This is a genomic window from Mediterraneibacter sp. NSJ-151, from assembly GCF_022487435.1.
GTDB classification, from domain to species: domain Bacteria; phylum Bacillota; class Clostridia; order Lachnospirales; family Lachnospiraceae; genus Schaedlerella; species Schaedlerella hominis.
Genome location: NZ_JAKVPP010000011.1, coordinates 1 through 51,482 on the forward strand (window position 1 = coordinate 1; position 51,482 = coordinate 51,482).

Below are 51,482 nucleotides of genomic sequence, written 5' to 3' on the forward strand. Positions count from 1 at the left end.
ACGGGGATAACTGGCTCTTTTGCTCGCAAAAGAGCCAGTTATCCCCGTCCCTGTGGTTCCATTCATCCCCGTCCCTGTGGTTCTCTCCCTGTGGTTCCCTAGTTGACAAATATGATACACTATTTTCAGACTATAAAAGGAGATTTTCAAATTACATGAACCGCACAATCACTTACCATATATCTAAATCCGATTCCGGGCTTCGCATCGAACAGTTTTTACGCCGCCAAGGTTACTCTCGCCAGAATCTTACAGAGTTAAAAAAGATGCACGAAAGCATTCTTGTAAACGGAGTCTGGCTTCATCTAAATGAACACCTTCATACCGATGACACGCTTACTATCCGCATTCAGGAAAACGAATGTTCCGAGAAGATTCCACCTACAGAACTTCCGCTAAATATCATTTACGAAGATGAAGATATTCTTGTCATCAACAAACCTGCCGGCATGCCAATCCATCCATCACAAAATAATTATTACAACTCTCTTGCAAATGCATTGGCCTGGTATTACGAACAGCAAGGAAAACCATTTATCTTCCGTTGTACCAACCGCCTGGACCGTGACACTTCCGGTCTGACGATTATCGCAAAACATATGGTCAGTTCCAGCATCCTCTCTCATATGGTAAGAGAACATACGATTTCGAGAGAATATCGTGCCATCGTCCGTGGTTCTGTAACACCACCTTGTGGTACGATTGATGCTCCGCTTTCCCGAAAGCCAGGCTCAATCATTGAACGTACCGTCGATTTTGAACAGGGTGAACGGGCCGTGACACATTATCAGGTATTAGAAGAGAAAAACGGGCACAGCCTTGTCTCCCTTCATCTGGAAACGGGCCGTACCCATCAGATTCGTATTCATATGAAATATCTCGGTTTTCCGCTGATTGGAGATTATCTCTACAATCCGGACATGGAATTTATGAGTCGACAGGCACTGCATTCCTATCGTATGCAGTTTACTCATCCGATTACTGGGGAGCATATGGACTTTATTGCGCCACTGCCTGAGGATATGCAGGTATTGGGGTTTGAGCACTAGTGACCAGTTAGGTGACCAGTTAGGGACGGGGATGAATGGCTCTTTTTGCGAGCAAAAGAGCCATTCATCCCCGTCCCCAAGTGGTTCATTCATCCCCGTCTCTAGTGGTTCTGTCACTGTTTGGCACTCCCTCTTTCATTTGTCTTATATTTATGATAATGTTGTTTATAAACGTTATGCAAAGAATATCAAAATTTATCAAAAAAGAATCGAAATAACGAAATTTAAACGAAAAGAGAAATACGAAAATGTCACAAAAACAAAACAAATTGACTCAAACTGGTATTGTAGCACTTCTTGCTTGTGTATGCTGTATCCTGTGGGGAAGTGCAATCCCCGTGATTAAAACAGGGTATCACATCTTGCAAGTCGATTCTTCAGACACTGCAAGCCAGATTGTCTTTGCCGGAATCCGCTTTACACTAGCTGGTATTCTGGTATTAATTTTTGCATCAATCAAGGAAAAGAAAGTGATGCTTCCTGATAGGAAACTTCTCAAATATGCCATTCCCGTGTGTCTTGCTCAAACAGTCGGACAATACTTCTTTTTCTATATTGGTGTCGCACACACATCCGGAGTAAAGGGTGGAATCATCACCGGTCTTGGAAATTTTATCGCAATTTTGTTGTCTTGTCTGATATTTCGAAATGAACGGATGACAGGCAGAAAACTTGTAGGATGTGTTCTCGGATTTGCCGGAGTAGTAATAATTAATCTGATGGGAAATTCCCTGGATATGGGATTTAAACTAATTGGAGAAGGATTTATCCTGATTGCACAATTATCTTATGGAATGTCTACTGTGTTGATCAATCTTTTTTCAAAAAAAGTATCACCTGTAGTATTAAGCGGAACCCAATTCACAATGGGCGGAATTGTTCTTGCTTTAATCGGAATTGGAATGAGCGGACACCTGGGAAATATGACTGCCGCAGGTCTGACAATAATATTTTATCTTGCAATGGTTTCAGCTGTAGCATACACACTCTGGTCAATACTTCTTGCATGGAATGATGTTTCTAAAGTTGCGATTTTTGGATTTGTAAATCCTCTTTGCAGTGTAATTTTATCAGCGCTGATACTCGGAGAGGTAAAACAGGCATTCAATATTGGAAGTCTGATGGCATTAATTTTAGTATGCGCCGGAATTTATATCGTAAATGCCAATAGGCCAAACAGGGATAGGTAGTGCCACTTGGGGACGGGGATGAATGGCTCTTTTGCGAGCAAAAGAGCCATTCATCCCCGTCCCTAGTGGTTCTAGAATTTTTCAATTATATAAACATTTAAAGTCTGTTTATCCGTTGGTTCATCAGGAAAATAGGAAAATCTTATTTTATCCCCTACTTTTAACGAATCAATTGTTTGAGCATTGGCTGCTCCTGTGTAAATTAAAGTAATCTCATTATAAGCAAAACTGCTGTCTGAACTGTCTACTTGTATAAGAACTTCTCTTTTGTCGTTTGGATTTTCCAAAACAGTTCCTTCTTCTGATAAAAGATGCGCATTTTGCTTTTTGGATACTTCCCCATTCTTTGGCTTATTATTTTCTTTATTCAATATCGAAGCTCCTATTATAATTGACAAAATACCTAAAATTATCAATAATACAATTTTTTTCACACATAACCTCTATCTACTAAAAGTATTGCCTGAATGAAACACCTCTTCTTGCACAGAATGTTACAAATCATATATCTTCTTTAATTTCTCCACCGCATTTTCCAGTGAAGCTTCATGTAGTGGATTATACTTATGATACAAATCTTTCGCTTTTATCTTTTCTCCAATCTTAGCAGATGGGATTGCATATTTCCACTGCATATAAGTATAGATATCTGCCATCCAAGCTAAAATGAACTCATCATATACCTCGCTGATATCCGATACAAGACCGACCTCTATTCCCATTTCTCCAAGAATCTGTTTTGGTGTCTTGTTAAGATATAATGGGTTTCCCTCATCCATTCGCTTTCTGTATTCACAGCATAAATACCGGTCAATTATATCGAATGCATTGCCCTCACAATAGCGCCCGATCAGCTTAAAAAGATATCGGTGCTTCTTTATCATACTGTCCAGATAACATTCATCATATGCTGGTGTGGTCATAGGTTCCATCTCCTTGATATCTTAACTTATTCTGTATTGCATATCGTGCTGTAATTCCAGGCACTTGAAATCCATCCAGTAAAATTGCTTTCATTCGTTCTCCCAGAAATTTACTCACTTCTCTTCTTGCATACATATCATTCTCTTTATCTTCTTTTGTCAGCGTTGCCGTATAGGATTCTATCCATCGAATCTCTTCAAACGCTTTTTCTGATTTTAAGAAAATTTGATTTCCAAGAGAACCTTTGTAAAATAATCGTTCTACTTCATATAAATTAATTTGATTTAGCAGAAATGCTTCTATTACCTGAGTATAGCTATCATCTGCACGATATCCTTTAATAATATCAGCTTGTGTTGTATCTGGTTTGTACAATTCCACCAGACGTTCTCCCACAATCGCTGCATTTTCCTCACTGATTCCCCGATTTGATACAACTTCCGCAATCCATGCAAGTACACCTTGTTCGTTCAAATCTACTATATTCAACTTATCAATCTGTAAGTCATAGACATTTACAATCGCCTTCTCCGGAGTACCATTCAATCCCGCCCAGCTTCTTGCTCTGTCCTCATATTCAGTTGTATAAAACCCATTGCCATAATCATTATCTTTTTTTCCACCTAAATATTGTGGATATTGAATGATATGGTCAGAACCATGATATACTCTTGTCATATTTTTCAACCTGCTTTTTAATCCGCTTATATATTTTTTTCAGTTGTATCTATATACTATCTCATTTATGGATTCTTCGCAATCGAAATACTTTACTTTTTTGGAATGAACCACAGGGACGGGGATGAATGGCTCTTTTGCAAGCAAAAGAGCCATTCATCCCCGTCCCTAACTGGTTCCCTATTTCAACGCTCTCATTGAATTTAAAATTGCAATGACTGATACTCCAACATCCGCAAATACAGCTTCCCACATATTTGCCATACCAAGTGCACCCAAGATTAATACCAATGCCTTGACTGCAAGCGCAAATACAATGTTTTGTTTTACAATGCGAAGTGTTTTTCTTGCAATTTTTACAACTGATGCGATCTTTCTCACATCATCATCCATCAATACAACATCTGCCGCTTCGATTGCTGCATCCGAGCCCATGCTTCCCATGGCAATACCGATGTCTGCTCTGGAAAGTACCGGCGCATCATTGATTCCATCTCCGACAAATGCTAATTTTTCTTTGTTTTCCTGACTTGCTAACAAAGTTTCGACTTGTGATACTTTGTCTCCTGGAAGTAGCTCTGCGTGAACTTCATCCAAAGCCAATTCGTCTGCAACTGCCTGTGCTGCTGCCTGACGGTCACCTGTCAACATAACGCATTTCTTTACGCCGACCTGTTTCATATCATGAATTGCCTCTTTGGCACCTTCTTTAATCGTGTCAGAAATTACAATCGCACCTGCAAATGTTCCTGCTTTTGCAACATATACGATTGTTCCTGCACTCTCACATGGCACATATTCAATCTGATGTGTTTTCATCAGTTTCTCGTTACCAATGAGCACTTCCTGACCGTCAATCTTAACATTTACACCGTGTCCGGCTTCTTCTTCCGCATCTGACACACGATTCATATCAATATTTTGTGCATATGCTTCTTTGATAGAATTTGCAATCGGATGTGTAGAATACCCTTCTCCCAATGCCGCAAGCTCCAACAATTCCGCTTCTGTACAATTGGCTGGTTTCAACTCGGATACTTTGAATTCGCCTTTTGTCAATGTACCTGTTTTGTCAAATACAATCGTTGTCATCTCCGCAACGGCTTCTAAGTAGTTACTTCCTTTTACAAGTACACCAATCTTAGATGCTGCTCCGATTCCACCGAAAAATCCAAGCGGTACGGAAATAACAAGTGCACATGGGCATGAGATAACAAGGAAAATGCATGCCCTCTGAATCCAGTCTCCCCAACCTCCGCCGAGAATTAATGGTGGCAGAACCGCCAGAATAACTGCACCGATCGTTACAACCGGTGTATAATATTTTGCGAATCTCGTAATAAAATTTTCTGTTTTCGATTTCTTACTGCTTGCATTTTCAACAAGCTCTAAAATTTTTGCAACTGTAGAATCATCAAATTCTTTTGTCGTGCGAACTTTCAACGTACCGCTTCCATTGACACAACCACTGATAATCTCATCCCCGGCAACTGCCCTTCTAGGAACAGACTCTCCTGTCAATGCCGCAGTATCAATCATGGATTCACCTTCTACAACAATACCATCCAGTGGAATACGTTCACCCGGCTTTATCACGATCACGGTTCCGATTTCCACATCATCCGGGTCAACCTGAACAAGATTTCCATCTTCTTCCACATTTGCATATTCCGGGCAAATGTCCATCATGGCTGAAATAGACTGGCGCGATTTGCCAACCGCATATCCCTGAAATAATTCGCCTACCTGATAGAACAGCATAACTGCTACTGCTTCTGAATATTCCTGCACTCCGAAAGCACCGAAAGTTGCAATCATCATTAAAAAGTTCTCATCAAATATCTGTCCATTTTTGATATTTCTGGCTGCCTTCCATACAATATCATATCCAATAACCAGATAAGGAATTAAATAAATGATAAATAATACAATCGTATTAAATTTTTCCAACATTCCTAAATGCTCTGTGACCATCAATATTGAAAATAAAATAAATGTTATGATGATTCGGTATAACATCTTTTTTTGTTTCTTTGTCATAATTCCTCCTGAAATCTGATTTTTCTTTTATCAATTCACAACTATGCTGGATTTTATAACATAGAATCTGAATAATTACAGCAACACTTTACAATCCGGCTCAACTTTTGCACAGATAGCAACTGCTTCTTTTACAATCTCATCAAATCTTGCATCATCTGCATCGATTGTCATCTTTTGCATCATAAAGCTTACACTTGCATCATTCACACCATCGATTTTTTTGATAGCTTCCTCCATTTTAGCTGCACAATTTGCACAATCCAGATCCTGTAATTTGAATTTTTTCTTCATAATAATTGACTTCCTTTCTTTTATTCTTCTATATGTTCTCTCCCCTGTGCAATGATCGTTCTTACATGACCATCTGCCAGTGAGTAAAACACTTGCTTACCATCTCTTCTGCTCGTTACCAATTTTGACTGTTTCAAAATTCGAAGCTGATGTGAAATTGCTGACTGCGTCATATTCAATGCTTCTGCCAGGTCACACACACACACTTCAGCTTCAAATAGCACAAATAAAATTCTGATTCTTGTTGAATCTCCAAATACCTTAAACAACTCTGCCAGATCATATAGCTCATCTTCATCCGGCATCTGCTCATGAACAAGCTTTAATAATTCTTCATGAGTCTGGTATTCTTCACAACATTCTACATCGTGTATCGCCATTTGTGTGTCCTCCTTCTTTTTAACATATGAGCATCTGTTCATATGTTCATAATAATGCTATGTTTTGCAAATGTCAAGTGGAAGTTGCTATTTAGTTCACGACAATTCCAAGCAAGAAAAAGACTATGCAATCCCGCTCAGCTTCGTCGGGCAAGCCCGACTCCAATTCGCTGGATTGCATAGTCTTTTCTTTCTTGGAGGTGTACCGTGATTAAAATAGATGGAGGGATGAGTAGATTCAATTTTCTGGTATCTGATGTATCTATATTCTCGGTTTATTCGCTGTTGCAGATGCTCCCTATCAAAATTCTGCATCCTACTCAACTTGCTCTTTCTATAACTTGCAGATACATCCTGCAGAAATTACGCATCTTCAATTCCATCAAATCCATTATCGCAGATACCCCCCATCAAAATGATATATCCGCAACGCTCGTCCAGTAAAGTTCTACTATTTAATTCATCAAGCATTCGATAACGTACTTTAAGAAAACATTGGATATGAATTTCTGCGAATACAAAGGAAGCGATTGGAAATACTAAAAGGCCAGAATTTTACGTTAAAGCTTAGAAACTTGCTGTTTGAGGGCGTAGCCCGAGTTGCTGGTTTCTAAGCTCTGTTTTTAGTAATAATTCTGACCTTTATGTATTTCCCGCTGACGGAGTCTGAACAGAAATTCATATCCAATGTTTCTTATAGGAACGTATCGCCACCCAGTGAACTAAATAGCCCCTACGCCGAAATCGCATTTCCCGTATACAACTGGTAATACTTCCCTTTCTCTTCAATCAACTGATCATGTGTACCTCTTTCAATAATTCTACCTTGTTCGAGAACCATGATACAATCAGAGTTACGGACTGTTGACAGACGATGTGCAATAACAAATGTTGTACGTCCATGCATCAATCTGTCCATACTTTCCTGAATGATACGCTCTGTACGTGTATCAATTGAACTTGTCGCCTCATCCAAAATCAATACCGGCGGATCTGCCACAGCTGCTCTGGCGATTGCTAACAGCTGTCTTTGTCCCTGACTTAAGTTTGCTCCATCGCCGGTGATCATTGTATCGTATCCGTCCGGAAGTCTGCGGATGAATCCATCTGCATTTGCAAGTTTTGCTGCTGCAATGATTTCTTCATCTGTAGCATCCAATTTTCCAAAACGAATATTTTCTTTTACTGTTCCTGTAAATAAATGTGTATCCTGCAATACAATTCCAAGCGAATGACGCAGGTCTGCTTTTTTTATCTTGTTGATGTTGATTCCATCGTATCGGATTTTGCCATCCTGAATATCATAGAAACGGTTAATCAGGTTTGTAATGGTTGTTTTTCCTGCCCCTGTAGAACCAACGAACGCAATCTTCTGCCCCGGCTCTGCATATAATTTCACATCGTGAAGCACAATCTTATCATCATTGTATCCGAAATCTACTCCGTCAAAGACAACATTTCCCTGAAGTTCAACATAATCTACGAGGCCATCTGCCTGATGAATATGCTTCCAAGCCCAGCGTCCTGTACGTTTTTCACTCTCTACAAGCTTTCCATTTTCCTCTTTTGCATTTACTAATGTAACGTAACCATCATCTACTTCCACTTTCTCATCCAGCAATGTAAAGATACGTTCCGCGCCGGCAAGTGCCATTACAATCGCATTCATCTGCTGGCTGACCTGGTTTATCGGCATACTAAAGCTCTTATTAAATGTCAGGAAACTTGCAAGTCCTCCCAACGTAAATCCGCCGACACTATTTAATGCAAGTGCTCCTCCGACGATTGCACAGATTACATAACTGATGTTTCCGATTTGTGCATTCATAGGTCCAAGGAAGTTGGCAAATGTATTTGCACGGTCTGCACTTACAAACAAAGCTTCATTTAATTCTTTAAACTCTTTTTTACTTTCTTCTTCGTGGCAGAATACTTTTACAACCTTCTGACCATTCATCATCTCTTCGATATATCCATTTACTTTACCAAGATTTCTCTGCTGTTCCAAGAAATATTTTCCACTCTGTCCGGCAGATTTCTTTGTTCCCCAAATCATGATTGCAACCATGATAAGTGTCACGATAGTCAATGGAATATTTAAAATCAACATACTGATAAATACACTGATGATTGTAAATCCACTATTGATAATCTGCGGGATACTCTGACTGACCATCTGGCGCAATGTATCAATATCATTTGTATAGATTGACATAATATCGCCATGTGCATGCGTGTCAAAATATTTGATAGGAAGCTTTTCCATATGCTCAAACATTTCATTTCGCATATTCATCATCATACCCTGAGTAACATTTATCATAATACGATTGTATGCATATGTTGCTACAATTCCAATACCATAAAATACTGCAACTCTTGAAATTGCATGTGCGAGTGGCGAAAAATTCGGTGTATCGCTGGACAAAAGAAATGGTGTTATATATTTATCGATTAAATCTCTTATAAACATCGTTCCTTGTACATTTGCAATAACACCTACAAAAATGAGAATGAATACTGCAATACAATGAAATTTATAATCTCGAAAAATGTAATTCATCAATCGCATGAGTAATTTCCCCGGATTTTTAACTCTATTCTGTGGTTTTCCCATTGGTCTTGGCATTATGCTTCACCTCCATTTTCGTCAAAATCTCCGCCGCCTTGTGTCTGTGATTCATATACCTCGCGATAAATCTCATTTGTCTTGAGTAGTTCTTCATGCGTACCAAATCCATTGATCTGGCCTTCATCCATAACAATGATACGATCTGCATCCTGTACACTGGAGATACGCTGTGCAATGATAAGCTTTGTTGTATCCGGAATTTCCTCTCTAAATGCACGACGTATCTTTGCATCTGTCGCTGTATCGACAGCACTCGTACTGTCATCCAAAATTAATATCTTCGGTTTTTTCAGCAATGCTCTTGCAATACAAAGTCTCTGTTTCTGACCACCGGATACGTTATTTCCACCTTGCTCAATATGTGTATTGTATTTCTGTGGGAAACGCTCGATAAATTCATCGGCACATGCCAATTTACATGCCTGAATACATTCCTCATCCGAAGCCTCTTTATTTCCCCAACGAAGGTTATCTAAAATACTTCCGGTAAATAATACATTATTCTGAAGCACAACCGAAACCTGATTTCTCAGTACTTCCAAATCGTATTCTTTTACATTTTTTCCGCCAACCAGAATCTCTCCGTCCGACACGTCGTACAGACGACTGATCAAATTAACAAGGCTCGTTTTTGCACTGCCGGTTCCTCCGATGATTCCGATTGTTTCACCTGAATGAATATCCAGATTAATATTTTTCAAAACTTTTTCTGCACTGTCTTTTTTGTAAGAAAAATCTACATTTTTAAATTCAATGCTTCCATCCGAAACTTCGTAAATCGGATTTTCCGGATTGTGAATATCTGTTGTTTCATTTAACACTTCTGCGATACGGCGCATGCTGGCCATACTCATGGAAATCATGACAAACACCATAGACAGCATCATTAAACTCATCAAAATATTCATACAATATGCAAGAAGACTCATCAACTCTCCTGTCGTCAGAGAATCAACTACTATCATTTTTGCTCCAAACCAACTAATCAGAATGATACAGGTATATACCGTAAACATCATGATTGGAGCATTCCACACAACGTTCTTTTCTGCCTTTACAAAAATGTCATAAATATTTTTGCTCGCACGCTGAAATTTGCTTGTCTCCTGCTCTTCTCTTACATATGCTTTTACAACACGAATCGCAGATACATTTTCCTGAACAGATTCATTCAATGCATCGTATTTCGGAAATGCCTGCTGGAAATAAGCTGTTGCATGGCGAATAATGAAAAATAAAATGATTCCCAGAATTATAACAGCAACAAGATAAATACTTGCCAGTCTTACATTGATTGCAAATGCCATGACCATGGCGCAGATCATACTCGCCGGTGCCCTCATCATCATACGCAGAACCATCTGATATGCATTTTGTACGTTTGTCACATCTGTTGTCAGACGCGTAACCAATCCCGCTGTGCTGAAATGATCGATATTTGCAAATGAAAATGTCTGAATATGATCAAACATCGTATTTCTCAGATTCTTTGCAAATCCGGTAGAAGCTTTCGCGCCATAACGTCCTCCTGCCATTCCCGCAACCAGACCTAATGCTGCCGCAACGATCATAATTCCGCCAACTTTATAAATATGGTTGATGTCTCCGGTATTAACACCTTTATCAATGATCGACGCCATTAAAAATGGAATCAATGTTTCAAACAATACTTCCAGAATCATAAAAATTGGTGTCGCGATCGATGCTGCCTTATACTCTTTTACTTCTTTTAATAAAGTACGAATCATAGATTCTCTCCTTTCATTTTTTCAATATTACAATAAACCTTATTGATTACATTCATAAATGCCTGGATTTCTTCTTCTGAAATTCCTTCTTCAAGATCTGCATCCATCTTTTGGAAAATCTCTCCAAGTTTTTCATGACTTAACTTTCCCTTTTCTGTCAACATAACTTTCTTTAATCTGGCATCAGTTTCTACCGAAGCACGGTACACCTGCCCTTTCTTTTCCAAAGCCTGAATGATATTTGTCACTCCCGAACGACATATTCCAAAATACTTCTCTATATCTTTCTGATAAATATCCTGCTCCTGATGCTCGTACAGATAACGCAATATCCATCCATGCATCAGTGTAGCCTCATCCAGCCCTTCGTCCTTTACACGCGTCTCTAACAATTTTGATATTGTCCTGTCCATTTTGTGTATTTGATGATTAACATGGATTTGTTCTTCACACAAATGTCTCTCCACCTTTCGTTCATGTTTAATCAATTTATTTGTTCAAAAAAGAACTGTTTATTTTTAAATTGTTCATTGTTGAACTGTTTATCTATAAACAAGTTTATCACAATTATTTTTGTATTGTCAAGAGAAAGCCAAGTTACTTTGGTTCATTAGATTGCTATTTAGTTCAGAACAGCCCACAAGCCAGAAAAGACTATGCACTCCTGCTCAGCTTCGTCGGACAAACCCGACTCCAATTCGCTGGATTGCATAGTCTTTTTCTTGCTTTGTAGTGTATCGTGATTGAAATAGGTGGAGCGATGAAGGATTTACTTTTCTGGTGCCTGATGTATCTATATCATGAGGTTATTTGCTTGTACAGATGTCTTTGTGGCAACTGATGTATCTGCAAGACCTTGATATTCGTTATTGCAGATGCTCTTTTTTAGACCGTTGTATCTGCAAGACCTTAATATTTTCTGTTACAGATGCTCTTTTCTTGACCAATGTATCTGCAACTTGCTTTTCTTCGAACTTGCAGATACTTTTAAGCCTGCCTGTCATGTAAAATTACATCTGCATCTTGCCTTTTCTTGGATTTAAAGATACTCCCTTTACAAATTTTGCATCTACATCCCACATTTTCGATAACGTGAAGATGCTCCCCAGTAAAATTACGCATCCTTAACTTGCTCTTTCAATGCTTTGCAGATACTCCCTATCAAAATTTTGCATCTTCAATTCCCCCAAATCCATTATCTCAGATACCTTCCCCAAATACCCTTTGCGTTCTATTTACTTCACAAGTTGAGCCGATACATTACTTACAAAAAAATTGATATAAGAAATTCGAGCGAATATGGAGTGAGCGTTGGAGACACTTAGAGCGTAAATTTTTGCGTTAATGAATTTGAACGAACGTGTTTGAAGCTGCGTAGCAGCAAGTTTGAGTTCAAATTCATTTGCTTTTAGCAAAAATTTACGCTCTTATGTGTCTCCCGCTCATGGAATCTGAGCAAGAATTCTTATATCAATTTTTTGTAAGGAACGTATTGCCACCTAATGAACTAAATAGCAAGCAAATTCTTAATTGCCTCCATATAAATCAGCACAGTTTCCTCCATCTCAGAAACAAGAATAAATTCATCCGCACCATGAATACGATAATCCATACCAACCTTCTCCGGTCCAAATGCAATTATATTTTTTAATGATTTTGCATAAGTTCCACCGCCGATTACCATTGGTTCATTCTCTGTATCTCCAGTCACATCTACATATGCTTTATATAAAGCATTTACAAGTGGTGATTCTCTTGGATAAAATAATGGATCTCCGATTTCTAATATCTCAATACGTCCATTTTCGTCTTCTAATTTGTCTTCGCACATTTTACGGACATCTTCTGCCTTCAATGTCACCGGTACTCGGATATCAATTGTGCATGAAATAACACCATCTTCTGTCTTAACTATTCCATTACAAAATGTCAAATCACCATACTGATCTGCTATTTTCAGTCCTACACCTGCGCCATCACACGCAGTACCGATATGCGTATTATAGAACTTCACAAAATCATCTTCAAAACCTGCTTTTTCAAGACACTCACATGTCACACCTGCTGCATTTACTCCAAGAGTTGGGGTACTTGCATGTGCCGGTACTCCTTTTGCATAAATGCTGATTTCTCCGTTTTCTTCTGTCAATTTATATTCCTGAAGTTTTGTTTCAGCAAATGTTTTCTCAAGTTTATCTTTCAGACCGGCTTCACTTGGAATCACTGTTGTGCATGTATCACATACAGCATTTGAAACAAATCCACCATTCATGGAAATGATTTTTGTGTTTTTAGAATACGCCATCATAGCCATGTGTCCTTTTTCACCATGGATACATGGATAGCTTGCATCCGGAGTAAATCCACAGGATAATTCTTCTGCGACCTCATTATAGTGCTCCATACATTTTGATCCATTTTCTTCATTACATCCCATAATGAGACGGACACGTTTATTCATTTTAATTCCAGAATCACGCAACAATTTCATTGCATAAAGTGCCTCTATAACCGGACCTTTGTCATCTGTTGTTCCACGTCCATATACATAATCTCCATCTCTTGTAAGCTTAAATGGATCATAATTCCAGTCTCCACCTACCGGAACAATATCAAGATGTCCTGCGATTCCGATGATTTCTTCGCCCTCTCCCATCTCTGCATATCCACAATAATTGTCCAGATTTACTGTTTTAAATCCAAGCTCTTCCGCAATCTTAAGTCCTTCCTCCAGAGCTTTTGCAGGTCCCTCGCCAAATGGTTTTCCTTCCTCTGGTGTCCCCAGCTGAGAATCAATTTCTACCAATCTCCCCATATTTTCCAACATTTCTTCTGTCAATGCATGAATTTTTTCTTTCATTTCTCTATTCCTTTCTACTTGTATTTTCCCCTTTGAATTGCAAATATTTTTTATTATAACAAATATCCACATGCTTTACAATTTTCGGCAACATTTTCAACACAAATCCATTATTTTTCTACTCATTTCCTATCTCGAAAATCATAATTCGTTCACGTTTATTGTTTCCTTCAAACAAATCCATACACTCGATCTCGTCAACAAATGTCAATTCATCTACCGTCATCAGATACGCAATATACTCATCTGACGGATAGTAGAAAAACAACAACATTTGTCTTGGTTCTGCATAATATGATTGAACAATTCGAGCTATTACATTTCTCAATATTTCTATTGAAAATGGATTGAAGAAAAACATCCTGTCTTCTTGTTTTTCTAATGAATATGTTTCTGCTTTTTGAAGTAAAAATTCGGTTCTTGAACCGGAAACTGCAGTGTCTTGATTATTACAGACATCTTTGTAAATCCGTTCATCATATTCTATTCCGACACTTTTACATCTTGTCTGATAAGATAAGAAAAAATCAACCCTGCCCTTTCCACAACCATAATCGATCACGCAATTATTTTTCTTGATATACCCGCTGTTTGCCAGTCTCTCAAGTACACAATATGGCGTAGGTTCATACGGATAGCAATATTGGTCTGCTTTTGTATCATCTCTGCCACTTGTTTTTATTTTTAACAACTTATCCCAATTATACTCATTTACATTCGACATTTTTATTTATTTCCTTTGTGTAAAATGGAAAGGCTTTTGTATAAAGTAAAAAAAGACCTTACACTCTGCCTTTATCGTAAATATTATAGCATAGTGTAAAGTCTCTTTCTATTATCCGCGTGTACTATTTTTTATCACGCACACGCTCTCTGATATTCTTTTAATTTTTCTTTTGCTTCTTGATTCAAATATTTCGGCACTTGAATTTCCACTGTGACATACTGATCTCCATGCACGGATGCATTTTTCATGGAAACAATTCCTTTTCCTCTTAATCGAATCTTGCTTCCTGACTGTGTTCCTTCTTTAATCTTGCACATCACATCGCCATACAACGTGTGTACTCTTGCTTCGCCTCCGAATACTGCTGTTGTATATGGAATTTGTATCGTTGTATAAACATCCAAACCTTTTCGTTCATATCCCGGTTTATTGGCAACTGTCACTTTCAAGAACAAATCTCCGGCTTCGCCGCCCTGAAATCCCGGCTGGCCTTTTCCTCGAAGCCGTACACTTTTTCCGGTATCAATACCGGCCGGAATGTGTACTTTTAACGACTGACTGCTTCCATCTGATGGATTTTGTAATGTAATTATCTTATCACAGCCAAATGCTGCCTCATCAAATCCTACTGTTACATCTGCGTGGATATCGGAACCTTTTTGTGGTGCATTTTGATAATATTGCCCGCCAAAGCCTTTGCTTCCGCCACTTCCAAAGCCTTTGAAACCACCGGTACTTCCGCTTCTAAAACTGCCAAAACCTTTGCCGCTTTCATCACCATGGAAGATATTTCCAAACATATCATCAAAAATGTCTCCCCTGTCACTGCTGTTGAAATGATATTCGTGATAAGCGCCATTCGCATCTTGATATGCTCCGCTGTAAGAGCCGCCAAAACCAGAACCATAATTTCCTGCATTACCTTGATATGCTCCATTTGGTGCACTTCCGTCAAATGCTGCATGACCAAACTGATCATACATTTTTTTCTTTTCTTCGTCACTTAATACATTGTACGCTTCTGTAACTTCTTTGAATTTCTGTTCTGCTTCTTTATTTCCCGCATTCGTATCAGGATGATATTTTTTTGCAAGCTTCCTATAAGCTTTCTTGATCTCTGAGGCACTTGCACTTCTACTAACCCCTAATACATCATAATAATCCCTCTTTGCCATTCATATCACCTCCTGATATTTTTTCAAAGCATTGCCTTAACAGCATCTATCAACTTATTTCAAATCAACAACACGTAAAATTTTTCTCTTATTTAGAAAAAGCTCCCCAGGACTTCCCAGGGAGCTCTTTTTATCCTATCCCTCAATGGTTACAAAGTGGTTCGCTTCCACTTCTTTCTTCTCCTCTTTCTTCGGGATATCGAGTGTCAAAATACCATTCTCAAATTTTCCATGAATGTCCTTCTCTGTAACGCCTTCGCCTACATAGAATGTACGGCTTGTGCTTCCTGAATAACGTTCCTGTCTGAGATATTTTCCTTTCTTCTCGTTATCGTCTTTTTCAAGACCTTTCTCTGCACTGATAGTCAAATAACCATCTTTCAATTCTACCTGAACCTGATCTTTCTTGAATCCTGGTAAATCTACTACCAATTCATATCCATCATCATGTTCCTTAATATCTGTTCTCATTACATGTGCTGCATGTTTTCCATACAACTTTTTCTCTACATCCGGGAATGAAAAATTCATCCAGTTATCCCAATCGTTCCAATCATTTAAAAAGCTTTCTCCAAAAATACTAGGTCTTAACATAAGTCATCTCTCCTTTTTTTGAATCCATATATGTTAGCACTTTTGATTATCAAAAATGTTGTGTTCTTGAACTTTCAGATCTGAGGCTTTCTCTTTTATTTCCCTCTTCCTTTGTTCTAGTTGTACTATAGCACCTATTATTAGCACTGTCAATGGGTGAGTGCTAATTTTTTGTGAAGATTTTGTGAACGCTACAAGTCATGCAAAATGCCATCGACAGTTATGGCTTCCGCTACTGCGGAATTATCCATGTTGCCGACGGCACACCAAGAAATGCTTATGATTTAGTTTGATTTTCATCGTGACGTATTCGCATGTAAAATTGCTGCGCAGTGCCCTATCCGGCAATCAGCATACACAGTGGCATTGTCAGGATTGAAAGCAGCGTTGTCACTGTAAAAAGCTCTGTCGCATAATGATCATCATGCTCATACATAATCGCCATCGTAATCGTCATGGCACCGGCCGGACACGCTGCAGTCACTGCGGCTACTGTCCGCATCTGATCATCAATCGGCAGAAATCTCAGTAACAAACAGAACAGACCTGCCGAAACGATCAGGCGCAGTAACGCCACGAAAAAGAGTCTTCTTTTTGTCAAAACCTCCTTAAAATTCAGCTGTGTCATAATCGCGCCGGACAAAAGCATCGCCAGCGGCGTATTCATATCGCCAATGGCACCCATTGCAAAATCAATACTTTCCGGCAGACGAATCTGAAAAATAAAGAATACCATACCTGCGATGACCGCAATGAGGCACGGATTAATCAGCTTCTTCAGCTGAAAACCACCTTTATCCAACAGCATGATGCCATGTGTCCAGCAGAAAATATGAAAAACGGCGACAAACACGGTTGCATAGATAACACCGATATTTCCAAAAAGCGCATAACCAAGCGGAACCCCTATAAATCCACAGTTATCATAGGTCACTGCAAACTTCTCAATTGACAGATCATACCCTTCTCTCTCATGCAAAAGGAAATGACCAATCATAATGGAAATCAGATAACTGATGACGGCCAACACAAAAAGAAGGCCCATTTTTTTCAGCAACTCACTGTCATACTCCATCTGAAAGGAAGTAAAAATCAAAATAGGATTCACAACCAGTGTACTCAGTCTAGACAAACGCTGTTTTGTATAATCATCAATGATTCCCATCTTATAACAGATCACGCCTACAATCATAATAATAAAAATAGAAATAATCTTTCCAAATACCGTTGCAACTATCATTCGCTATGCTTCGCCTTTCTCTTTAACTGTCCATTTTTTCAACTCATATAATACTACATACCGATATTACCGGTCAACAAGCCGATCAGCACCTTCATGTCGATGACGTGAATGAAACCTTGCAGATCTGCTCCGCATTACACTTCAGAACAACCGTCGGCGCATATTCCAATCTGTTTTTCAACGTCACGCCGCGAATCGTCAGCGGCTGAAAAAGATGCGGATATAAATTCTGATTCATACTCATCCCCCATTATTTACTGTCAAATATATCACTATGATTCTTATCTTTACTATGAGTATAGCAACAGAAAATGGTGTTGTAAAATGCCCGTTTTGATATTGAGATATAACCGCGGCGACATAACTTATTACATTTTTGCATCCGATTTATTTAAAACCCTAAAAGCAGCGAAAGGCCACAACCCAAATGGGCTGCGGCCTTTTTGATTCAGGACTTGCTTAGAATTCCTGCGCTTCATATACATTTATTTTTTACTGGATAGAAATATATTTCTTCTCTTCTACAGCAGGTTTTGCTTCTTTCTTAGGTACGAACAGTGTCAGAATACCATGTTCAAAGGATGCCTTGATATCCTCTTCTGTGATATCTTCGCCAACATAATAGCTTCTCTGACATGCGCCTGCATAACGCTCACGTCTGATGTACTTGCCTGTCTTCTTGTCTTCCTTATCTTCATCAAGACCCTTTGCTGCACTGACGGTCAGGTAACCATTATTCAATTCAGCCTTAATCTCGTCTTTCTTGAAGCCCGGAAGATCAATCTCAAGTTCATAGCCATTGTCCAGTTCCTTGATATCTGTCTTCATCAGATTGCCTGCATGGTGACCATACAGTTTCTTCTCTGCCTTATCTTCTGCTCTGTTGTCATAATAAAATGGAAAATCAAAGAAATCATCAAATAAATTATTGTTAAAAATGCTAGGTAACATAAGTCATATCTCCTTTTCAATCAAATATCTATATTCCAATCTGTTAACTGTTATTGTCTAAAAACATCTGAGCCGATGAATCATTATCCCTCAATGGATATATATTTCTTCTGCTCTACTGCAGGCTTTGCTTCCTCTTTCGGAATTTCAAGCTTCAAGGTGCCATCCTCGAACTTAGCCTTGATGTCTTCCTGTTTAACACCTTCACCAACATAGAAGCTTCTGCTGCATGAACCGCTGTAACGTTCACGTCTGAGATACTTGCCCTCCGAGTTCTTCTCATCTGTCTGCTTATTCGATACAGCACTGACGGTCAAGTAGCCATCCTTCAGTTCAGCTTTCACATCTTCCTTCTTTACTCCCGGCATGTTCATCGTTACTTCATAACCATGATCTGTGTCTTTCACATCTGTGGTCATCAAACCTGCTGCATTATAATTATAATTTCCATCAAATGGGAATCCAAAAAAGTCATCTAACAAATTCTCTCCAAAAATACTAGGCATTAACATAAGTCATATCTCCTTTCAAAAGATATCTTAAAATCTAATCATGCACTTTCGGATTGCTCCTGAGTGTTATCAACATTTTCAACTCCGGATTCGGAACTCTTCTTTTTGTTCCTCTTCCTTTGTTCTAGTTGTACTATAGCACCTATTATTAGCACTGTCAAGAGGCGAGTGCTAATTTTTTTGTGAAGATTTTGTGAACGCCTTGAACCATGCAAAATGGTGAAAAAAACGCCCTGCAAGTTTCTTCTACAGTAAAGCAACTTTCACATATTACCTATGAACCAGTATCCCTCTACCTCTGCACTCTTCCACTTCCATCACTGTTCATAAGTGCCAGTACTTCTTTTTCCGTCGTATAATTGATGTCCCCAGGCATCGTATGTTTAATCGCAGATGCTGCAATGGCAAATTCCAGTGCATCCGAAATACTCATTTTAGAAAGATATCCATGTAGAAATCCTGCTGCGAAGGAATCACCTCCACCTACGCGGTCAACAATATGAAGTGGATACGAACTTCCTGTATAGAGTCCTTCTTCGCTGCATACTGCTGCTGATAATGTATTATCAGAAGCACTGATACTTTTTCTCAATGTCGTGATCAGGCACTTCAACTGATATTTTTCCAACACTTTTTTCATATTTTCTTCATTTACACAGATACTATAATCTCCGTCAATCAGATCCACTCCCAGAACTGAATATCCGAGACATTTTGCTGCATCTCTTGCATTTCCAAAACAGATGTCTACATACTTCATCATTTCTGCAAGAGATTTCTGCTTTCCTTCAATATCTTCTGTCCAAAGTCTCGCTCTGTAATTCAAATCAAAAGATGTCGTAACTCCATACTTTTTTGCTTTTTTCAAAGCTTCTAGTGTAAGTAACGATGTATCCTTACTAAGGACCGGGGTGATTCCTGATACATGAAATAAATCTGCATTTTTAAATACGCTTTCAAAATTAAATTCTTCTGCCTTTGCCTCTGTAATCGCAGAATCCTGTCTGTCATATATGACGCTTGACGGACGGACAGATGCTCCGTTTTCAAGGAAATAAATTCCCAGACGCTTTCCTCCTCGAGCAATCTGTGAGCAATCTACGCCGACTTTCTGCAGCTGTCCAATTGCAGCATCACCAAGCGGATGATCTGGAAGTTTGGAAAGAAATACAGCCTGATGGCCAAATTGCGCAAGTGATGCTGCGACATTTGCCTCTGCACCTCCATAACAGACATCAAATAACTGTGCCTGTCCAAATCTCTGATTTCCGGGAGGAGAAAGTCTCAACATGATTTCTCCAAGTGTAACAACCTTTGCCATGATTTCTCCTCCTATTTTAATTTCTTCCTTGCCTCTGAAACGAGTTCTACCGCTTCACGGACCAGTTTTTCAATTTCATCATATTTTCCTTCACATATCAGATCCTTTTTCACCATCCAGCTTCCGCCGCATGCAAGAATTGCCGGACACTCTAAATAACTACTTACATTCTTTGGATTGATCCCTCCTGTCGGCATGAATCTTATATTAGAATACGGAGCTGAAATTGCTTTAATATAATTCAGTCCACCTGCCGGTTCTGCCGGGAAAAATTTCACAACACTAAGCCCAAACTCCATAGCCACTTCTACATCACTTGGTGTAGAACATCCGGGAATGATTGGAATTCCTCGTTTCACACAATAATCTACGACTGTAGGATTTAATCCCGGGCTGACAATGAATTTTGCTCCCGCTTCAACTGCTCTGTTTACCTGATCTGTTGTAAGTACAGTTCCGGCACCAACAAGCATCTGAGGATATTTTTCTGACATCACACGGATAGCCTCTTCTGCTGCTTGTGTTCTGAATGTAACTTCAGCACATGGAATTCCACCATCACACAAAGCTTTCGCAAGCGGAGCAGCATCTTCGGCCTGGTCCAGAACAACAACCGGTATAATTCCTGTTTCTTTAATTTTTGAATAAATATTCTCCATCTTCTATAATCTCCTCTATCTATATACAACAGCCGGCAGAATTACTTATCCTGCCGGCTTCATTTATAAGTTAAAATCGGAAATACATTTCTGCATTATCATGGCAGACTCTCTTAATCATCTGTTTCAGATATTCCATATCTTTTGGATATTCACCATTTTCTACCCATGAACCGATCTTGTTGCATAGAATTCTCCGAAAGTATTCATGTCTTGGAAATGACAGAAAGCTTCTGGAATCGGTAAGCATTCCTATAAAGTTTGCAATCATTCCGGTATCTGCCAGTGCATCCATCTGATCTTCCATACCACGCTTATGATCGCAGAACCACCAGGCTGTTCCTAGCTGTACTTTTCCGCGGATTCCATCAGAATTGCTTTGATAATTTCCTGCCATAGCGGCAAGCATCGGACCATCTTTCGGATTCAGATAATACAGGATTGTTCTCGGAAGACTATCTGTAACATCCATAGAATCCAGCAGCCCTGCAAGTTGCGGTGCATAGTTGAAATCATTCAGGCTGTCACACCCGATATCTGCACCCAGTTTTTCATATAATCTTGTAGAAGTATTCCGCAGCGCACCAATATGAAGCTGCATTGCAAGAGATCGCTCTGCATACATCTGACCAAGATTCTTTAAAACAAAACCTCGAAATGCAGCTGCTTCATTATTTGTGATTGGAGTATTGCCTAATGCCTTCGTATAAATGTATGCTACTCCCTCAAGTGTCGTATCCGGACGATAGAAATCCTTTTCCAGACTATGATCCGTTACATGACATCCTTTTTCCACGAAATAATCCAGTCTTTTCTCAAGGGCCTCAAACAGTCCGTGCAATGTTGTAATATCAGTTTTTGCAACTTCCCCAAGATGTGTAATATAGTTTGAAAATCCTGGATTTTCAATATCCAGTACAGAGCCCGGGCGAAATGTCGGGAGCACTTTAAATCCAAGTGTCTCGTCCTGTGCCAAAAGCTTATGATATTTCAGATCATCCGCCGGATCATCTGTTGTGCAAAGCACTTCTACATTCTGCATCCGAAGAAGATTTCTAACGGAATGATCCGGTCTTTGCAACTGTTCTTTTCCAATCTGCCAGATTTTCTCTGCTGTAGCCGGTGAAAGTGTTTCATCAATATTAAAATATCTTTTCATTTCCAAATGTGTCCAGTGATATAGTGGATTTCCTATACTGTTCTGCACAGTCTCTGCCCATGAAAGAAACTTTTCATAAGGATCTCCATCTCCCGTAACTAATTTTTCTGGTACACCATTGGCACGCATCCCTCGCCATTTATAATGATCTCCACCGAGCCATACCTGTGTCAGATTCTCGTAACACTGGTCTTCATAGATTTCTTTTGGACTCAGATGGTTATGAAAATCAATGATTGGCATAGTCTCTGCTGCATTGTGATAAAGCTCCTTTGCTGTCTCATTCGTCAGTAAGAAGTCGTCATGAATAAATGATTTCATTAAAGAGCCTCCATTTATTTTTCCCATACATATTTTTTCAAAGTTTCTCTGACTGCACCAGTTCCCTGTAGCATCTCTTCAAAATAACCACATACCTTTTCTGCAAGCCCTACTTCGTAAAGGTCCACACCAAAGATCTTCTTGTCCTTCAAAATCGGACGGATTATTTCTTCTATCTCAGCAGTTTCACCAAGCTGTATCTTAGAAAATACCGGGCTCAGGCTCTGCAACATCGGATCCGGACTAAGTTCGAATGCATTTCCATTATCATCCACAGCAAGCAGATAGCGAAGCCATCCCGCAAACACAAGTGGAATCAGCTTCAAGTCTGAAGTTTTCAACTCTTCTGATTTTTCATATGCTTTGATTGTCTCACCAAAACGGATGGAAAGTTTTTGTGAAGTATCTGTCGCAATTCGCTGTGGTGTATCCGGCATAAATGGATTTGGAATTCGAATTTTTAAAACTGTATCAATAAAATCCTTTGGGTTAATAATCTTAGGATCTGTCACAACCGGAAGCCCTTCTTTGTATCCGATTACTTCAACCAGTTGTCTAAGATCTTCATCTTTCATCTCATCGGCAATAAGCTGGAAATCCAGCAGACATCCAAATACTGCAAGAGCAGTGTGAAGTGGATTTAAGCAGGTACATACTTTCATACGCTCAACTTTATCTACTGTCTCACGATCTGTAAAAATCAGTCCGCCCTTTTCAAGTGCAGGTCTTCCATTCGGAAATGCATCTTCAATTACGAGATACTCACATTCTTCTGCATTCACGAACGGTGCAACATAAGTGTTTTTTGAAGTGATAATCGGAGCCACTTCTTCCACACCATCGTTCTGAAGTACTTCTTCCACAGAGGCATTTGGACGTGGTGTGATCTTATCAATCATAGACCATGGAAAAGATACTTCCTTTGGATTGGAAACATATTCCACAAATTCCTGTGAAACAGACTTGTTAGAAGCCCATCCCCTTGCAAATGTGAGGATGGCAGTACTCAGCTTGTCTCCATTATGAGAACAGTTGTCAGTACTTACAAATGCGATTGGTTTTCTTCCGTTTTCAAAACGTGTATAGAGAAGAGACGCTACTTTTCCCATGTAGCTGCATGGTTTTTCCGGTCCATTCTCAATATCTTTCTTTACATCCGGAACAGCCTCTCCATGTCTGTCAGTCACACTGTAACCTTTTTCTGTAATAGTAAATGTTGCCATCTGAAGGGAATCGGAAGCAAAGATTTCTTTTAGTCTTCCAAAAGCGTTTTCATTTTCACTGTCCAGTGCAAGAGACTCAACGACACTTCCCGTTACACTCTTTTCCATTGTTCCATCTGCTTTTAAAGTTACAAGGATAGAATAATCGTCATGCGGATGGTTCATCTTCTCAATAATCTCATAATCATATCCTTCTGCCACAATAAGTCCGCGCTCAAGCGCACCTGCATCCAACAAGTTCTGGACTACGTTTGCATGGAATGCGCGGAAAATATTTCCTGCACCAAAATGTATCCAGAACGGATTTTTCTTTGTAGCATCTGCAACCTTTTCACGATTGTATTTAGGAAGCTGATAACCTTTCTCTTCCCATAAAGCATGATCTTTAAGACCTTCCTTATACAACTTCATGCCTTTTCTCCTCCTTTGTGATTGCTTCCCACAACCCATTAAGATAAGTTGCCCCGAGTGCACGGTCATATAGACCATATCCTGGCATTGCCTTTTCTCCCCAGATCATTCTTCCGTGATCCGGGCGGATCGGTCCGTCAAATCCGATATCATAGAGTGCTTTCATGATCTCAAACATATCGAAGGAGCCATCTGATGAGAGATGTGCAGCTTCTTCAAAATTCGTCGGTGTATGGAACTTCAGATTACGCACATGCGCAAAGTGAATTCTTCCCTTTAAGGAACGAATCATATCCGGAAGATTATTTTCACGATTTGTTCCATAAGAACCTGAACAGAATGTAACACCATTGTGCGGATTGTCAACCATATGCATCATACGAAGAATATTTTCCTTGTTAATAATGATACGAGGCAGTCCGAACACACTCCATGCAGGATCATCCGGATGGATTGCCATGTAAATATCATATTTATTACATACAGGCATGATACGCTCAAGAAAATACTTCAGATTTTCAAAGAGCTTTTCATCGTCAATATCTTTATACATTGCAAACAGTTCTTTGATATGTTCCATACGCTCTGGCTCCCAGCCCGGCATCACTGTGCCATTCATATCGGAAGCAATCGAGCCAAACATGTCTTCTGGATTCAGTGCATCAACAGCTTCCTGTGTATAAGCGAGAACTGTTGATCCATCCGGTCGCTTACGGGCAAGCTCTGTTCTCGTCCAGTCAAAAACAGGCATGAAATTATAACATACCAGATGGATATCCTCTTTTCCAAGATTCTCCAGTGTCTCAATATAGTTGTCAATATATTTATCTCTGTCTGCACTTCCTGTCTTGATTGCATCATGTACATTCACACTCTCAATACCTGAAATATGGAGTCCTGCCGCTTCTACTTCATCTTTCAATGCACGAATACGTTCCCTGCTCCATACCTCTCCCGGATCTGTGTCATACAATGTTGTGATAACTCCTGTCACTCCCGGTATCTGACGAATCTGCTCCAATGTAACAGTATCAAATTTTGATCCATACCATCTAAGGGTCATTTCCATAACTCTGATCATCCTTTCTATAATGCCTGCGGATTTCTCGCGGTCGCATCTGTTAGTTTTCTTTCTTAATTCCCTGCAAAATGCGGTTCACCTGTTTAATGCTTTCATCGTCTGCACCCGATTGCTTGAGCAGACTTATGAGTGTCATGCGTCCCATCATTCTCTGCAGTCCCGGATTGTCTTTTACTGCATCTGCCACATCTCCGCGGTCAGAAGCTCCTTTTGCCATCATTTCATCAATGATTGCACCTGCTTTTGGATTTGCTTTAATCTCTGCTAATTTATCATTGATTGAAAAACATTCCGGATCTAACTCATCTGCATCAAACCAGTTCGTAACCGGACTACGTTTTATAAAAATGTAATCTTGGTTTTCTTCTTCCACTTTTTTCACTGTAATGCTGTCTGTACAAGAATCTGCAATTGCAGTAATCTTATGCTCACCTGAGATTGGCACATTGAATTTGAAAATTGTTTTTCCTGTCTGTGTCTCAAATTCTTTTCCATCTACAACCAATGTTATTTTGGACTGGTTGGAATATACTTTCACTTCCGTTACATCTTCTGTACGGTCTACATAGCGTTTTCCACATAAATGTACGAATGGTTCTTTCTTATTCCATGCTGCTTTATACAGGTAAAATGCATCTTTTTTTGTCTTGCGGTCAATTGTCACAAGACCTTTCTGGTTTTCTCCATGTTTGCCGCCTTCATCTCTTCCATCTGCTGCAAAATCAAATAGATTCCATACATGTGTTGCCCATAACCACGGACGTTTTTCAATCATCTGAAGGATGTGTTCATGGTATACTGCCTGATAGCTTTCTGTATAATCGCCTTTCTCCGGTACCGCTGCCTGATACTGTGGATTCGCATCTGCACCATATTCAGAAAATCCAATCACTCTGTCCGGATATTTTTCGTGATATTCATCAAAGAATTCATCGTTCTGCTCCAATTCTCCAAGATACCATCCGAAATACAAGTTATAACTATTGATATCCGGAATCTCCAGAATCGGGGAATCCGTCTCGAGCATAAATACATTTGCCATTGTAGTAAGACGCGTGCTGTCCAGTCTGTGACACAGATTATTCAATAATCTGTGGTTTTCCAAAAGGTCATCATCTACCGCACTGGCAGCTGTGATTTCATTGGAAAGTCCCCAACAGATAATGGATGGATGATTGTAATTCTGTACCACCAGTTCTTCCATCTGGGAAAGTGTATTTGCACGTCCATTTTTCATGTGCATTGTAATATACGGTATCTCTGCCCATACAATCAGTCCATTTTCATCGCACAGATCATAAAATTCTTGTGCGTGCTGGTAATGCGCCAAACGAAGTGTTGTGGCTCCGATTTCTTTTATGATTTCCATATCCTTTTTGTGATGTTCAATCGTAAGTGCATTTCCAACCCCTTTGAAATCCTGATGTCTGGAAACACCACGAAGCAGATAAGGATGTCCATTTAAAAAGAAACCTTTCTGTGGATCTATATAATATTTGCGACATCCAAAACGAGTGCTAACGATGTCTCCATTTTCCATAAATGCTTTTGCGGTATAGAGATATGGATCATCCACTCCATCCCAGAGATGTACATTTTCAATCACAAATTCTGCCTTTGCACGTCCATCTTCTAACGAAGCATTTATTTTCTCCTGATTTACTTCAAAGGTAACCATATCTGCGTCACCACATACCCAGGCCTCAACTGTCACAACAGCTTTCTTTTCTTCCAAATTAACAACCGGTGTTACTTTGATCCCCTGTGAACCGCAGTAAGCAAGCTCAAAATGTGTTTCCGGAACAATGATTAAATTTACATCACGGTAGAGTCCACCATAAAATGTAAAGTCTGCTGTCTGAGGATATACTGTCGTATTGTTCGAGTTATCAACAGAAACAACCAGTGTATTCTCTTCTTCCAGTCTTTCTGTGATTTCTACACGAAACGTAGAATATCCGCCTTCATGACGGGATATTTTTTCTCCATTCAGATAAATTTCTGCTGTCATTGCAGCTCCACAAAATTCGAGATAAGCTTTATCTGTTTCATTCTTTTCCGGTTTTGCAAATTTTTTAACATACCAGCATGTTCCACGATGATAATCATTTCCGCCATCCTGTCCGTCAACCGCATTCCAGGTATGTGGGAGAGCAATGCTCTCCCCTTCTCCCTTTGCTGCTTCCACTTCGTCAGCCGCATTTTTTATAAATTTCCAATTATCATTAAATGATACGATATTTCTCATATTTTCTAATTCCCTTCTGTCTTTGCCGCATTCTTTTTATTTTCAATACGCTTCTGTACAGCAATCATTTCTTCTTTGCCGAGCTTACAGAACTTCATAGCGATTAGTGTACAAATCCATCCTAAGATTGGAAGTCCAAATGTGATGAACATTGTCAGCCATAAAATCTGCGGTGTACAGGTTTCTCCCGGCTGTGGCATTGTCTCCGTATAACCAATCACAGCAACTGCCCCCGCTGCAATCAATGCGCTGACAGAAGAAATAATTTTGTCCAGGAAACTATAAACACCTGTGACAACTGCTGGAATATAACGACCGCTGCGGTCAAGCTCATAGTCGATGATATCTGACATAAACGATGTATTTGCTGTTGAAACACACATCATTGCGCCATTTTTACAGAATGTAAGTAAAACATAAACAATCGTCATGGCGCCCATCTGTGCAATCTTACTTGGGTCGATTGCTACAAAGAACAGAAACATCACAACAGATACACCAACGCTGATTTTTGTCCATGTAACGATTGTTCTCTGGCTTCCAACCTTTCCGGCATACTTTGCGCCTACTGCTGCAAAGATGATAGATGGAACCATTCCTATTACTGTAAGAATAGAAGAAAGTCCCATATTGCCAATTATAATACCGTAGAGCATTGTTGTGATAACTGCCTGTGTTGCTGTCTGCTGTGCCAGCTTATCAGAAGCTGCGGATACAATATAGCACTGAAGTGGACGATTATCCTTCAATACTTCAATCATATCTTTTACTTTCAGTGGTTCTTTCTTTTCCTGAAGACCAACAAAATTTTCTGGTTTGTCATATTCTGAAACTGCGATGCATACAAGAATTACTCCGATTCCTGCAATTACAAGACAAAGCTTACATGCTGCTGCCAGAAATTCAAGATTATATGTTCCACCGAATTTTGGAAGTAGAACTGCATTTAATACAATACTTAAAATCATCGGTGTCATATAGTTCACAATTGTTGTCCATACACCTACTGTCGGGCGCTGCTTCGGATCGTTTGTAAGAAGCGGCGGGATTGTCTGTGCTGTCATATTTGCCAATGTGTAACCAATAACATAAAATACATACAGAATGACAAATACTGCAACTCCAAATCCTTTTCCTGCTGTCCAGTCATACATTGCCAGAAGTGCAATTGCCTCAATAATAAAACCACTGATTAACAGAATACGGATTTTTCCGTATTTCGTATTTACTCTGTCATATACAAATGCCAGCATCGGATCTGTAATCGCATCCAGGATACGTGTACTTGTCAGTATTACTCCGACTGCTACTGTAGCAATTCCGAATCCAACGCTTGCTGCATAGCTTGCCATACCGATTAACTGGTAGATTCCCATTCCTACCAGACCATTGCAGGCATACAAAAGAATCTGCCATAATTTTGCGCGTCTATACTGAACGCCATCGATCTCACTCTGTGTTCGTTTTTTTGTTTTCGCCATAATTTTTCTCTCCCTTGTCCTCCATACATCTATTCGTTCTTTGATGTGTTTTCTTCATGATGTTACTATAGAATAATTTTGTATATTATGCTGTTCACAAATTCACAAAGATGTTCTGTAATTCATGCATATTTCATAATAGTATGAATTTCAAAACATTTTACCAAAAAATTGAACATTGAAGGTACTTTCCTAATATAGAAAAAGCAAATGAAACAGACACATCCTAATGATGTGCTGTTTCATTTGCGGTATATTTTCCGATATTCTGTTGGAGACATTCCTGTCATTTTCTGGAAACAGGTATAGAAATAGCTTCTCGTACTAAATGCAAGTTCATCACTGATTCCCTGAATCGTCTTTTCTGTACTGGACAGAAGGCTTTTTGCCCTCTCAATCTTATTCTTCTGAACATATTCCTTCACACTATTGCCAATTTCTTTTTTAAACTTATGTGAAAAATAATATTCTGTATATCCTGTATTATTTGCGAGATCTGCAATCGAAATTTCTTCTGTCAGATGATTCTTTATATATTCACACGCATTTCTCATCAAATTAGAAACAGACGGATTATTCTTCATTTCCTGTACACGACTAACATAATCATCCAACATCTCTGAACATAATCTGTTCGTATCTGCCATTGATTTGCAGCACTCAATTTTCTTGGCATAATAGTCATTCAGATCATACGCAATATCTGGAGACAACCCTCCATAAATACATGATCTGGAACATAAAGTTAGTAAAACAAGACAATTATTCTTGTGGCTACGGAGTGCATCTCCAATATTCGCCTTTACACCATGGCTTAAGGTATATGATTTTTGAAGCACTTCTTTGTACTTCAGATTTCCATCTGCCAGCATCTGGCAGAAAAGCTGTTCATTCGCCCATATTCCGGCATGAGAAGTACTTTTTACAGCAACTTTCTCTTGTCCGGATGGATTGTTTGACAAAAAAACGACCTCATTCATTGCAATCCTCTGTTGATTCAGACAATAATGAAGCATTACTGCATACTGTATCACAATATTAGAAGGGACTGTCGGAATTTTTTCAAAAATTGACAGTATTGCAATACGCAGTTTTACAGACAATTCATAAGAATCCAGTTTTTTCTGGAGAAGCAGATGATCATTCTGTCCACAAAAAACCGGACCGACTATGTGGATTCTGACCGGATTTCCATTTTCCAGTTGAAACCCGGCAATCCACATAAGACTGGCATCTGTTTCCAGCACAACTGGAACATATTTTTTTTCAGACAAATGTTGGAAGAGCAAGTCTTTAAAATTCACAAACTCAAAGAAATCGCAGGAAAACAAAGCATTCTCCCAATCTGTTTCCAACAGATTAAAATCCAGATCAAAGCTCCAATGATGCAGTTCATAATTGCAATTAATCAATTCCAGAAAGAAAGAAATCTTATCCTTTGTCTCCATACTACTTTTCTCCTTTGTATTATTCAAAATATGGTGCAAGAAGTTTTCTGTCATTATCGCAATTACAGCGTATAACTGCACCTTCCAATAATTCTGGCTGGTTGCAGACAGAATATAAGATAAACCGGCTCAGAGAAGATTTCAATGCAAGTTTATCTCCTTCTGTCGACTCAAAAAGCACCTCCTGTTCACACTTTGTCACATCTTCCAGAAATGTTTTCAGATTAATTGTATTTTTAAATGGAAACACATATTCCATAAAATGCCCTCCCTTATCTACCTGAAAGATCCAAGATATGTAAGACTCTTTTTCGGTATTCTTGTCTGTGTAGAACGGTCCACTGCAATAAGACCAAATGTCATAGAATATCCTTTCTGCCACTCAAAATTATCCAGCAAACTCCAATGAAAGTACCCTTTTACCGGAATGCCATCCTGAATACAGTTTTGAACACCCTCAAGTGCTTTTTCGATAAACGCAACTCGTCTGCTGTCATCATCTGTCGCAATTCCATTCTCTGTCACAAGCAGCGTTCCTTTAAAATTCTCTGCAACCTTGCGGATTACATGTTCAAGTGCTTCCGGATAAACTTCATAGTTCATCTGGGTAAGTTCAGCTCCTTCCGGAGAAGGCATTCCACCTTCCGGTCCAAATAAAGAACGGGTATAATTCTGTACTCCAAGAAAATCATCATTCTGAATATATGGAAGATAATGTGTGAATTCATTTTCCCATTCTTCTTCAGCAAAAGGCTCTCCTCCTGCCTGGACAACCTGCATATCATGAAGACTTAAAGTAAGTCCCACCTGAATCTGCGGTGCCAGTTCTCTAATTACTTCTTTTGCAGCCTGATGTGCTTTCATGACAAGAATATCACTCTCCACAGAACGCACTGAAGTAAAATTGGCAACTTTTTCTACGCCAAATACTTTTTTATTTTCTTCTGCTGCTTCCTTCTGCTCCTCCATCATTTTCTGTAAATTAATACCAACCTGAACTGTACCATCTGCATCATCTTTGCCGGCAGTTTCCTGCGCTTTTGCCATCTGTGCCATCATCTGGCGTTTATAGCGTTCGGCAATTGCTGTAATCTGCAGTCCCATATTTGCTTCGTTGATTGTGCAAATATAATTAATCTCATCTCCCAGTTTTTCAATCACATAGCGTGTATAACGTGCAAAATCATCAATTGTAGTTTCTGCTTCCCAGCCACCTTTACTAATCAGCCATATCGGGCTTGAAAAATGATGCAATGTAACAACCGGCTCTACCCCATATTTTCTACAACATCTGATTACGCTGCGGTAATGTTCAACTGCCTCTTTGCTGAAAACACCTTCTTCCGGCTCAATCCTCGCCCATTCCAGTGAGAAACGATAAGCATTCAATCCCGCCTCTGCCATTAATTTAATATCTTCTTCGTAACGATTGTAATGATCCACTGCATCCAGAGAAGGCTCTACATAACTTGTATGTTCCATATGTTCCATTGCCCAGCAGTCACTATTTGTGTTGTTTCCCTCTACCTGGTGTGCTGCTGTCGATGCCCCGAGTAAAAATTCTTTTGGAAAATGTGTCATTTAAATATCCTCCTTAATTCTTTATTATTTCACATGTCGCATGAATGACAACAATGTATATTCTGTATAATTTTCATATTCATAATAAATCTTTTTTCTACTTCTTGTGTTAAATAATTAAGGATGATGTTCGTTTTTTCGTTAAATACAGTCTGTATAACGAATTATAATACATTTACACGAAATTAAGAACACAAAATCATAAAATTTGTTGTATTCTTAATAAAAATAGGAAAGAAGGATTAAGATGGCAATAAGAGCAGTACAACAGATTATGCTTGGAAGCGTGACAAAAAACGAAAAAGAAACACTAGAAACATTAAACCGAATAAAAAAAGCCGGCTATGATGGGATTGAGTTGAACGGATTTATGATCCGGCCCACTTCATTTCTGGTTCGTATAATGACAAAGATGGCCGGAATGCCTGTCGGAAAAGGTGGCAATTACGACTGGGCTTCCCTTGTAAAACAAGCAGGGCTTCAGGTTGTCAGTGTCCATGAAGATCTTGGAACTATTCAGCGTGAATCTGACACTGTGATTACCGAAGCAAAAAATTTCGGTACTGACAAAGTTGTTATCACAGGAATGTACCGCTTTGATTATTCAGACAAAAACACTGTATTAAAACTTGCGCGTGATTTAAATGAAGCCGGTAAAACGCTTAAACAATCTGGAATCCACCTGCTTTATCACAATCATAACTGTGAATTTCGTAAAGTGGAGTCTGAGAAAACAGCCTATGACCTTCTGTTCGAAAATACAGATCCCGATCTGGTCGGATTCGAGTTTGATTCCTACTGGCCTACAGAAGCCGGCATATCTGCCATTTCACTTATGAAAAAATTAGGTAGCCGCATGAAATTATACCATATTAATGATCGTGGAACGAGACTGGAAGGAGCATCCATGACACCAATTTTAAAATCTGACAGTATGGAACTTGGCTATGGTAATATGAATTTGAAAGAGCTTGTAACACAGGCGTTGCGTGTAAATGTGGATGCCATTATTCTTGAGAGTCATAAAAACTGGATTGATAAATCTCCTTTAAGATCTTTGGAAGTCAGTTCTGAATTTATGAACCGTGAAATACAAGGACTTTCCTAATATAAAAAAAGCTGGTGCTTCAAACGTTTTTTACGTTGAACGCACCGGCTTCTTTTCTTTTATTACTCACGAATCTCAGGATGTTTCCATGTTGATACATTCATGTGACCTGCCGATAATGCTCCGTCTACAGGAATGGCTGCTCCTGTGATATAACGTGACAAATCACTTGCAAGGAAAAGTGCCAGATATCCACATTCTTCTGGGTTTCCAATCCGTCCTGCCGGACAGTCCTTTGCAAAAAATGCCATTGCCTGCTCCGGAGCATTTCCAAAGATAGACGTCTTCGTATATCCAGGACAGATTGCATTTACAGTAATTCCATATGGGGCATAGTCGAGTGCTGCTGCTTTCGTCATGCCAACAACTCCATGCTTTGTTGCTGTATAAAGAGCCTGTCCTCGCTGTGGGATAAGACCTGCAATGGATGCCACATTGATTAGAAATCCACCCTGACTGTGGGATTTAAAGATTGCTTCTGCCGCATATTTCATTCCGGCGAATACACCTTTACTATTGAGTTCAAAGATTTTGTCATACTCTTCCATCTCATATTCATGCAATGGACGGCCTCCTTGCCCGATTCCTGCATTATTCACAATTCCATCCAGCTTTCCATAATGCTCTACTGTTCTATCAATCAAATTTCTAACCTGACTGTTCTCACTGCAGTCCGTCTGTACAAATATTGCATCTCCACCATTCGCACAGATTTTATCTGCTACTGCCTGTCCCTGTTCTATATTTATATCTGCACAGACTACTTTCATTCTATTTTCTCCGAAAATCTTTGCAACTGCCTCCCCAATTCCGCTGCCCGCTCCTGTAACAATTGCTACTTTTCCATTTACACTTGAAAAATCCATCTTTCTTCTTTCCTTCCTTTATTCTGTGGATTACTGCTTTTTGTTTCTGTAATCCATCACCTGTTTTCTGATAATAGAATAAGAGATGTATATAAACTCAACATAAACTTTTGCTTATAAATATACAAAAAATGATGTTCCTTTTCCTGCTCTGCTCTCCACACGTATAGAACCGCCTGACAATTTGACAATTCTTTTTACAATGGACAATCCAAGTCCAAAGCCCGATGTTTCATGCGAGTCATCCCCCTGATAATAACGTTCAAAAATATGACTCACTATATCATCATCCATTCCCTGTCCCTCATCTTTTACTTCAATCCAGATGCCTTCTTCTGTCTTTCTTCCATTAATAAATACCGTTGTATGTTCCGATGAATACTTTCTGGCATTGTCTAGCAGATTCGTCCAGACTTCATCCAGTAACTCTTCGTTTCCGAAATACCATATCTCTGGAAGATTCACTTCCAGACTGATGTATTTTGTTTCAAAAGCCGGCAACTGCAGAATTGCACAATTCCTTATCTGGGAATCCAGCCGATATTTTTCTTTCTTCTGAATTAGCTCCATATTTTCAAGTTTGGAAAGTAACAGGGTATTCTGGGATAATTGGGATAAACGCCCTGCTTCTTTTGCCATAATATTCAGATATTCTTTTTCCTCTTTTTTTGGGAGCTCATTTACTGCCAAATATTCTGCCATTCCTTTTACAGAGTTAATCGGTGTCTTAAATTCATGGGAAAAATCTTTCATAAACTGCTTCTGCTGCTCATCTGCATTTTTCAGTTCTTTTACCATGCGATTAAAGTTTTCATAAATTGCTTTATACTCACCTGAATACTTTAATGATAATTCTACATCCAGATTTCCTTTTGCGACCTCATCCAGTCCATTGATCAGTTTTTCCATTCTCCGATACAACATAGCAGAAACAACAGCAAGAACAACGCCACACAGATTTCCCATGGTCTGATAGATTGCAACGCTCCATACTAAAAAATTGTCACTTTTTATATCAAAATAATAATAACGTATAGCTACCATGACCAGATAGGATGCAACTGCAAAAACATTGACGATAATCCCCAGTCCGACAGCCCAGCGAATTGTACCGATCCGCCTTCTTCCTTCACTTACCATATCTTATTTCTCCTCGATACCCAAGTCCACGTACTGTAACAATTTCAAATTCCTGATAAGAAGCAAACCGCTTCCGCAGACGGTTGATATGCGTTCTTACAGTTGTTTCATCAGAATCTGTTTCATATCCCCAAATGTCATCCAGCAATTGTGTTGTAGTAAATACTTTCTTTGGATAGGACAGAAGTTTAAATAACAAATCAAATTCTTTTTTGGGAAGTGTGATACGTTCTTCCCCACAGCTTACTGTATTGTCATCTTCGCTTATTATCAAATCGCCAATTGTAATTTTCTTTTCCAGATGAATCTGTGATCTTCTCAGAAGTGCACGTACTCTCCACTGAAGTTCTTCGTAATGCACAGGTTTTGTCATATAATCATCAATACCGATTGCGAATCCATTCTTCTTATCTTCCCATTCTTTTTTTGCTGTCAGCATGAGAATCGGAGTTGTTTTATTCATCAGCCGAAATTGTTTTACAAATTCATATCCGTCCATCTTCGGCATCATCACATCTGCAATGACCAGATCTGCTTTCTGATGTTCCAGCTTCTCCAGTGCTTCTACTCCATTGGATGCCTCCACTACATTGTATTCATTTTTCAAATGTAATTTTGTAACCAACCTTGTACTGTAATCATCTTCAATCACTAACACGGTAATCATAATTCCTAACCCCTTATTAAAAATGTAGCCTGATACCAGATATTTCTGATACCAGGCTATATTTCTTGTTACACGACCTGTTTTGCTCTTTCTTTCAAATGTTTTTTTGTCAGAAAGCCGACACGATGGTATCTAAAATCCTGCGTGTACACCGCTGAAGTTCATTCAACGTCAGCGGATATTCCACTTTGCCTTCTTTTGCATTGACAGATTTCACAATATCATCTACATCATTCTGTGAACCTGGCATAATCAGGTCATTTCCTGCCTTGATGCAGCCTGCAGAACTGGAATTTCTGTTCATCACAGTTTATAGCTTCCTGCTGTCAAGATCCTTTTTCTTCCATCCGGCAGTGTAACTTCTGCCTCTGTATTGGACGGAATCTCAATTTCATATATTGGTTTATCATTCTCATATTTCCATCCACTGACAATTCTTCCCACTGGTGATTGATAACTTGCTTTTGCATATCCCAGTTGTGGATTCGGCTGTGGTGTTATACTGATTTTTCCTTCATTTAGAGAAATCCCACAAACTCCGGAGAAAAGCCAGCCAGTCACAGCACCGTAAGAATAATGGTTCAATGATTCCTTCACTTCTCCTTTTTCATTGATTCCGTCCCAGGTTTCCCAGATTGTCGTAGCCCCCTTTTTCACTGCATATAACCAGCCAGGCTTCGTGTCCTGCAAAAGCAGTCTGTACGCTGTTTCTATATATCCATACTGCGCCAATACCGGACAAAGGGATGGTGTTGATAAGAATCCGGTATTCAAATGATAATCATTTTTTACTACCAGTGCATTCAGTTCCTCTGCTGCCTGCTTTTTCTCTTCTTCTGTCAGAAGGTTAAAAGAGATTGCACGTACATATTCTGCTTGTCTGTCAGAACTGATTTTTCCATCCTTCAGAGCAATATGCCGGAATGCTTTCTTTGCCATTTGCGCTGTTTTTCTATATGCGGAAGCATCTTCCTCTTTTCCAAGAATAGATGCAATCTCTGAAAGCATTTCTCCAGATTTTGCGAAATACGCAGTTGCCACTTTTCCCTGTGGAGTACGCATTGCATTCGTACTTTCCACATCCGGCTCGCACCACTCACCATAATCAATTCCTGTCTCGATCGTGTATCTGCGGTATGGATTTCTCTTTAACAGCTTCATTGGATTCTTCGGCTTCTGCTTTGCACGTTCTTCAAGAAAGTGATACCACTTTTGCATCATCTCATAGTTTTCTTCAAGAATTCTCTTATCCTGATATCTCTTATAAAGGACATACGGAACAATAATACATGCATCTCCCCATCCGACAGAACCAGCCAACAATTTTGAAAAGAAACTTGGATTATTATTCTTCGGTGCAATATTCGCTACCTTTCCATCCTCATACTGGTTAATTCTACATTCATCCAGCCATTTACGGATTACCGGATAACAGTCTTCAAGATAAATTCCTGTATCCGCAAATACACCCATGTCTCCTGTCCAGGCTGCGCGCTCTCTTGTTGGACAGTCTGTCGGTGCATCACAGAAATTAGACTTCTGACTCCAGATACTGTTCTTAACTAACTGATTGACATCTTCATTGGAACAGGTAAATGTTCCAAGCTGTTCCATCTTTGAATATACCGCAATGGAAGTGAATTTGGCATCGGACAAATTAATCTCTGTTTCAACCAGTGCATAACGGAATCCCCATATTGTAAATTTGGATTTGTAATGATTTTCTCCTTCTTTACAAGTATAAACAACCTGCTGTTTTGTTCCACCTTCTTTATGACGTTTTCTATCCTGAAAATTTTCTGTCGTGAAATTTCCATTTTCATCTAAAGTTTCTCCGTGTGTCAGGACAATTTTATCACCTGCATGGGCATTTACTGTAAATTCAATATAACCCGCAAGATTCTGTCCATAATCAATCACGATTTCACCATTTGGTGTTTTTATAATCTTTCCTTCAAAATGCTCACACTCTACGATTGGTACGCAGTTTGAACATACAAAATTTTCCACGCCAAAGTCTTCCACTTTCACTTCATGATAATCATCTGGCTCTTCCATCGTGGCATCGATTACTTCTCCCTGCTGCATATCATTTTCCCGGATTGGTCCAGACTGAGAAGCCTTCCAGCTCTCATCCGAGATACATACTGGCTTTCCGTCAACTTCGAGCTGGAAATAAAGTGCAATATCTTCTCCATACAGATTTCTGTCTCCATCAACACCTGAACAACTACGGTACCAGCCATCTCCCAGAATCACCTGCACTTCGTTTTCTCCTTCGTGTACCAGTCCAGATACATCGTAAGTCTGATATGCCAACCTTTTATCATAAGTATAGGTACCCGGTGCCAGCACAAAATTTCCTACTCTTTTTCCATTGATTGAAGCTTCATATAACCCATGACAAGTAATGTAAAGTCTTGCTCTACCTGCTTTTTCAAGGAAAAATGAAGTTTTCAGATAGCTTGCCGGCTTGTGCACTTTCGGATCACAGACCAGTTCCGGATTGATCCATTTTGCCACAAACTGATTTTTTTCAAGAATTCCCAGCTCAAAGACTCCTTCCTTACTCCATTCTCCTTCTTTTCCGTTTTCGTCCCAAAGACGTACTTTCCAGGAAATGTTCTGTCTGCTTTCTGCTTCTTTCCCGAATGTAGTATGCATCTCATCTGACTCTTTTTTCCCACTGTTCCAAACCACTTTTCCATCAGATACTGCCTCAATCTCATAAGCTGTCTGCTTTTTTCCCTCTTCACAGTTCCAGGAAAGATATGGCGTCCGGATATCAATTCCGATTGGATCTACTAAATGTTCTGTTCTTAAATTTACTGCTTTCATCTATACTTCTAATGCTCCTTTACAGTCTGACGACCTGTCCTTTTGTAATTCCATTTTCATTGTAAGAATCTACTCGCACAAAATACTCCTGTGCTTTCACAAGTGCCCCGATTCTTTTCTTTATCACATGATTCTTTTTTGCCTGTACATCTTCTGTATCACGGTAAATCTGATAACTGTGATACAGTTTATTCTCTTCATGTCCCCAGAGAATATTATAACCAATGGCATCCTTCTTTCCTTCAATCGTAAGAAGAAGATCCAGCCGGTCTTCACTTCTTTTCGCTGTGAACTCCGGTACCTCTGCTTTTTCTCCATTCCCCAGACCAAATACACGTACCCCGGAAATGCATGGTGCCACATCATATGGAATCTCAAGGATTGTAAGACGCAGGAAACGTACCTGGATTCCATTTTCCCTAACAATAAAATCATGTGGAAGATCTGTCACTGCCTCTGATTTATCCTCAATTGTAAAATATTCAATTCCATCTGTTGAGCCTTCAAACTTCCATCTTGTACACAACTCTCGCTCTTCAATATATCTCGGCTGTGTAACAGAGCCCTGTATTTTTCCCGGTGAAGCAATCGGAAGATCATCATCTGCAAAATTAATCTGAACGGCTCTTACGTCCATTACCTGCTCCAGATCCACCTCAAGCCACTGTCCGCTTTCTGCTGTCTTTGCCCTCCACCAGGTCTGAGAATCCTCATCTACTGTTTTCTCTGCGCCCTTTCCCTCTTCGTTGGAAGAACATTTCACAGGTTTCGCATAACTAAGGAGATACCAGTCCGGCTCTTTCCACGGATCATTGTATCCCTCTGCTACAGCTCTTGGCCAGTCTCCATAATTCTGATTGCAGAACAATTCCCCATCTGCATCAAAGCCGGCCGGCCAGATACCTACACGCCGCTCAAACTGGTGGTTTACACTGATTCTCATCGTTGAAGTGTGCCAGAGATTTCCTTCTTTATCCCACATAGTTGAACCATGTCCTGCTCCCGGCATAAATCCACCCGGATGATAGGAAAACGGATTATTCTTTGCAAGTTCAAATGGGCCAAGCGGTGAATCTGACATATAGACACCATCTGCATAGACATTATACTCAGCCCCCGGACATGCATACTGAAGGTAATATTTTCCATTCTGCTTATCCATCCACGCTCCTTCAATAAATGCTCTTCTTGTAAACATTCCCCGAATCTGTGGAATCATCTGTTTTGGTATCTGATCTACGGTAATTCCGTTCTGCTTCACAAATTCTTGGAACATCATCTCCACTTCTTCCTCGCTTTTCGGAAATTCACAATGATCCACGCCCATCCGTTCATAACCTCTTTCATAGGCATTACCAGATAAAAGGTCAATCCGTTCTGTCTTTGGAACCATCGTAACCGGATCCAGCTCGACACCCCAGACCGATGTAATATTAGAACATCCCCAATAAAAATATACTCTTCCGTCTTCATCAAAGAATAAATTCGGATCCCAGAAATCAAACGTTCCTGGAATTTCCTCATATGGTCCGTTTATAATATCTTTTGTTCTGTAATAATTACAGTTTTCTCCTTTTTTGGATGCACAGAAATAGACATAATCTCCACATACCCTTGCATCCGGTGCATAATCATAAAGAGGCAGATTATCCGGTAATCTGTAAGACTCCCAGTTCACCATATCCTCTGATACCCATACGCTAAGATTCATTGACGCGAAGATATAATATTTTCCCTGAAATAAAATCATAGAAGGATCCGCCGCTTCCCTGTCAATTTGTAATTTCCCGTGGGAGCGTGGATCCATATTGAATTGATAGCGATACGGAACGTTAATTGGATTACAATAATATTTCATATATGTTTCCTCCTGAAGAATAAAATTTCCGATAAGTAATCTTACTGTAATTGTAATTCTACTTTATCTTATTTCTTACTGCGTTCCGTTTTTCGCTAAGATGTTTATTTTTTTGTTAAATATTTTGTTGTATCAGTAATAATCATTTTTGAACATTTTTTTCTACGTCACTCTTTTTCCTCTTTCAGCACAATTTTACGACATTTCATAATAATGTGCGTAAATTCCGCCTTTTGCCAGCAGTTCTTCGTGTGTTCCACGCTCTGCGATTCCTGTATCAGCCACTACCAATATCTCATCTGCATTACGGACAGTTGATAATCTATGTGCGATCGTAATCGTGGTTCTATCTTTTGCCAGCTCATCCAGACTCTTTTGGATAAATCTCTCACTCTCGTTATCCAACGCACTGGTAGCCTCATCTAAAATTAAAATGGAAGGGTTCTTTAAAAATACTCTTGCAATCGAAATTCTCTGTTTCTGCCCTCCTGATAATCTTGTTCCACGTTCTCCTACAAAAGTTTCATAGCCATCCGGTAACTCCATAATAAAATCATGGATATTCGCTCTCTTTGCTGCAGCTATGATTTCTTCCATCGACGCACCCGGCTTTCCATATGCAATGTTATCACGGATACTTCCGCAGAATAAGTACACATCCTGCTGTACCAGACCTATCTGACTACGCAGACTCTTTAAAGTCAGTTCTCTTACATCTTTTCCATCAATTGTAATACGTCCGCCGGTCACATCATAGAACCTCGGAAGCAGTGAACAGATTGTTGTCTTTCCACTTCCCGATGGTCCAACAAGCGCAATTGATTTTCCTGCCGGAATATCAATAGACACATCCGCAAGTACCAGTGTATCGTCATCACTATAATGAAAAGAAACGTCTTCATAACGTACATGTCCTTTTACATTCTCCAGCGGCTTTGCATCCTTAGCATCTACAATCTCTGGTTCTGTCTCAACTACATCTAAGAATCTTCTAAATCCAGACAATCCTTTCTGCATCATCTCTGTTAACTCCACCAGAATCTGGATCGGACTGATAAAGATTCCGATATATAAAGCATACATCGCAAGATCAGCAGCTTCCATCTGTCCATGTGCGATCAGCCATCCGCCAAATACAAGCGTCATCAGATACATCAGTCCCTGGAAGAACAGGTTTCCACTCATAAAACTGCCCATACAACGATAATTGGCATCTTTTGAAATCAAAAATCCCTGATTACTCTTTTTAAACTTCTCCCGCTCAATATCTTCATTTGCAAAAGACTGCACTACACGGATTCCCGCTAATGTATCCTGCAGGCTTGAGTTCAAATCCCCAATCTTACGTCTGTTGTCCATAAATGTTGCCTGCATCTTGCGGTTCTGTCCATAAGAAAAAATCACCATAAATACTACCAGTATCAAAAGAGGAATTGCCAGTTTCCAGTTGATCAGGAACAAAAATACAAAAGAGCCGATGATCTTTATTAATGAAATAAATAAATTTTCCGGTCCATGATGTGCAAACTCTGAAATATCAAAAAGATCTGACACCAGTTTACTCATCATCTGTCCAGAATTATTCTTATTGTAATAAGAAAATGATAATTTCTCATAATGATCAAACAACTGCTGACGCATGTCACTCTCCATACGTGCACCCATCATATGCCCCTGGTAGCTGACATAATATTTACATCCTGTCTGAATCAAATACATTACAAGCAAAATCACTGCCATCGGCAATAAAGCTTGCAGGATTGCGGCAGAACTCTCCGTAAATAAAGTCTTCGTTAGTATCCGCAAAATCTGCGGAAATGCCAGATCCACCAGACTGATTACAGCAGCACAGATCAAGTCCAGAAAAAATACACCTTTGTACGGTCCATAATATTGAATAAATTTTTTTAATGTATGCATACCAATCTCCTTTTCTTTCAAATGAATCTGGTATATTATAGCATAAAACAGAGGCGATTGGGAACATAGTGGACCATTTGGGGACGGAGTTTAGTGGCTTTTTTGCTAGCAAAAAAGCCACTAAACTCCGTCCCCAAATGGTCTACTAACCCTCGTCCTCAAATGGTCCACCCATTCCAAACCGTTCCCTTATTTAATACACTCCATAATTATCTTCTCACATCTGTCATATCCAAGCTGTGAGCTATTCAGACACAGCGTATAATTGCTTGCTTTTCCCCATTTCTGATCCGTGTAAAAATTATAATTCGTCATACGCCTTTTATCTGTATCCGCCATCATTTTGACAGCTTCCTTCTCTTCTACATTATATAAACCCATAATTCGCTGTGTTTTTTCCGACATATTCCCATGGATAAATACATTCAGTACATCATCCCTATCCTTCAGAATATAATCTGCATTTCTCCCGATAATTACACAAGCTTCCTTATCAGCCAGTTCTAAAATAACCTTTCTCTGTGCCTCATACACGATGTCTTCTACTGATTTTCCTGTAATATCACGTCCGGAAAATGCATATGCAAACAAGCCTTTCTTCGGAGATAATTCTGCACTTTCCTGGACATATTCCGGAGATAAACCAGACTTCTCTGCAATCTCATTAATGATATTTTTATCATAATAAGCAATTCCAAGTTTCTTCGCTACTTCTTCTCCGATAAAACGTCCGCCACTTCCAAATTCTCTGCTGATTGTAATGATTCTTTTTTCCATCTCTGATTCCCCCTTAATTCAAAACATCTACTTTATTTTTTCTGATTCTCTTTAAAAATACATAGCCTGCAAGGCATGAAATTATTTCAGTAATCGGAAATGCCCACCAGATCAGCGAAACTCCCATCTGTCCACTTCTGACAAATATTGAAAAAATTCCGGCCAGCGGCAGTATAATAATGAGCTGTCTCAAAAGCGAAATAACAAGGGACTCTATCCCACCATCCAGTGCCTGATAAATACCCTGATAAGCAATATTGATGCCTGCAAACAAAAAGCTGACTGAGATTATTCTCATTGCTCCGATAAAATATTCTCTTGACTGTCCCGCATTAAACAGCGTTGCAAATGCTCCGGGGAAAATCTCTGTGATTGCAATTCCCAGAATCATTAACACAATTGTATAGATCAGACCATATTTGATTCCATCCTGAATTCTCTTTTTACTTCTCATTCCATAAGCAAATGCAATAATCGGGGTGATTGCATCTCTAAGTCCAAATGCAAGGAACAGTACAAACTGCTGAACTTTATAAAATAATCCATAGGCTGTCTGTGCTGATGGATTGAACTTCAGGATCAGATTCATCACATAAACCATAATGGACATCAATGCCTGTGCAATAATTGCCGGAAGTCCGATTGTATAGATTTCCTTGATAATTCCGCCATCCGGCTTCATGTATTTTAACCCATGCTCGAATTCCTTATTGAATTTGATATGAAAGATAAGCAATAATACTGCGGATGCTACCTGACCAATTACAGTTGCATAAGCTGCACCTTTCACTCCCATTTCCGGGCAAGGTCCAATACCATAGATCATGATCGGATCAAGGATGATATTTACAAGTGCTCCAACCACCTGGCCAATTGTGGAATAAAGAGAGCGGCCTGTTGCCTGTAATAACTTTTCAAATAAAGAAAAGAAAATAATACCAAAAGAGATTACGCAGCATATCCTCAGATAGCTGACTCCCATCTCCAATACTTCTGTATCTACTGTCTGTGATGAAATATATGCTTTCACCCCAAAGATACCAAACAATAAGCAGACCACATAAATGAGCACTCCCAGAAACAGACTGTTTCCTGCTACCTTTGCAGCTTTTTTACTATTTCCCTGTCCAAGTGTCCTTGCAAGAAGTGCATTGGTTCCTACTCCGGTTCCAATCCCCACTGCCACCATAAGCATCTGCACCGGAAATACCAGTGTCAGCGCATTTAGTGCTGCTTCACTGCCTACTCTCATATTTCCCACAAATGCACTGTCTACAATGTTATAGACTGCCTGCAATGCCATAGATAAAATCATCGGGATTCCCATCTGGACCATCAGCTTATTTACCGGCATCTCCTTCATCTTGTTGCTTTCCGCCATTTTTTTAACTCCTTTCTTTTTGGCACAAAAAAAAGTGCGCACCTTGTCATATAAGCTGGACTTACGCTGACACGCTACACACTTTTTCATGGCGATATTCATTTTTGCAAAATGAAAACGAGTAGCCGGTAAACTGGATTTACGCTTACTTGCTACTCGTTTCTTGTAATTATATTTCCTCTTTTTCAAAAAGTCAAACAAATTTTTTCTTGCATTCTCTCTTCTTTGCTGTATACAATGGCTGTTCCCCTGATGCTGTCTTTACTTGTACAGTCACTCTACAACATTGTTGACAGTATCTTCGTCGCCAGACTGTCTGAAACGGCATTAACTGCTGCATCACTAGTATATTCCATTCAGTTTTTAATGATTGCCGTAGGCGTCGGTACTTTGGTGCTGTTTTGAATATTATTCTTAATCCGATTATGATTTTCGGTCTGCTTGGCTGTCCTGCAATGGGAGTCCGTGGTGCAGCAATTGCAACCGTTATCGGCCAAATAACTGGTGCTATCACTGACTTGCTGTTTAACCGTTTCCGAAACCCGATAATCCACGTCCCCAAATGGTCTACCAAACTCCGTCCCCATATGATCATTCATCAATAATATTTCCACTCAATTCATCTACGACATCCTGAAGCTTTTCGGCACATTTTCTGCTTATTCTATGAATACGATATAAAATTACTCCATCAATTACCGCATTTATAATAAAAATAATTCCTGTCATAATCGCAGCCAGCTTTACTGTATTTGGTGAAAAGAACATCATAATAATTCCACCCACCACTACAAAGCATGACAAAATCACATCTTTTATGCAATTCACTTCAAATGCCCTTTGCATATAAATTGCTGTTTCTATACAGATAATGCCGTTAATTATAATATAAATGCTAAACACATATGAAAATAAGACTGTCGTAATTCCTGCATGGGTAATTATAAAAATTCCCAAAACACACTTCATGATTCCTTCAAACAGAGAACCCCTTGAATAAAAATCTACCCACACCCGGAAATAATAAATGAGGTCAAAAATACCATTTGCAAGTATCACTGCCCCTGCGATCATAGCTGCCACTTCCAGCGAGTCCTGTGGACGAACAATAAACACTATGCCAATCAAAAGCAGCATAAACACGTTAATCCACATATCCATCTTAATCTTTTTTATCATTTTCATAGTTACACCTTCCTTTAAAATTTTTTACTTAATTCCCAATAAACGTCAAAATCGGTACATAATATCGTACTGTCAACCAAATTCCCAGAATCCTGCTAATCCCAAAAAGTGGAACTGCTGTCAGCACATCAATTAGTGTGTGCTGTTTTGTTGTAAGTGTTGACAGCACAATTATGACAGCAATTAAAGTTGTAAATATCCGAACCCACGGATTCATTCCCTCACATGTGCAAGAAACACATATTACAAGAAAACAACTGGAACAATGCAGACTTGGTGCACAATTCAATCCTCTATAACTGCCACGATAAATAAATTTCATAAAATTGCCCCAGAAACCATCCGGAGGCACCGGTCTCTGAAAAGAAGTCGGATAGAGCAGATAACACAACACACTGAGTACAACTTCCAATATCATAGTCATCAGATAAGTACAACAAGAATATGAATCTGTCCTGAAAACGATCAGCGGATAAAAAGCAATCAGCGGAAACCAAAAACAGTAAAGCAACACCGTCCATGGAAGAAAAGGAATCTTATCATCCACCGGACGTTTTACGTCATGGATCCTGTTCTGAAAAAGCTCGCAGCCGAAATACAATAGGGTCTGGAAAGAAAGCAGAATGACTTGCACCAATATCAGTTTCATTGTTTTGACTCCAATTCTAATAAATATTCTCTTGCTAATAAAAAAAACGCCGTATAATAGTGTTACAATTTGTAACACTATTATACGGCGTTTTTTTATTTTTTACAAGAATAGGACCATTTGGTCTATTCTCCCCAGACTTCTTCTGCTATTTCTTTTACAAGCCTGAGTTTTGCCCATTGTTCTTCTTCTGTCAGTTTATTTCCAATCTCACAGGAAGCAAATCCACACTGTGGACTTAAACACAATCTGTCTAATGGAATATATCTGGCAGCTTCATTTATTCTCTTAATCACCGTTTTTTTATCTTCAAGTACCGGGGATTTTGTTGTAATAAGCCCTAATACTACTGTCTTATCTTCTGATACTTTTGCAAGTGGTGCAAATCCTCCTGATCTTTCGTCGTCATATTCAAGAAACAATGCATCTACATTTTCTTTTGCAAATACATAATCAGCTACTGTATCATATGGTCCGCTTGTAAAAAATGTGGAATGATAATTGCCTCTGCAAATGTGTGAAGTAATCACCATGTCTTCTGGTTTTCCTTCCAATGCCAAATTATTTACTTCAAGTAACTGTTGTTTTACATCCTCAAGATTTTCTCCTAATGATTTATAACGAAGTGCTGCTGCATCACCGACTACTGCACCCCATGTACAATCATCCAATTGAAGATTTCGGCACCCGGCATCATAAAATTGTTTAATGACCTCCTGATATGCTTTTCCGATATCCTTAATCAACTCCTTATTTGTTGCATAATATTTTCTTGTATTTTCCAGATTCATTGGAACAACCATCTGCTGGAATGTCTGTGCCGGTGCCGGGATGGTATATTTTGCAACTGTATTTTCATCTTCAAACTGTTTTAAAAATTTGAAATATTCTACAAATGGATGTGCTTTTGCCTTGATTTTTCCTACGAGATAGGTGTCGTCAAGCACTGCTAACTCTGCATCAAACTTTACCCCATTTCCCGTGTTTTCATGTGCAACGCCTTCCAGTCCCCACATAAAATCAAGATGCCAGAAAGTTCTTCTGAATTCTCCATCGGTGATTACATGAAATCCAAGTTCTTTCTGTTTTGCTACAACTTTTGTAATCTCTTCATTCACAATTTCATCGTATGCTTCCTGTGTAATTTCATTATTTTGAAATGAAATCTTTGCCTCCTTCAATCTCTGCGGTCTTAAAAAGCTTCCTACAAAATCGTATCTATATGGTGTTGTTATTTTACTCATAATCATGTCCTCCGTTTTTTGTTTTGAATCTGAAGATATTCTAACATCTTCACCATAACTTGAAAAATACTTAAAAATTGCAGTTTGTCATAGTTTGAAGCTATGGTGAGAACCATTTGGGGACGGAGTTTAGTGGCTTTTTGGGGCATGCCCCAAAAAGCCACTAAACTCCGTCCCCAAATGGTCCCCGTCCCAAAATGATCCCTAACTTTGCAGTTCTTCACACACTGCACGATATTTTTCTGCATAAATGCTTCCTTTCTCCCAGATAAAATCAAAATCATGCTGCATTTTAAAATCTGAGAGTTGAATTTCTCTTAGCGTCCCCTTTTTCAATTCGTCTTCAACTGCAACTTTATACATAAATGAAATTCCGCAGTCTTTCTTTAAGAATCCTATAATCGTATGCATATTTTCTACTTCTACATAATGCTGAAAGTCTTCTATCTTCATTCCTCTTGCAAGCAATAATTCTTCCAGAATATTTCTCGTTCCGGAACCGGCTTCCCTGACAAGCAGCCGTTCGTACAAAAGCTCTTTCATTGTTTTTGGATTTGCTTGTTCGAATTTATGCTCGACTGCACAAACTGCTATATAATCTTCGGTACTATATTTTCTATGTTCATAGTTCTCTTTCGGATAATTTCCTTCCACTAATGCCATATTAATATTCCCTTTATCAAGCAACGTTAACAGCTGTGCTGTATTTCCATAATGGATATGCAAATTCATCTCAGGATATTTTAACAAAAAATCTGCCAGCCGCTCTACAATCGCATATTCTCCAATTGTCATTGTAACTCCAATAGAAAGGACTTCTTTCTTGTTTTCTTGTCCTTTGATTTCATTTTTCAGTGCAAGCTGATCATTTTTCATCGTCATGAGACGCTTTTTTAATATTGCTCCTGCTTCTGTCATTTTAAGCCGCTTGTTATGATAGGAAAATAATTTGGTATCATATTCTTTCTCCAGGAAATGAATATGCTGTGATACTGCGGGTTGTGTAATATGAAGCCTCTTGGCTGCCTCTGTGAAATTCATGGTTTCAGAAACCATCAAAAATGTCTCTATTCTAAAATCTAACATGTCGTTTCCCTTTTCAATAATATATTTTTATTTTTCAATAACATTATATAATTTTTTATTATTGTTTTCCAGTGTTATACTTTGTAATTGTTTAGTAGATTTCAAGTTACTGGTCACACATAATGTAAACCGTAACGATTTCAATTACAAAACACAAAACTATTTCAAAGAAAGGAATTTATCATGAATTTTATCAAGAAAAATTTTATCGGTATTCTGGTTTGTTTCTTTATTGCCATTCCTTCCTGGCTTATCGGAAAAATATTTCCTGTCATTGGGGGACCTGTCATTGCGATTCTTGCCGGAATGGTAATCACTTGTTTCTGGACAAATAAAAAAAATGCAGAAGCCGGAATCAAATGGACTTCCAAAATCATTTTACAGACCGCTGTTGTCCTCCTTGGTTTTGGTATGAACCTCGGAGTTATTTTGCAGACTGGACGTCAGTCCCTTCCGATTATCATCAGCACAATTAGTACCTCTTTGCTTATCGCATGGCTGCTTCGCAAAGTGTTAAACGTTCCTTCTAATACCTCTATTTTAGTCGGAGTTGGTTCTTCCATTTGCGGAGGTTCTGCAATTGCCGCCACTGCACCCGTCATTGACGCTGATGATACAGAAGTGGCACAGGCAATTTCCGTTATCTTCTTCTTTAATGTCATCGCTGCTGTACTATTTCCAATCCTTGGAAATGCTCTCGGTTTTGATACTACAAGCGGAAATGCTTTCGGTATATTTGCCGGAACTGCGATTAATGATACATCTTCTGTCACTGCTGCCGCCTCTACCTGGGACAGTATGTGGAATCTTGGAAGTGAAACACTGAATACTGCTGTCACTGTGAAACTGACTCGTACTCTTGCAATCATTCCAATTACACTGGTTCTGTCCATGATTCGTGCAAAGTCAGCCGCAAAAGATGGAAAATCAACCGGAAATTTCAGCCTGAAACGTGCATTTCCAATGTTTATCCTGTATTTTATCATTGCAGCAATTATCACAACTATATGCATGAGTCTCGGCGTGAGCGCAGATGTATTCGCTCCACTGAAAGAATTGTCTAAGTTCTTCATCATTATGGCGATGGCTGCAATTGGCTTAAACAGCAATGTTGTTAAGCTGGTAAAATCCGGTGGCAAACCAATTTTACTTGGAGCATCCTGCTGGGTTGGCATTACTGTAGTCAGCCTGATAATGCAACATATCATGAATATCTGGTAAGAGTTGATTTGGTTGGTCCACCAACCCCCGTCCCCAACTGGCACCCCAACCCCCAATGGTTCACTAACCCCCTCCCCAATACTTGAATTTCTGTTGATAAATGGATATAATGCTCTTTGATTTTATAATTATTTAGGAGAAAATAGATATGAATAGTAAGTCTAACACTCAAGCGATGGAAACTGAAAAAATACCACGTCTTTTGGCACAGCTTGCAATTCCGGCTGTTGTTGCACAAATTATTAACCTTTTATATAACATTGTAGACCGCATCTACATTGGACACATTTCAGGCGTTGGTGCCGCAGCTTTAACCGGAGTCGGATTATTTACCCCAATCCTTATGTTGATCAATGCATTTGCCATGCTTGCCGGTTCCGGTGGTGCCCCACGTGCTGCAATTTCAATGGGAAAGAAGGATAACAAAACAGCTGAACAAATTCTAGGAAACTGTTTTGCACTTTTGGTTCTTATGGCCATAACCCTTACCGTAATTTTCTTTATTTTAGCACCAAAACTGCTGACTTTATTTGGAGCGAGTGCAAAAACACTCCCTTATGCTGTAGCATATGCGAGAATTTATATTCTTGGAAGCATTTTTGTCTTAATTGTTCTTGGAATGAATCCCTTTATCACAACACAGGGATTTGCCAAAATCAGCATGCTCACAACAATAATCGGTGCCGTAATCAATATCATTCTCGACCCGATTTTTATTTTCGTATTTAATCTTGGAGTAAAAGGAGCTGCAATTGCCACTGTTTTAAGCCAGGCAGTCGGAGCAATATGGATTCTCCGCTTCTTGTCTGGGAAAAAGACAATTTTACATTTGAAGAAAGAAAATTTCAAATTAGAAAAAGAGATTATTTTACCTTGTCTTGCACTTGGTATTTCCACATTTGTCATGTTGTCCACAGAAAGTATTCTTTCGATCAGCTTCACTTCCAGCCTTTCAAGATATGGCGGAGATATTGCTGTTGGTGCCATGACGATTATTACAAGCATCAGTCAGCTTGCCACCTTACCGCTTCAAGGAATTTGTCAGGGTGGTCAGCCAATTATGAGTTACAACTTTGGTGCAGGAAATAAAGACCGCGTCAAGAAAGCATTTTTTACACAATTTAAAGTATGTACAATATTTACAACCCTGTTCTGTATTATTGTAATTTCATTTCCCAGACTCTTTGCCGGAATTTTTTCCAATAATACAGAATTGATCACTTATACTGCATGGGCTCTAAAAATTTATATGGCCGGAATCTTTTCCCTCGGTTTTCAAGTCTGCTGCCAGCAAAGTTTTATGGCTCTTGGGCAGGCAAAGGTCAGTCTGTTGCTTGCCTGTTTAAGAAAACTGATTTTATTGATTCCTTTAATCTTTATCCTGCCACTTTTTATCCAGAATAAAGTATTTGCCGTCTTTTTGGCTGAACCAATCAGTGATATACTGGCTGCGATAATCACAACAATAACTTTCTTAAGCCGGTTCAATAAAATACTAGATAAAGAATAAACCATTTGATTGGGGACGGGGTTTGGTGGACCATTTGGGGACGGAGTTTAGTGGCTTTTTTGCGAGCAAAAAAGCCACTAAACTCCGTCCCCAACTGGCACT

Annotated in this window: 45 protein-coding genes and 1 pseudogene; 6 read left to right on the plus strand and 40 right to left on the minus strand. The window is 39.2% G+C overall.

Annotation, left to right across the window (positions count from 1 at the left end):
- Positions 1–155 precede the first annotated feature (155 nt).
- On the plus strand, positions 156–1,049 hold the full coding sequence (locus LQE94_RS11585; RefSeq protein WP_240577767.1) for an RluA family pseudouridine synthase: 894 nt from the start codon (positions 156–158) through the stop codon (positions 1,047–1,049).
- Between the two features lie 248 nt (positions 1,050–1,297).
- On the plus strand, positions 1,298–2,239 hold the full coding sequence (locus LQE94_RS11590; protein WP_240577768.1) for a DMT family transporter: 942 nt from the start codon (positions 1,298–1,300) through the stop codon (positions 2,237–2,239).
- Between the two features lie 71 nt (positions 2,240–2,310).
- Here LQE94_RS11590 and LQE94_RS11595 read toward each other — a convergent pair whose 3' ends face one another.
- From LQE94_RS11595 to LQE94_RS11725, 27 genes are all read right to left on the minus strand, one after another.
- Entirely contained in the window at positions 2,311–2,673 is a 363-nt protein-coding gene (locus LQE94_RS11595; protein WP_240577769.1) for a hypothetical protein, read from the minus strand.
- A 60-nt stretch (positions 2,674–2,733) separates the two neighbouring features.
- A complete protein-coding gene (locus tag LQE94_RS11600; RefSeq protein WP_240577770.1) occupies positions 2,734–3,162 on the minus strand; it encodes a hypothetical protein in 429 nt (142 codons plus the stop codon).
- Positions 3,143–3,841 carry a DUF3990 domain-containing protein gene (locus tag LQE94_RS11605; protein WP_240577771.1) on the minus strand — a complete coding sequence of 233 codons (699 nt, stop codon included), beginning with the start codon at positions 3,839–3,841 and terminating at the stop codon, positions 3,143–3,145. Before LQE94_RS11605 ends, LQE94_RS11600 begins: the two co-directional genes overlap by 20 nt.
- 180 nt (positions 3,842–4,021) lie before the next feature.
- The gene (locus tag LQE94_RS11610) at positions 4,022–5,881 is read right to left on the minus strand and encodes a heavy metal translocating P-type ATPase (RefSeq protein WP_240577772.1); all 1,860 of its coding nucleotides are present in this window, start codon (positions 5,879–5,881) and stop codon (positions 4,022–4,024) included.
- A 75-nt stretch (positions 5,882–5,956) separates the two neighbouring features.
- The gene (locus LQE94_RS11615; RefSeq protein WP_117992008.1) at positions 5,957–6,175 is read right to left on the minus strand and encodes a heavy-metal-associated domain-containing protein; all 219 of its coding nucleotides are present in this window, start codon (positions 6,173–6,175) and stop codon (positions 5,957–5,959) included.
- A gap of 20 nt (positions 6,176–6,195) precedes the next feature.
- Positions 6,196–6,555 carry an ArsR/SmtB family transcription factor gene (locus tag LQE94_RS11620; protein ID WP_118725110.1) on the minus strand — a complete coding sequence of 120 codons (360 nt, stop codon included), beginning with the start codon at positions 6,553–6,555 and terminating at the stop codon, positions 6,196–6,198.
- Positions 6,556–7,288: 733 nt separating this feature from the next.
- Positions 7,289–9,184 carry an ABC transporter ATP-binding protein gene (locus LQE94_RS11625; RefSeq protein WP_240577773.1) on the minus strand — a complete coding sequence of 632 codons (1,896 nt, stop codon included), beginning with the start codon at positions 9,182–9,184 and terminating at the stop codon, positions 7,289–7,291.
- Positions 9,184–10,935: an ABC transporter ATP-binding protein gene (locus LQE94_RS11630; protein WP_186864610.1), complete on the minus strand. Its 1,752-nt coding sequence runs from the start codon at positions 10,933–10,935 to the stop codon at positions 9,184–9,186. The genes LQE94_RS11625 and LQE94_RS11630 overlap by 1 nt, the downstream gene beginning before the upstream one ends.
- Positions 10,932–11,327 carry a MarR family winged helix-turn-helix transcriptional regulator gene (locus LQE94_RS11635; RefSeq protein ID WP_240577774.1) on the minus strand — a complete coding sequence of 132 codons (396 nt, stop codon included), beginning with the start codon at positions 11,325–11,327 and terminating at the stop codon, positions 10,932–10,934. Before LQE94_RS11635 ends, LQE94_RS11630 begins: the two co-directional genes overlap by 4 nt.
- 1,115 nt (positions 11,328–12,442) lie before the next feature.
- Positions 12,443–13,795, minus strand: a complete 1,353-nt coding sequence (locus LQE94_RS11640) for a M20 family metallopeptidase (protein WP_240577775.1) — start codon at positions 13,793–13,795, stop codon at positions 12,443–12,445.
- Positions 13,796–13,913: 118 nt separating this feature from the next.
- Positions 13,914–14,519 carry an SAM-dependent methyltransferase gene (locus LQE94_RS11645; protein WP_240577776.1) on the minus strand — a complete coding sequence of 202 codons (606 nt, stop codon included), beginning with the start codon at positions 14,517–14,519 and terminating at the stop codon, positions 13,914–13,916.
- Between the two features lie 134 nt (positions 14,520–14,653).
- Positions 14,654–15,697, minus strand: coding sequence for a DnaJ C-terminal domain-containing protein (locus LQE94_RS11650; protein ID WP_240577777.1), 1,044 nt, complete (start codon positions 15,695–15,697; stop codon positions 14,654–14,656).
- Between the two features lie 135 nt (positions 15,698–15,832).
- Complete coding sequence (locus tag LQE94_RS11655; protein WP_240577778.1) at positions 15,833–16,291, minus strand: Hsp20/alpha crystallin family protein; 459 nt, start codon at positions 16,289–16,291, stop codon at positions 15,833–15,835.
- Positions 16,292–16,628: 337 nt separating this feature from the next.
- On the minus strand, positions 16,629–17,531 hold the full coding sequence (locus LQE94_RS11660) for an AEC family transporter (protein WP_240577779.1): 903 nt from the start codon (positions 17,529–17,531) through the stop codon (positions 16,629–16,631).
- Positions 17,532–17,625: 94 nt separating this feature from the next.
- Entirely contained in the window at positions 17,626–17,772 is a 147-nt protein-coding gene (locus LQE94_RS11665; RefSeq protein ID WP_240577780.1) for a hypothetical protein, read from the minus strand.
- 254 nt (positions 17,773–18,026) lie between these two features.
- Positions 18,027–18,485: an Hsp20/alpha crystallin family protein gene (locus LQE94_RS11670; protein ID WP_118725160.1), complete on the minus strand. Its 459-nt coding sequence runs from the start codon at positions 18,483–18,485 to the stop codon at positions 18,027–18,029.
- A gap of 83 nt (positions 18,486–18,568) precedes the next feature.
- Positions 18,569–18,997 carry an Hsp20/alpha crystallin family protein gene (locus tag LQE94_RS11675; RefSeq protein WP_118738326.1) on the minus strand — a complete coding sequence of 143 codons (429 nt, stop codon included), beginning with the start codon at positions 18,995–18,997 and terminating at the stop codon, positions 18,569–18,571.
- A 292-nt stretch (positions 18,998–19,289) separates the two neighbouring features.
- Positions 19,290–20,318 carry a sugar kinase gene (locus tag LQE94_RS11680; protein WP_121056587.1) on the minus strand — a complete coding sequence of 343 codons (1,029 nt, stop codon included), beginning with the start codon at positions 20,316–20,318 and terminating at the stop codon, positions 19,290–19,292.
- Between the two features lie 11 nt (positions 20,319–20,329).
- Positions 20,330–20,977: a bifunctional 4-hydroxy-2-oxoglutarate aldolase/2-dehydro-3-deoxy-phosphogluconate aldolase gene (locus LQE94_RS11685; RefSeq protein WP_118725158.1), complete on the minus strand. Its 648-nt coding sequence runs from the start codon at positions 20,975–20,977 to the stop codon at positions 20,330–20,332.
- A 70-nt stretch (positions 20,978–21,047) separates the two neighbouring features.
- Complete coding sequence (gene uxaC / locus LQE94_RS11690; protein WP_118737749.1) at positions 21,048–22,457, minus strand: glucuronate isomerase; 1,410 nt, start codon at positions 22,455–22,457, stop codon at positions 21,048–21,050.
- A gap of 14 nt (positions 22,458–22,471) precedes the next feature.
- Positions 22,472–24,091: a mannitol dehydrogenase family protein gene (locus LQE94_RS11695; protein WP_118737750.1), complete on the minus strand. Its 1,620-nt coding sequence runs from the start codon at positions 24,089–24,091 to the stop codon at positions 22,472–22,474.
- Positions 24,078–25,160 (minus strand): mannonate dehydratase, encoded by a 1,083-nt coding sequence (gene uxuA, locus LQE94_RS11700; protein ID WP_118737751.1) that lies wholly within the window; start codon positions 25,158–25,160, stop codon positions 24,078–24,080. Before uxuA ends, LQE94_RS11695 begins: the two co-directional genes overlap by 14 nt.
- A 52-nt stretch (positions 25,161–25,212) precedes the next feature.
- A complete protein-coding gene (locus LQE94_RS11705; RefSeq protein WP_117991510.1) occupies positions 25,213–27,420 on the minus strand; it encodes a glycoside hydrolase family 2 protein in 2,208 nt (735 codons plus the stop codon).
- 5 nt (positions 27,421–27,425) lie between these two features.
- Positions 27,426–28,901: an MFS transporter gene (locus LQE94_RS11710; protein ID WP_117991513.1), complete on the minus strand. Its 1,476-nt coding sequence runs from the start codon at positions 28,899–28,901 to the stop codon at positions 27,426–27,428.
- A 242-nt stretch (positions 28,902–29,143) separates the two neighbouring features.
- The gene (locus tag LQE94_RS11715) at positions 29,144–30,349 is read right to left on the minus strand and encodes a helix-turn-helix domain-containing protein (RefSeq protein ID WP_117991517.1); all 1,206 of its coding nucleotides are present in this window, start codon (positions 30,347–30,349) and stop codon (positions 29,144–29,146) included.
- 19 nt (positions 30,350–30,368) lie between these two features.
- Entirely contained in the window at positions 30,369–30,608 is a 240-nt protein-coding gene (locus LQE94_RS11720; protein ID WP_117991520.1) for a hypothetical protein, read from the minus strand.
- 17 nt (positions 30,609–30,625) lie between these two features.
- Positions 30,626–31,930, minus strand: coding sequence for a glycoside hydrolase family 1 protein (locus LQE94_RS11725; protein WP_118725153.1), 1,305 nt, complete (start codon positions 31,928–31,930; stop codon positions 30,626–30,628).
- 247 nt (positions 31,931–32,177) lie between these two features.
- Between LQE94_RS11725 and LQE94_RS11730 the strand changes: the two genes are divergently transcribed.
- Complete coding sequence (locus LQE94_RS11730; RefSeq protein WP_117991525.1) at positions 32,178–33,038, plus strand: sugar phosphate isomerase/epimerase family protein; 861 nt, start codon at positions 32,178–32,180, stop codon at positions 33,036–33,038.
- 62 nt (positions 33,039–33,100) lie between these two features.
- Here the strand turns inward: LQE94_RS11730 and LQE94_RS11735 are convergent, their stop codons facing one another.
- The 9 genes from LQE94_RS11735 to LQE94_RS11775 all read right to left on the minus strand — a co-directional run bounded on the left by LQE94_RS11735 (position 33,101) and on the right by LQE94_RS11775 (position 44,485).
- Positions 33,101–33,904: an SDR family NAD(P)-dependent oxidoreductase gene (locus LQE94_RS11735; protein ID WP_118688736.1), complete on the minus strand. Its 804-nt coding sequence runs from the start codon at positions 33,902–33,904 to the stop codon at positions 33,101–33,103.
- Between the two features lie 114 nt (positions 33,905–34,018).
- A complete protein-coding gene (locus LQE94_RS11740; RefSeq protein ID WP_118737752.1) occupies positions 34,019–35,044 on the minus strand; it encodes a HAMP domain-containing sensor histidine kinase in 1,026 nt (341 codons plus the stop codon).
- Entirely contained in the window at positions 35,034–35,711 is a 678-nt protein-coding gene (locus LQE94_RS11745) for a response regulator transcription factor (protein WP_117991572.1), read from the minus strand. Before LQE94_RS11745 ends, LQE94_RS11740 begins: the two co-directional genes overlap by 11 nt.
- Positions 35,712–35,820: 109 nt before the next feature.
- On the minus strand, positions 35,821–36,018 hold the full coding sequence (locus tag LQE94_RS11750) for a hypothetical protein (protein ID WP_147365705.1): 198 nt from the start codon (positions 36,016–36,018) through the stop codon (positions 35,821–35,823).
- Complete coding sequence (locus tag LQE94_RS11755; RefSeq protein ID WP_240577781.1) at positions 36,015–38,549, minus strand: alpha-L-rhamnosidase; 2,535 nt, start codon at positions 38,547–38,549, stop codon at positions 36,015–36,017. Before LQE94_RS11755 ends, LQE94_RS11750 begins: the two co-directional genes overlap by 4 nt.
- A 19-nt stretch (positions 38,550–38,568) precedes the next feature.
- Positions 38,569–40,407, minus strand: coding sequence for a family 43 glycosylhydrolase (locus LQE94_RS11760; RefSeq protein ID WP_118737754.1), 1,839 nt, complete (start codon positions 40,405–40,407; stop codon positions 38,569–38,571).
- A gap of 195 nt (positions 40,408–40,602) precedes the next feature.
- Positions 40,603–42,327: an ABC transporter ATP-binding protein gene (locus LQE94_RS11765; protein WP_118737755.1), complete on the minus strand. Its 1,725-nt coding sequence runs from the start codon at positions 42,325–42,327 to the stop codon at positions 40,603–40,605.
- Between the two features lie 189 nt (positions 42,328–42,516).
- Positions 42,517–43,104, minus strand: a complete 588-nt coding sequence (locus LQE94_RS11770; protein ID WP_118738025.1) for a cytidylate kinase-like family protein — start codon at positions 43,102–43,104, stop codon at positions 42,517–42,519.
- Between the two features lie 13 nt (positions 43,105–43,117).
- Entirely contained in the window at positions 43,118–44,485 is a 1,368-nt protein-coding gene (locus LQE94_RS11775) for an MATE family efflux transporter (RefSeq protein WP_240577782.1), read from the minus strand.
- Between the two features lie 171 nt (positions 44,486–44,656).
- On the opposite strand from LQE94_RS11775, the pseudogene LQE94_RS16470 reads away from it, so the two are divergent.
- Positions 44,657–45,018: pseudogene (locus LQE94_RS16470) on the plus strand (MATE family efflux transporter); the annotation flags it as partial.
- Between the two features lie 58 nt (positions 45,019–45,076).
- On the opposite strand, the gene LQE94_RS11785 reads toward LQE94_RS16470, so the two are convergent.
- From LQE94_RS11785 to LQE94_RS11800, 4 genes are all read right to left on the minus strand, one after another.
- Positions 45,077–45,670: a DUF308 domain-containing protein gene (locus LQE94_RS11785; RefSeq protein WP_118738023.1), complete on the minus strand. Its 594-nt coding sequence runs from the start codon at positions 45,668–45,670 to the stop codon at positions 45,077–45,079.
- A 28-nt stretch (positions 45,671–45,698) separates the two neighbouring features.
- Positions 45,699–46,319, minus strand: a complete 621-nt coding sequence (locus LQE94_RS11790; protein ID WP_118738022.1) for a phosphatase PAP2 family protein — start codon at positions 46,317–46,319, stop codon at positions 45,699–45,701.
- Between the two features lie 125 nt (positions 46,320–46,444).
- Positions 46,445–47,563 carry a 5-methyltetrahydropteroyltriglutamate--homocysteine S-methyltransferase gene (locus tag LQE94_RS11795; protein ID WP_118738021.1) on the minus strand — a complete coding sequence of 373 codons (1,119 nt, stop codon included), beginning with the start codon at positions 47,561–47,563 and terminating at the stop codon, positions 46,445–46,447.
- Between the two features lie 204 nt (positions 47,564–47,767).
- The gene (locus LQE94_RS11800) at positions 47,768–48,649 is read right to left on the minus strand and encodes a LysR family transcriptional regulator (RefSeq protein ID WP_240577783.1); all 882 of its coding nucleotides are present in this window, start codon (positions 48,647–48,649) and stop codon (positions 47,768–47,770) included.
- Between the two features lie 183 nt (positions 48,650–48,832).
- Here LQE94_RS11800 and LQE94_RS11805 point away from each other — a divergent pair, with 183 nt between their 5' ends.
- The gene (locus LQE94_RS11805) at positions 48,833–49,870 is read left to right on the plus strand and encodes a YeiH family protein (RefSeq protein ID WP_118738018.1); all 1,038 of its coding nucleotides are present in this window, start codon (positions 48,833–48,835) and stop codon (positions 49,868–49,870) included.
- A 148-nt stretch (positions 49,871–50,018) separates the two neighbouring features.
- Positions 50,019–51,380, plus strand: coding sequence for an MATE family efflux transporter (locus LQE94_RS11810; RefSeq protein ID WP_118738017.1), 1,362 nt, complete (start codon positions 50,019–50,021; stop codon positions 51,378–51,380).
- The last annotated feature ends 102 nt before the right edge of the window (positions 51,381–51,482 follow it).

Bases quoted from the DNA above. Each gene is read 5' to 3' on its own strand.
- LQE94_RS11600 (WP_240577770.1), bottom strand. From the start codon at position 3,162: ATGACCACACCAGCATATGATGAATGTTATCTGGACAGTATGATAAAG.
- LQE94_RS11740 (WP_118737752.1), bottom strand. From the start codon at position 35,044: ATGGTAAGTGAAGGAAGAAGGCGGATCGGTACAATTCGCTGGGCTGTC.
- LQE94_RS11685 (WP_118725158.1), bottom strand. From the start codon at position 20,977: ATGGAGAATATTTATTCAAAAATTAAAGAAACAGGAATTATACCGGTT.
- LQE94_RS11745 (WP_117991572.1), bottom strand. From the start codon at position 35,711: ATGATTACCGTGTTAGTGATTGAAGATGATTACAGTACAAGGTTGGTT.
- LQE94_RS11705 (WP_117991510.1), bottom strand. From the start codon at position 27,420: ATGAGAAATATCGTATCATTTAATGATAATTGGAAATTTATAAAAAAT.
- LQE94_RS11755 (WP_240577781.1), bottom strand. From the start codon at position 38,549: ATGAAAGCAGTAAATTTAAGAACAGAACATTTAGTAGATCCAATCGGA.
- LQE94_RS11590 (WP_240577768.1), top strand. From the start codon at position 1,298: ATGTCACAAAAACAAAACAAATTGACTCAAACTGGTATTGTAGCACTT.
- LQE94_RS11725 (WP_118725153.1), bottom strand. From the start codon at position 31,930: ATGACACATTTTCCAAAAGAATTTTTACTCGGGGCATCGACAGCAGCA.
- LQE94_RS11720 (WP_117991520.1), bottom strand. From the start codon at position 30,608: ATGGAATATGTGTTTCCATTTAAAAATACAATTAATCTGAAAACATTT.
- LQE94_RS11640 (WP_240577775.1), bottom strand. From the start codon at position 13,795: ATGAAAGAAAAAATTCATGCATTGACAGAAGAAATGTTGGAAAATATG.
- uxaC (WP_118737749.1), bottom strand. From the start codon at position 22,457: ATGAAATCATTTATTCATGACGACTTCTTACTGACGAATGAGACAGCA.
- LQE94_RS11660 (WP_240577779.1), bottom strand. From the start codon at position 17,531: ATGATAGTTGCAACGGTATTTGGAAAGATTATTTCTATTTTTATTATT.
- uxuA (WP_118737751.1), bottom strand. From the start codon at position 25,160: ATGGAAATGACCCTTAGATGGTATGGATCAAAATTTGATACTGTTACA.
- LQE94_RS11730 (WP_117991525.1), top strand. From the start codon at position 32,178: ATGGCAATAAGAGCAGTACAACAGATTATGCTTGGAAGCGTGACAAAA.
- LQE94_RS11805 (WP_118738018.1), top strand. From the start codon at position 48,833: ATGAATTTTATCAAGAAAAATTTTATCGGTATTCTGGTTTGTTTCTTT.
- LQE94_RS11680 (WP_121056587.1), bottom strand. From the start codon at position 20,318: ATGGCAAAGGTTGTTACACTTGGAGAAATCATGTTGAGACTTTCTCCT.
- LQE94_RS11645 (WP_240577776.1), bottom strand. From the start codon at position 14,519: ATGTCGAATGTAAATGAGTATAATTGGGATAAGTTGTTAAAAATAAAA.
- LQE94_RS11665 (WP_240577780.1), bottom strand. From the start codon at position 17,772: ATGAATCAGAATTTATATCCGCATCTTTTTCAGCCGCTGACGATTCGC.
- LQE94_RS11605 (WP_240577771.1), bottom strand. From the start codon at position 3,841: ATGACAAGAGTATATCATGGTTCTGACCATATCATTCAATATCCACAA.
- LQE94_RS11785 (WP_118738023.1), bottom strand. From the start codon at position 45,670: ATGAAAATGATAAAAAAGATTAAGATGGATATGTGGATTAACGTGTTT.
- LQE94_RS11620 (WP_118725110.1), bottom strand. From the start codon at position 6,555: ATGGCGATACACGATGTAGAATGTTGTGAAGAATACCAGACTCATGAA.
- LQE94_RS11710 (WP_117991513.1), bottom strand. From the start codon at position 28,901: ATGGCGAAAACAAAAAAACGAACACAGAGTGAGATCGATGGCGTTCAG.
- LQE94_RS11650 (WP_240577777.1), bottom strand. From the start codon at position 15,697: ATGGCAAAGAGGGATTATTATGATGTATTAGGGGTTAGTAGAAGTGCA.
- LQE94_RS11810 (WP_118738017.1), top strand. From the start codon at position 50,019: ATGAATAGTAAGTCTAACACTCAAGCGATGGAAACTGAAAAAATACCA.
- LQE94_RS11765 (WP_118737755.1), bottom strand. From the start codon at position 42,327: ATGCATACATTAAAAAAATTTATTCAATATTATGGACCGTACAAAGGT.
- LQE94_RS11670 (WP_118725160.1), bottom strand. From the start codon at position 18,485: ATGTTACCTAGCATTTTTAACAATAATTTATTTGATGATTTCTTTGAT.
- LQE94_RS11655 (WP_240577778.1), bottom strand. From the start codon at position 16,291: ATGTTAAGACCTAGTATTTTTGGAGAAAGCTTTTTAAATGATTGGAAC.
- LQE94_RS11800 (WP_240577783.1), bottom strand. From the start codon at position 48,649: ATGTTAGATTTTAGAATAGAGACATTTTTGATGGTTTCTGAAACCATG.
- LQE94_RS11675 (WP_118738326.1), bottom strand. From the start codon at position 18,997: ATGTTAATGCCTAGTATTTTTGGAGAGAATTTGTTAGATGACTTTTTT.
- LQE94_RS11630 (WP_186864610.1), bottom strand. From the start codon at position 10,935: ATGATTCGTACTTTATTAAAAGAAGTAAAAGAGTATAAGGCAGCATCG.
- LQE94_RS11625 (WP_240577773.1), bottom strand. From the start codon at position 9,184: ATGCCAAGACCAATGGGAAAACCACAGAATAGAGTTAAAAATCCGGGG.
- LQE94_RS11775 (WP_240577782.1), bottom strand. From the start codon at position 44,485: ATGGCGGAAAGCAACAAGATGAAGGAGATGCCGGTAAATAAGCTGATG.
- LQE94_RS11735 (WP_118688736.1), bottom strand. From the start codon at position 33,904: ATGGATTTTTCAAGTGTAAATGGAAAAGTAGCAATTGTTACAGGAGCG.
- LQE94_RS11790 (WP_118738022.1), bottom strand. From the start codon at position 46,319: ATGAAACTGATATTGGTGCAAGTCATTCTGCTTTCTTTCCAGACCCTA.
- LQE94_RS11760 (WP_118737754.1), bottom strand. From the start codon at position 40,407: ATGAAATATTATTGTAATCCAATTAACGTTCCGTATCGCTATCAATTC.
- LQE94_RS11715 (WP_117991517.1), bottom strand. From the start codon at position 30,349: ATGGAGACAAAGGATAAGATTTCTTTCTTTCTGGAATTGATTAATTGC.
- LQE94_RS11695 (WP_118737750.1), bottom strand. From the start codon at position 24,091: ATGAAGTTGTATAAGGAAGGTCTTAAAGATCATGCTTTATGGGAAGAG.
- LQE94_RS11615 (WP_117992008.1), bottom strand. From the start codon at position 6,175: ATGAAGAAAAAATTCAAATTACAGGATCTGGATTGTGCAAATTGTGCA.
- LQE94_RS11795 (WP_118738021.1), bottom strand. From the start codon at position 47,563: ATGAGTAAAATAACAACACCATATAGATACGATTTTGTAGGAAGCTTT.
- LQE94_RS11610 (WP_240577772.1), bottom strand. From the start codon at position 5,881: ATGACAAAGAAACAAAAAAAGATGTTATACCGAATCATCATAACATTT.
- LQE94_RS11585 (WP_240577767.1), top strand. From the start codon at position 156: ATGAACCGCACAATCACTTACCATATATCTAAATCCGATTCCGGGCTT.
- LQE94_RS11770 (WP_118738025.1), bottom strand. From the start codon at position 43,104: ATGGAAAAAAGAATCATTACAATCAGCAGAGAATTTGGAAGTGGCGGA.